Origin of the sequence: Pseudomonas syringae (assembly GCF_001698815.1) — a bacterium.
Lineage (GTDB): Bacteria > Pseudomonadota > Gammaproteobacteria > Pseudomonadales > Pseudomonadaceae > Aquipseudomonas > Aquipseudomonas syringae_A.
In genome coordinates this window covers 113,042-170,712 of record NZ_LGSI01000074.1, presented here as the reverse complement: position 1 = coordinate 170,712, position 57,671 = coordinate 113,042, and the positions used below count along the sequence as shown (strand labels likewise).

The 57,671-nt window shown below is 59.1% G+C and carries 36 protein-coding genes (2 of these 36 running past the window's edge); 18 read left to right on the top strand and 18 right to left on the bottom strand.

Annotated features, from left to right (window positions below; all coding sequences use genetic code 11):
* On the top strand, positions 1-1,308 hold the 3' portion of the coding sequence (locus AFK24_RS28955; RefSeq protein WP_080482363.1) for an ABC-F family ATPase. It extends 282 nt beyond the left edge of the window; 1,308 of the gene's 1,590 nt are visible here — the last part of the coding sequence; the start codon falls outside the window, past its left edge; its stop codon occupies positions 1,306-1,308.
* Between the two features lie 73 nt (positions 1,309-1,381).
* On the opposite strand, the gene AFK24_RS28950 is transcribed toward AFK24_RS28955, so the two are convergent.
* Complete coding sequence (locus AFK24_RS28950) at positions 1,382-2,551, bottom strand: lactonase family protein (protein ID WP_139110593.1); 1,170 nt, start codon at positions 2,549-2,551, stop codon at positions 1,382-1,384.
* A gap of 130 nt (positions 2,552-2,681) precedes the next feature.
* Between AFK24_RS28950 and AFK24_RS28945 the strand changes: the two genes are divergently transcribed.
* The 3 genes from AFK24_RS28945 to AFK24_RS28935 all read left to right on the top strand — a co-directional run bounded on the left by AFK24_RS28945 (position 2,682) and on the right by AFK24_RS28935 (position 7,614).
* Positions 2,682-3,881, top strand: a complete 1,200-nt coding sequence (locus tag AFK24_RS28945; RefSeq protein ID WP_065836512.1) for an MFS transporter — start codon at positions 2,682-2,684, stop codon at positions 3,879-3,881.
* Positions 3,882-3,983: 102 nt separating this feature from the next.
* Positions 3,984-4,763 (top strand): endonuclease/exonuclease/phosphatase family protein, encoded by a 780-nt coding sequence (locus AFK24_RS28940; RefSeq protein WP_065836511.1) that lies wholly within the window; start codon positions 3,984-3,986, stop codon positions 4,761-4,763.
* A 205-nt stretch (positions 4,764-4,968) separates the two neighbouring features.
* Complete coding sequence (locus AFK24_RS28935) at positions 4,969-7,614, top strand: autotransporter outer membrane beta-barrel domain-containing protein (protein ID WP_065836510.1); 2,646 nt, start codon at positions 4,969-4,971, stop codon at positions 7,612-7,614.
* A gap of 51 nt (positions 7,615-7,665) precedes the next feature.
* Here the strand turns inward: AFK24_RS28935 and glgB are convergent, their stop codons facing one another.
* The 3 genes from glgB to AFK24_RS28920 are packed head-to-tail and all read right to left on the bottom strand — an operon-like array spanning position 7,666 to position 15,262.
* The gene (gene glgB / locus AFK24_RS28930) at positions 7,666-9,891 is read right to left on the bottom strand and encodes a 1,4-alpha-glucan branching protein GlgB (protein WP_065836509.1); all 2,226 of its coding nucleotides are present in this window, start codon (positions 9,889-9,891) and stop codon (positions 7,666-7,668) included.
* Complete coding sequence (treS, locus tag AFK24_RS28925) at positions 9,888-13,214, bottom strand: maltose alpha-D-glucosyltransferase (RefSeq protein WP_065836508.1); 3,327 nt, start codon at positions 13,212-13,214, stop codon at positions 9,888-9,890. Before treS ends, glgB begins: the two co-directional genes overlap by 4 nt.
* Before the next feature lie 17 nt (positions 13,215-13,231).
* Complete coding sequence (locus AFK24_RS28920) at positions 13,232-15,262, bottom strand: alpha-1,4-glucan--maltose-1-phosphate maltosyltransferase (RefSeq protein ID WP_065836507.1); 2,031 nt, start codon at positions 15,260-15,262, stop codon at positions 13,232-13,234.
* Positions 15,263-15,607: 345 nt separating this feature from the next.
* Here AFK24_RS28920 and AFK24_RS31300 point away from each other — a divergent pair, with 345 nt between their 5' ends.
* Positions 15,608-15,784: a hypothetical protein gene (locus AFK24_RS31300; RefSeq protein WP_020290030.1), complete on the top strand. Its 177-nt coding sequence runs from the start codon at positions 15,608-15,610 to the stop codon at positions 15,782-15,784.
* A gap of 24 nt (positions 15,785-15,808) precedes the next feature.
* Here the strand turns inward: AFK24_RS31300 and AFK24_RS28915 are convergent, their stop codons facing one another.
* Complete coding sequence (locus AFK24_RS28915; protein WP_065836506.1) at positions 15,809-16,342, bottom strand: MgtC/SapB family protein; 534 nt, start codon at positions 16,340-16,342, stop codon at positions 15,809-15,811.
* A gap of 202 nt (positions 16,343-16,544) precedes the next feature.
* Between AFK24_RS28915 and AFK24_RS28910 the strand changes: the two genes are divergently transcribed.
* The 3 genes from AFK24_RS28910 (at position 16,545) to mapR (ending at position 19,848) form a co-directional block, all read left to right on the top strand.
* Positions 16,545-16,793, top strand: a complete 249-nt coding sequence (locus AFK24_RS28910; protein ID WP_065836505.1) for a DUF3203 family protein — start codon at positions 16,545-16,547, stop codon at positions 16,791-16,793.
* Positions 16,794-16,978: 185 nt separating this feature from the next.
* Positions 16,979-18,385: a cytochrome c oxidase accessory protein CcoG gene (gene ccoG / locus AFK24_RS28905; RefSeq protein ID WP_065836504.1), complete on the top strand. Its 1,407-nt coding sequence runs from the start codon at positions 16,979-16,981 to the stop codon at positions 18,383-18,385.
* 44 nt (positions 18,386-18,429) lie between these two features.
* Positions 18,430-19,848, top strand: a complete 1,419-nt coding sequence (gene mapR / locus AFK24_RS28900; RefSeq protein WP_065836503.1) for a GntR family transcriptional regulator MpaR — start codon at positions 18,430-18,432, stop codon at positions 19,846-19,848.
* Positions 19,849-19,854: 6 nt separating this feature from the next.
* On the opposite strand, the gene AFK24_RS28895 is transcribed toward mapR, so the two are convergent.
* From AFK24_RS28895 to AFK24_RS28860, 8 genes are all read right to left on the bottom strand, one after another.
* Positions 19,855-20,601, bottom strand: a complete 747-nt coding sequence (locus tag AFK24_RS28895) for an SDR family oxidoreductase (RefSeq protein ID WP_065836502.1) — start codon at positions 20,599-20,601, stop codon at positions 19,855-19,857.
* A 125-nt stretch (positions 20,602-20,726) separates the two neighbouring features.
* Complete coding sequence (locus tag AFK24_RS28890; RefSeq protein WP_065836501.1) at positions 20,727-22,826, bottom strand: putative bifunctional diguanylate cyclase/phosphodiesterase; 2,100 nt, start codon at positions 22,824-22,826, stop codon at positions 20,727-20,729.
* A gap of 219 nt (positions 22,827-23,045) precedes the next feature.
* Positions 23,046-24,527: an efflux transporter outer membrane subunit gene (locus AFK24_RS28885; protein WP_065836500.1), complete on the bottom strand. Its 1,482-nt coding sequence runs from the start codon at positions 24,525-24,527 to the stop codon at positions 23,046-23,048.
* A complete protein-coding gene (locus AFK24_RS28880; protein WP_065836499.1) occupies positions 24,524-27,631 on the bottom strand; it encodes an efflux RND transporter permease subunit in 3,108 nt (1,035 codons plus the stop codon). Before AFK24_RS28880 ends, AFK24_RS28885 begins: the two co-directional genes overlap by 4 nt.
* 94 nt (positions 27,632-27,725) lie before the next feature.
* Positions 27,726-30,821: an MdtB/MuxB family multidrug efflux RND transporter permease subunit gene (locus AFK24_RS28875; RefSeq protein WP_065836498.1), complete on the bottom strand. Its 3,096-nt coding sequence runs from the start codon at positions 30,819-30,821 to the stop codon at positions 27,726-27,728.
* Positions 30,818-32,125, bottom strand: a complete 1,308-nt coding sequence (locus AFK24_RS28870; RefSeq protein ID WP_065836497.1) for an MdtA/MuxA family multidrug efflux RND transporter periplasmic adaptor subunit — start codon at positions 32,123-32,125, stop codon at positions 30,818-30,820. Before AFK24_RS28870 ends, AFK24_RS28875 begins: the two co-directional genes overlap by 4 nt.
* 173 nt (positions 32,126-32,298) lie before the next feature.
* On the bottom strand, positions 32,299-32,799 hold the full coding sequence (tpx, locus tag AFK24_RS28865; protein WP_065836496.1) for a thiol peroxidase: 501 nt from the start codon (positions 32,797-32,799) through the stop codon (positions 32,299-32,301).
* Between the two features lie 90 nt (positions 32,800-32,889).
* Positions 32,890-33,807 carry a LysR family transcriptional regulator gene (locus tag AFK24_RS28860; RefSeq protein WP_065836495.1) on the bottom strand — a complete coding sequence of 306 codons (918 nt, stop codon included), beginning with the start codon at positions 33,805-33,807 and terminating at the stop codon, positions 32,890-32,892.
* Between the two features lie 121 nt (positions 33,808-33,928).
* Between AFK24_RS28860 and AFK24_RS28855 the strand changes: the two genes are divergently transcribed.
* Positions 33,929-34,924 carry an aldo/keto reductase gene (locus tag AFK24_RS28855; protein WP_065836494.1) on the top strand — a complete coding sequence of 332 codons (996 nt, stop codon included), beginning with the start codon at positions 33,929-33,931 and terminating at the stop codon, positions 34,922-34,924.
* Positions 34,925-35,029: 105 nt separating this feature from the next.
* On the opposite strand, the gene AFK24_RS28850 is transcribed toward AFK24_RS28855, so the two are convergent.
* The 3 genes from AFK24_RS28850 to AFK24_RS28840 all read right to left on the bottom strand — a co-directional run bounded on the left by AFK24_RS28850 (position 35,030) and on the right by AFK24_RS28840 (position 41,167).
* Positions 35,030-38,710 (bottom strand): translocation/assembly module TamB domain-containing protein, encoded by a 3,681-nt coding sequence (locus tag AFK24_RS28850; protein ID WP_065836627.1) that lies wholly within the window; start codon positions 38,708-38,710, stop codon positions 35,030-35,032.
* Positions 38,711-38,715: 5 nt separating this feature from the next.
* Positions 38,716-40,449 (bottom strand): autotransporter assembly complex protein TamA, encoded by a 1,734-nt coding sequence (locus AFK24_RS28845; RefSeq protein ID WP_065836493.1) that lies wholly within the window; start codon positions 40,447-40,449, stop codon positions 38,716-38,718.
* A 67-nt stretch (positions 40,450-40,516) separates the two neighbouring features.
* On the bottom strand, positions 40,517-41,167 hold the full coding sequence (locus tag AFK24_RS28840) for a GNAT family N-acetyltransferase (RefSeq protein WP_065836492.1): 651 nt from the start codon (positions 41,165-41,167) through the stop codon (positions 40,517-40,519).
* A gap of 230 nt (positions 41,168-41,397) precedes the next feature.
* On the opposite strand from AFK24_RS28840, the gene xthA reads away from it, so the two are divergent.
* Entirely contained in the window at positions 41,398-42,210 is an 813-nt protein-coding gene (gene xthA / locus AFK24_RS28835; RefSeq protein ID WP_065836491.1) for an exodeoxyribonuclease III, read from the top strand.
* Positions 42,211-42,352: 142 nt separating this feature from the next.
* Positions 42,353-43,720: a substrate-binding domain-containing protein gene (locus AFK24_RS28830; RefSeq protein WP_065836490.1), complete on the top strand. Its 1,368-nt coding sequence runs from the start codon at positions 42,353-42,355 to the stop codon at positions 43,718-43,720.
* A gap of 270 nt (positions 43,721-43,990) precedes the next feature.
* On the opposite strand, the gene AFK24_RS28825 is transcribed toward AFK24_RS28830, so the two are convergent.
* Positions 43,991-45,223 (bottom strand): acyl-CoA dehydrogenase, encoded by a 1,233-nt coding sequence (locus AFK24_RS28825; RefSeq protein WP_065836489.1) that lies wholly within the window; start codon positions 45,221-45,223, stop codon positions 43,991-43,993.
* Positions 45,224-45,392: 169 nt separating this feature from the next.
* Between AFK24_RS28825 and AFK24_RS28820 the strand changes: the two genes are divergently transcribed.
* The 7 genes from AFK24_RS28820 to AFK24_RS28790 all read left to right on the top strand — a co-directional run bounded on the left by AFK24_RS28820 (position 45,393) and on the right by AFK24_RS28790 (position 54,152).
* Positions 45,393-46,343, top strand: coding sequence for a LysR family transcriptional regulator (locus AFK24_RS28820; protein WP_065836488.1), 951 nt, complete (start codon positions 45,393-45,395; stop codon positions 46,341-46,343).
* 128 nt (positions 46,344-46,471) lie between these two features.
* Positions 46,472-46,873: a MerR family transcriptional regulator gene (locus AFK24_RS28815; protein ID WP_065836487.1), complete on the top strand. Its 402-nt coding sequence runs from the start codon at positions 46,472-46,474 to the stop codon at positions 46,871-46,873.
* Positions 46,874-46,902: 29 nt separating this feature from the next.
* A complete protein-coding gene (locus AFK24_RS28810) occupies positions 46,903-47,802 on the top strand; it encodes a hydroxymethylglutaryl-CoA lyase (RefSeq protein WP_065836486.1) in 900 nt (299 codons plus the stop codon).
* Positions 47,803-48,506: 704 nt separating this feature from the next.
* On the top strand, positions 48,507-49,670 hold the full coding sequence (locus AFK24_RS28805; protein ID WP_065836485.1) for an isovaleryl-CoA dehydrogenase: 1,164 nt from the start codon (positions 48,507-48,509) through the stop codon (positions 49,668-49,670).
* A 66-nt stretch (positions 49,671-49,736) separates the two neighbouring features.
* On the top strand, positions 49,737-51,344 hold the full coding sequence (locus AFK24_RS28800) for a carboxyl transferase domain-containing protein (RefSeq protein ID WP_065836484.1): 1,608 nt from the start codon (positions 49,737-49,739) through the stop codon (positions 51,342-51,344).
* 19 nt (positions 51,345-51,363) lie between these two features.
* Complete coding sequence (locus AFK24_RS28795) at positions 51,364-52,194, top strand: gamma-carboxygeranoyl-CoA hydratase (protein WP_080482362.1); 831 nt, start codon at positions 51,364-51,366, stop codon at positions 52,192-52,194.
* The gene (locus AFK24_RS28790) at positions 52,191-54,152 is read left to right on the top strand and encodes an acetyl/propionyl/methylcrotonyl-CoA carboxylase subunit alpha (protein WP_065836482.1); all 1,962 of its coding nucleotides are present in this window, start codon (positions 52,191-52,193) and stop codon (positions 54,150-54,152) included. The genes AFK24_RS28795 and AFK24_RS28790 overlap by 4 nt, the downstream gene beginning before the upstream one ends.
* A gap of 252 nt (positions 54,153-54,404) precedes the next feature.
* On the opposite strand, the gene AFK24_RS28785 is transcribed toward AFK24_RS28790, so the two are convergent.
* Positions 54,405-57,671, bottom strand: the 3' portion of a protein-coding gene (locus AFK24_RS28785) for an indolepyruvate ferredoxin oxidoreductase family protein (protein WP_065836481.1). The gene runs 219 nt beyond the window's last position; only the last 3,267 of its 3,486 coding nucleotides appear in the window; its start codon lies off the right edge, out of view — the gene reads right to left on this strand; its stop codon occupies positions 54,405-54,407.

Below are 57,671 nucleotides of genomic sequence, written 5' to 3'. Positions count from 1 at the left end.
GTCAAGGCCGAGCGCGATCGCATCTATTCGTTGCCGGAAATGACCGAAGACGACGGCATGGCCGTTGCCGAACTGGAAACCGAGTTCGCGGAAATGGACGGTTATACCGCCGAATCCCGCGCCGGTGAACTGCTGTTGGGCCTGGGTATTGGCATCGAGCAGCACAGCGGGCCGATGAGCGAAGTGTCGCCGGGCTGGAAACTGCGGGTGTTGCTGGCTCAGGCGCTGTTTTCCGATCCTGAAGTGCTGTTGCTCGACGAACCGACCAACCACTTGGACATCAACACGATTCGCTGGCTGGAAAACATCCTCACTCAGCGCAACAGCCTGATGATCATCATCTCCCACGATAGACACTTCCTGAACAGCGTCTGCACGCACATGGCCGACCTGGATTACGGCGAGCTGCGTCTGTTCCCGGGCAACTACGACGAGTACATGACCGTGGCGACTCAGTCCCGCGAGCAACTGCTGTCGGACAACGCCAAGAAGAAAGCGCAGATCAACGAACTGCAATCGTTCGTCAGCCGCTTCTCGGCCAACGCCTCGAAATCCAAGCAGGCCAGCTCCCGCGCCAAGCAGATCGACAAGATCCACCTGGCCGAGGTCAAACCTTCGAGCCGTGTCAGCCCGTTCATTCGTTTCGAGCAGACCAAAAAGCTGCACCGTCAGGCGGTCATCGTCGAGCGCATGGCTAAAGGCTTTGACGGCAAAGAGCTGTTCAAGGACTTCAGCTTTACCGTTGAAGCCGGCGAGCGCGTTGCGATCATCGGCCCGAACGGTATCGGTAAAACCACCTTGCTGCGCACGCTGGTCAACGAGCTGTCGCCGGATGCCGGTACGGTCAAATGGACGGATGCGGCTGAGCTGGGCTACTACGCTCAGGATCACGCTTCCGACTTCGAAGATGAATCCAACCTGTTCGACTGGATGGGTCGCTGGACTCAAGGCGGCGAGCAAGTCGTTCGCGGTACCTTGGGCCGCATGCTGTTCTCCAACGACGACATCCTGAAATCGGTCAAAGTGATTTCCGGTGGCGAGCAAGGTCGTATGCTGTTCGGCAAGCTGATTCTGCAAAAGCCGAACGTGCTGATCATGGATGAACCGACCAACCACTTGGACATGGAATCCATCGAAGCGCTGAACCTGGCGTTGGAAAACTACCCTGGTACGCTTATTTTCGTCAGCCATGACCGTGAGTTTGTTTCCTCGCTGGCCACCCGCATCATCGAGCTGAGCCCAAGCGGCGTGGTCGACTTCAGCGGCACCTACGACGATTACCTGCGCAGCCAAGGCGTCGTGTTCTGATTTGATTGATCAGAGCGCTGACAAACAAAAGCCCCGTCCTGTGTGACGGGGCTTTTGCGTTCAGGCGCGGAGTTTATTCAGCGGGTTGTTGCAGGACTTCGATCCACAGCGCGCCTTTGCCGGACGGCGCTTCGCTGACCCGCTTCAATGCGCCATCGCTGCCAACGGCGTAGGCACCGACCATGGCGGCTTTTTCGCCCGTCACCAGCAGCCATTTGCCATTTGGCGAGAAGGCTATATTGCGCGGTTGCTTCTCCTCGACCGGATAGTTATCGAGAAAGGTCAGCGCGCCACTGTTGGCATCCACTGCAAATGCCGACACCGAGCTGGTGGTGCGTTCGGTCATCAGCAGCAGCTTGCCATCAGGAGACATGCGCAGGTCCGCTGCCCAGATGCGTGGGGTCGGGTCGTCTTTCAAATCGTTATTGCTGGCGTCGCGCACTTCCCCGTGGACCAGATTCAGGCGCGGCGGAATACCATTGACGGATGAAACCTGAGTCAACGCCCCACTCTGCGCGTCGATGGAAAAGGCCGTCACTGTTCCGCTCATTTCACCGACAAAGTACACAAATTTGCCGTCTGCCGAGAACGCCAGATGCCTTGGGCCGGTCTTGGTCGGAACGCTGACATAGCCGTCACCAATCGGGGTCAGCGTGCCGGCTTTGTCATCAAGGCGAAACTGCAAGACGTGGTCGGAACCCAGGTTGCCCGCGTAGGCAAAGCGGTTGCTCGGGTCGGTACGTACCGAGTGCGCATGGGGGCCTGTCTTGATGGTTTGAATGCTGTCGCTGGGCTGATGATCCTTGTCGATGGCCTGCACGCTGAGCAGATCCCCGCCATAAGAGGCGCCTAACAGGAACTTCCCGGACCGATCCGTCGACAGGTAAGCCAGGCTTTCGGCCAGCGGACCTTTGGAAATCTGGCTCAGATGCCCGGTCTTGGGATCGATACTGAAACCCACGACTTGATACGGTTTGACCCGCAGGGCAGCAAATAGCACTTTGCCATCCGGCGTGAGCGCCATGGGATTGACCTGACTTCCAGCCGGAGTTTGCTCAATCAGGTTGAGCGCACCGGTTTTTTCGTCGAGACCGTATTGGGAAATGAAGCCATCGCCGGGGCTGGAGATGTAGGCGAACGTCGCGCCGTGGGCGTGAAAACTAAGACCGCATGCCACGGCAGCAGCCAGAAGAAGAGGTTTACTCACGAGGGATCCTTTATTTTTATGTTTGTGGTCAGTCATCCTATGACTGCTCGAAGCCAGCGGCAATATTTGTTTACAAATAAATAAACTACATCGTTAGCATGCTTTCTTTTCCCGGAATCTCCAGCCATGATGTGCCACTCCCTAACGCTTGCCAGCGAACGAGTCCATGTCCTCCGCCTTCACGCCACCGCCTCCAGTTGAAGTCAGTTCCATGACGATCACCTTGCAGATCGTCACTATCGTGCTCTACACCTTTATCGCGTTCCTGTGCATCGGTTTGCCGATTGCTGTGATGCCCAGTTACGTGCACGACCAGCTGGGATTCAGCGCAGTCATCGCAGGTCTGACGATTGGTTCACAATATCTGGCCACCCTGCTCAGCCGTCCACTGGCCGGCAGGGTCTGCGACACCATCGGCACCAAACTTGCGATTGTCTACGGCATGTCCGGGATTGCCATCAGCGGCGTGCTGACCTCGGTTGCGACGTTGCTGGAAAGCGCGCCGGTGGTCAGCCTGACGGTCCTGATCATTGCGCGGCTGTTCATCGGCGTCTCCCAAGGCCTGATCGGCGTTGGCAGCATCAGCTGGTGTATCGGCAAGGTCGGGCCGGACCATACCGCCCGGGCGATTTCCTGGAACGGTATCGCGTCCTACGGGGCTATCGCCATCGGCGCGCCGCTGGGTTATGTGATGACGCACGATGTCGGTTTCTTCAGTATCGGCCTTGCCTTGACGGCGATGGCGATAGTGGCCCTGGTGATCATCCGCAAAAAACCTTCGATCCCCGTGATCAAGGGTGAACGCTTGCCGTTCTGGTCGGTATTTGGGCGCATCGCACCTTATGGCGTCAGCCTGACGCTGGCGTCAATCGGCTATGGCACGATGACCACGTTCATCACTCTGTTCTACGTCAGCCGCGGGTGGGAAGGCGCCGCTTATTGCCTGAGCGTCTTCGGAATTTGTTTCATTCTTGCCCGCTTGCTATTCATCGGCGCAATCAACCGTCTTGGCGGCTTCACCTCGGCCATTGTCTGCATGGGCGTGGAAACCCTGGGGCTGGTCCTGCTGTGGATTTCGCCCAATACGGGCTTTGCTCTGGCAGGCGCTGGCTTGACGGGGCTTGGGTTGTCCCTGGTCTATCCGGCGTTGGGCGTCGAAGCAATCAAGCAAGTGCCGATTTCCAGTCGCAGTGCCGGCTTGAGCGCCTACGCGGTGTTCTTCGATCTCGCCCTGGCAATCGCTGGACCGGTGATGGGCGCTATCGCTTTGGGAATGGGTTACGCCTCGATCTTTTTCTTCGCATCGCTGCTGTCGATTGGCGGTTTAATGCTTACTGTGATGCTGTCACGCCGCCCGAGGATTTGAAGAAACGTCGGGGCAAAAAGATGAACTGCCAGCGTACGCATCAGTCCCATTTAGACATTTGCCGTACTTAGGAGCGTTCGCGTGCCCCCCGATCCTGCTGGTATGAATAGTAATGCAGCGGACATGAGCAACAGCCCGGACGTCCACAAGCTGCGTGTCCTGACCGTCAACACCCACAAGGGATTCACCGCGTTCAATCGACGCTTCATTCTCCCGGAACTGCGCGAAGCCGTGCGCAGTACCGGCGCAGATCTGGTGTTCCTGCAAGAAGTGTTGGGTAGCCACGACGGTCACGCGTCACGCCATCATGACTGGCCCGTTACTTCCCACTACGAGTTTCTGGCTGACAGCATGTGGAGCGATTTTGCCTACGGCCGCAACGCGGTTTATCCCGACGGCCATCACGGTAACGCCCTGCTCTCCAAGTACCCGATTCTGAGCCATCGCAATCTCGACATTTCCATCACCGGCCCCGAACGCCGTGGTCTGCTGCACTGCGTATTGCAGGTGCCGGGGCACGATGAGGTGCATGCGATCTGCGTACATTTGAGCCTGCTGGAAAGTCATCGGCAACTGCAGTTGGACCTGCTGTGCAAACTGCTGGATTCCCTGCCCAGCCACGCGCCGGTAATTATCGCCGGGGATTTCAACGACTGGCAGCTGCGCGGCAATGCCACATTGGCGCGTTGTGATTATCTGCATGAAGCCTTCGAGCGCCATCACGGTTTACTGGCCAAGACCTATCCCGCGCGCTTCCCGCTGCTGCGTCTGGATCGCGTCTATCTGCGCAATGCCAGCAGCCACTCACCGAAAATCCTCGGCAACCGGCCCTGGACACATCTGTCGGATCATCTGCCGCTCGCGGTAGAAGTTCACCTCTGAAGCCCTGCAAAATCCGTGGCCCTGCGCCAACCATCCGTCGGTCATTTACTTGACGGGCGGATGGATGACCTCTGTACTGAAGGTGCAACTATCTAATCAATATGGAAAAACGCAATGTCGCTGGTCTGACATGCAGTGCGTTTTAGCGTGGCCCGTAGGCACGACGTGACCGCCTCCCTGACTACGCTACTCAGGGAGAGACATCATGAAGCACCCCCGTGGCAAATCTTGCCCATGGCGTTTGGCCGTCCTGCCCGTCGCAATCTTTGGCATGTGGTGCAATCCGGCGCGTGCGGCCTGTGATCTGAACTCGACGATCGGCAGTGATATTCAAATCTGCGACAGCGGCAGCAGCGGCCCGCTGACCAACCCCGCCGGCAACAACACACTGGTTTTCCCTGCTGGCGGCAGTGGCGCGATCATCGGCAACGTCACCTTCGGTGCAGGTCATGACCGCATTGACATGAATTCCGGCAGCATAGTCGGCGATTTCAATCAGGGCGCAGGGGTCGACGAGTTCAGAATCACTGCCGGCACCATCACTGGGGACGTCAACCAAAGCTTCGATCCGGATGACTTTTTCATGAGCGGCGGCACCATGCGTTCCCTGACCCAAGGCGACGGGCACGATACGTTTCTCATGACCGGCGGCACCATCAGCAATGCATTCGAAGACGGCGACATTGCGCGCATGACAGGCGGCACGATTGGCCGGGTTGACATGAAACTGGACGACAACGTATTCGACATGTCGGGCGGCACTATCATCAATAACCTGGTGAGCGGCTTCGGCAAGGACACGATCATTGTCTCCGGAGGCATCATCGGCGGCGTAGTCAGCGTCAGCGGTGGCGACGACCGCATCACCGTCAGCGGCGGCGAAATACGCGGTGGCATACGTGCCAGCTTCGGCAACGACATTCTCGCCTGGCACGATGGTGGCCTGATCCGCGCGGCCGTGCTGATGGCTGACGGTAACGACAGCGCGACGCTGACCAACCTCGCTGAAGCCTTGCTCGGCCCGAACCCTTTGCTGGACGGCGGCGTCGGTACCGATACGTTGACCTTCGACGCTTCGACAACCGCAGCTCCAGGTCGCTATGCCAACTGGGAAACAGTCAACCTCAATAATGGCTCGCGCATGGACCTGGCCGGAGAAATGGTCCTCGGCGACGCCACCAGCGGCACTGGCGTGTTCAATATCGACGGTACCAGCACCGTCACATCTACAGCCGGCACCTTGCGCCCCTTTACCGCTGGCCAGCTGGCAACGATGAATAACGCTGGAACCCTGGACATGACCACCGGCAGCAGCCAGGCAACCGACACCCTCACCGTGCGCGGCAACTACATCGGCAACAGTGGCAAGTTGTTGCTGCAATCGGTATTGGGCGACGACTCTTCAGCCAGCGACAAGCTGGTCGTGGCTCAGGGCGCGATCAGCGGGACTACGCAGATCAACGTCACCAACCTGGGCGGCCTGGGCGCGGTAACTCAACAAAACGGCATTCAGGTGGTACAGGCCAGCGAGGGAGCAACCAGCGACAACAGTGCGTTTACGCTGAGCAACTCGTTGTCAGTCGGGGCCTATCAATACTATTTATTCAAAGGCGGCGCGACAGCGGGATCGGAAAACAGCTGGTTCCTGCGCTCGACCGTACTCTCGCAACCCCTGGCCCTCGCGGTACCGCCCACCACGCCAGAAACACCTGTTACGCCAACCGAACCCACAACACCCACAACACCAACAACGCCGACGGAACCTACGGTACCGACTACGCCCACAACTCCAACAACCCCAACCACGCCATCCGTGCAGCCAGCGGCGACTGCCCCGGTCGCGGCCATCGGCACCCCTCCGCTGCCGGCGCCAGTCCGGGGCGCGGCACCGATTACGCTGTATCGCATGGAAGTGCCCAACTACGCCGTGGTGCCGCCAGCGGTCGCCATGCTGACCCAGATGTCACTGGGCACCTTTCATGATCGTCAGGGTGAGCAAAGCCTGCTGAGCGAGTCTGGCTTTGTGCCCGCGGGATGGGCGCGAGCGTTCGGCAATGACTTCAAGCGCAGTTGGTCCGGCACTGTCGATCCGAGCCTGGACGCATCGCTCAAGGGCTATCAGGTCGGCCATGACCTGTACGCTTCGGAGACCGCCAGCGGCGGTTCACAGCGCACCGGTTTCTTCGTCGGTCACAGTCGACTGGAAGGCCACGTAGACGGCTTTGCCGGTGGTTTCAAAGACAACCGCACTGGTAAGGTAAAAATCGAGGGCGACAGCGTCGGCGTGTATTGGACACTGGTCGATCCGAAAGGCTGGTACGTCGATGCAGTGGCGATGGGCACGCGCCTGGATGGTTACAGCCGCTCGGACCGAGGCGTACGGATCGACACCGAAGGACGAGCGCTGAGTCTGTCCCTTGAAACCGGGTATCCGATTCCTGTCTCCGCAAACTGGATCGTCGAACCCCAGGCACAAGTGATCAACCAGCACATTGATCTGGACAGCCAGAATGACGGGATTTCCCACGTGTCATTTGATTCCCAGTCCTACACCACTGGCCGTGTCGGTGCGCGTTTGAAAGGTCGGTATAGCGTCAGCGGCATGCCACTGGAACCCTATGTGCGTGGCAATCTGTGGCACACCTTTGGCGGTTCGGACACGGTGACCTTTGATCACGTGGACAGAATCAAGACCAAGCACAAGTCCACCACAGCTGATTTGGGGGTAGGTCTGGTGGCAAAAGTGTCAAAGGAAGTAAGTCTGTATGTCAGCGCCGATTACAGCGGCAACGTGGACGATGACAATCTGGAAGGCTTGATGGGCAATCTGGGGATGAGGATTAGCTGGTAAGGGGTAAAACCACAACGCGGCGCTCATATCGAGCGCCGCGTTGCCTGTGGATTACTCGGCGTACGGCTTGAGAATCAACACTGCCAGCGGAGGCAGGTTCAGCTCCAGCGAAGCCGGCATGCCGTGACTTTTGCTGTCTTGCGTCTGCACCGCGCCGCCATTGCCGAAGTTGGAGCCGGCATAGGTTTCCGCGTCACTGTTGAGCAGCTCGCTCCACTTGCCTGCGAACGGTACGCCGACGCGATAGTTCACGCGCGGCACAGGCGTCAGGTTGGCGACCACCAACAGCGGTTCGCCTTCCTTGCTCCAGCGCAACCAGGCGAAAACACTGTTGGCGGCATCGTCGCCGATCAGCCACTGGAAGCCCATTGGCTCGGTATCGCGTTCGTGCAGGGCTTTCTCTTCGCGATAGATCCGGTTCAGATCGCTGACCAGCGTTTTCACGCCGATGTGCTCTGCGTATTGCAGCAGATACCAGTCCAGCTGTTCGTCGTGGTTCCACTCGCGCCATTGGCCAAATTCGCAGCCCATGAACAGCAGTTTCTTGCCCGGATGAGTCCACATGAACGTCAGATAAGCGCGCAGGTTGGCGAATTTCTGCCAGCGGTCGCCAGGCATCTTGTCGATCAGCGAATGCTTGCCGTGCACCACTTCATCGTGGGAGATCGGCAAGATGAATTTTTCCGACCAGGCATACATCAGCCCGAAGCTCAGCTCGCTATGGTGATGGGCGCGATGAATCGGATCCTGCTGCATGTAATGCAACGTGTCGTGCATCCAGCCCATGTTCCATTTGTAGGCAAAGCCCAAACCACCTTGTTGCGTGGTCTGACTCACGCCGGGCCAGGCCGTGGATTCTTCGGCAATCACCAGCGCGCCGGGCACTTCGAGATTGACCACGTCATTGAGGTGACGCAGAAAATCAATGGCTTCCAGGTTCTCGCGACCACCGAAACGGTTCGGCACCCACTCCCCGGCTTTACGCGAATAGTCGCGATACAGCATCGATGCGACAGCGTCCACGCGCAGCCCATCGACGTGGAAGTGCTTGAGCCAGTGCAGCCCCGAAGCCAGCATGAAACCATGCACTTCAGTACGGCCCAGGTTGTAGATCAGCGTGTCCCAGTCCTGATGAAAGCCTTCCTGAGGGTTGGCGTATTCGTACAGCGCGGTGCCATCGAACTGCGCCAGGCCGTGAGTATCGGTCGGGAAATGCGCCGGTACCCAGTCAAGAATCACGCCGATTTCCGCCTCGTGGCAGGCGTTGACGAACGCTGCGAAATCTTCCGGGGAACCGTAGCGCGCGGTGGGAGCGAATTGCGCCAGCAGCTGATAACCCCACGAGCCGCCGAATGGGTGTTCCATGATCGGCATCAGCTCGATATGGGTGAAACCCAGTTCCTTGACATACGGGATCAGCCGTTCGCCCAGCTCATGCCAGTTGTACTGGCGCCACTCACCTTCCTCGTTCTGTTCCTTCTGCCACGAACCCGCGTGCAGCTCGTAGATCGACAAGGGCGCGTTAGCCGCATGACGATCTGCGCGGGAGGCCAGCCAGGCGTCATCTTTCCAGTCGAACTGCAAAGGCGCGGCGACTTTCGAAGCCGTATCCGGCGGCATGGTGGTCGCCAAAGCCATAGGGTCGGCTTTCAGCGGCAGGATGCCATCGGCGCCCAGAATCTCGTACTTGTAGACTTCGCCCGGCTTGAGGCGCGGCACAAACACTTCCCAGACACCGGTCGGGTGGCGCAAACGCATGGTGTGACGACGACCGTCCCAATTGTTGAAACCACCGACCACCGAGACACGCCGCGCATTGGGCGCCCAGACCGAGAAGCGCACGCCATCAATGCCGTCGACATTCTTGACCTGCGCACCCAGACAGCTGCTCAGGTCGCGATGGTTGCCTTCGGCAAACAGGTAAAGGTCCATTTCGCCCAGCAACGGGCCAAAGCTGTACGGGTCTTCGGTGATCTGCTCACCGCCGGCCCAGTTGATTTTCAGCAAGTACGGCTGTGCTTCGGTGAAATGCCCGACGAAAAACCCCGGCACTTCGCTCATTTGCAGTGGACCCAGCTCACGTTCGCCATCACGGGCCAACACGCTGACGCTCAAGGCATCCGGCAGGTAAGCCCGAATGAACTGGCCGTTGGCGCCATCGCCATGGGGGCCGAGTACAGAGAATGGGTCACGGTGTTCAGCACGGATCAACGCATCCATGTCCGCGGCTGCGGGCATCAACTGCGGAGCCGCGCCGGTTTTATCAGGCGCATTCATTGAGACTCTCCATCAGACAGGTTCAGCAGCCCACGCAGGCCTTGCAACGGCACCGACAACCAGGTCGGGCGGTTTTCAGCTTCGTAGACCACTTCATAAGCAGTTTTTTCAAGGGTGAACAGCTCAAGTGCGGCACTTTCACCCTTGGCATCTTTCCAGGCATGCGCCAGTTTTGTGGTCGTCGAGCGATACCCTTCGATGAAAGCTTCACGGGCCTGGCTCAAATACGTCTCGGCGACACGACGGCGTGCGGCGCCAGCCTCCGGTGAAGTGTCGACACTCTGCGCACTGCGCACGGCCATGGCCGCAGCGTAATCAAAGGAACGCAGCACGCCGCTCACGTCTTTGTACGGGCTGTGCTTGGCGCGTCGTTCGTGCATCGGACGAGCAGGCTCGCCTTCGAAATCGATCAGATAGGCATCGCCCTTGACCACCAGGATCTGCCCAAGGTGCAAGTCGCCATGCACCCGGATACGCAAGCCGCCCACCGAACGCTTGGCCAGGGCCTGCACGTGGTTGAGGATTTGCTTGCGCTTGCCCAGCAGGTCGGTCACCAGCTTCTGGTCAACCGCCTCAAGGTGGGATTTCTGTTGCTCCAGGTACTGCAAGGCGCGCTCGATCTGTGCAGCGACGCTTTTACCTGAAGCCTGGCTTTCCTTGACCGTGGTCACTTCGGCAGTAAAGTCGGCATTGTCGGTTTTGGCCGCCAGCACCTGATGCATTTCACCGAGGCGTTGCCCAAGGTTGCGGGAAAAATCAGCCAGCTCCAGCAAGGCGTTGTAATGCTGTTCCTGTCCGGAAACACCGTGCGCCATTTCATCGCGCACCGCACGCTCCAGGTTGTTCTGCGTCCATTCCCACGCGTCGCCCTGATTGCTCAGATAACCCTGCGCAATCATCAGCAGGTTAGGTTCGCCATCATTGCCAACCCGCACCACCGAACCCAGCAACGGCGAAATGTGTTTGTAGCCCGCATTGGTCAGGTAAGCACCCATTTCCAGTTCCGGATGAACCCCTGCCGTGACCTTACGGATCATTTTCAGCACCAGACCGCCGCCCACGACTACCGAACTGTTGGACTGCTCGGCAGACAGGTAACGCACTTCCGATTCGCTGTTCAGCCCAAGCGGTTCGAGCAACGCGGTGCGCTCGAAGCGCAACTCACCTTCGCTGCTGTGCAGCACGGTTTCAGCCTGCATGCCTTGAATGACCGCACGAATGAAGGTTTCCAGGGTGAAGGCATCGGTGATCAAGCCAACCTGACGTCCGCGACGAACACGGGCCAGCGCCAGTTGCTGAGGCAATGCGCTGCTGATGTCATCTTCAGCCAACAGACCGAATGGCAACTGATAGCAGCCTTGATGATCGCCTGCGGTGACTTCGATTTCGCTGAGCAGAACCGGATGCGATGCATCGCCAAAGCGTACCGCGTAAGCGATGTGCACCTTGTCGATCGCCTTGTCCTTGGCCGCAAACCAGCGGCGTTTAGGCAAGTAGACGGCCAGCGAGTTGTTTTCCATCGTGCTGCGCAACGGTTCGTCGAGCAGCTCTTCGAGTCGTTTTTTCAGAACCATGGTCGGAAAGTCCGGGATGCTCTGCGCGGGCTCTACGTGCCAGCTTGGCATCTGGTTCTCCGATGCCAACAAAAACCAGTAAAAACCATAGGGCGGCAAAGTCAGTAGATAGTTGAGCTGGCCAATAGGCGGAAACGCACTGCCACCCAACATCTCGACCGGCACCGTGCCTGCATAATTGGACAACTCCAATTCCGCGGCTTGCGACGCACTGGAAACGTTAGCCACGCACAGGATGATTTCGTTTTTGCCATCCGGTCCGGTGTATTCGCGAATGTAAGCGAGAATCCGTCGATTGCTCGGCGAGAGCATTTTCAGCGTTCCGCGACCAAAGGCCTTTTGCTGCTTGCGCACAGCGAGCATGCGCCGATTCCAGTTCAAAAGGGAATGCTTGTCATTGTTCTGGGTTTCAACATTGACCGACAGGTAACCGTACAGCGGGTCCATGATCGGCGGCAGCACCAGGCTTGCCGGATCGGCGCGGGAGAAGCCGCCGTTGCGGTCGATGGACCACTGCATCGGCGTTCGTACACCGTCCCGGTCGCCGAGATAGATGTTGTCACCCATGCCGATTTCATCGCCGTAATACAACGTCGGCGTGCCAGGCATCGACAACAGCATGCTGTTGAGCAACTCGACGCGGCGACGGTCGCGCTCCACCAGCGGCGCCAGACGCCGACGAATACCCAGGTTGATCCGTGCGCGGCGGTCGGCGGCGTAGTAATTCCACAGGTAGTCGCGCTCACGATCAGTGACCATTTCCAGGGTCAGTTCATCGTGGTTGCGCAGGAAGATCGCCCACTGACAGTTGGCCGGGATTTCCGGGGTCTGACGCAGGATGTCGGTGATCGGAAAGCGGTCTTCCTGAGCCAGCGCCATGTACATGCGCGGCATCAATGGGAAGTGAAAGGCCATATGGCATTCATCGCCGTCCTTGCCTTTGGTATCACCAAAGTACAGCTGAGTGTCTTCGGGCCATTGATTGGCCTCGGCCAGCAACATCCGGTCCGGATAATTGGCGTCGATTTCGGCGCGAATTTTTTTGAGGACGGTGTGCGTTTCAGGCAGGTTTTCATTATTGGTGCCGTCACGTTCGATCAGGTACGGGATCGCATCCAGACGCAGGCCGTCAATGCCCATGTCCAGCCAATAACGCATCACCTCCAGCACCGCTTCCATGACCGCCGGATTGTCGAAGTTCAGGTCTGGCTGGTGGGAATAGAAACGGTGCCAGAAATACTGCCCCGCCACCGGATCCCAGGTCCAGTTGGACTTCTCGGTATCGAGAAAGATGATACGCGTGCCGTCGTACTTCTGGTCGCTGTCGGACCACACGTAAAAGTCCCGAGCCTTGGAACCTGGCTTGGCTGCGCGAGCTTTCTGAAACCATGGATGCTGGTCGGAGGTGTGGTTGATGACCAGCTCGGTGATCACCCGCAACCCGCGTTTGTGGGCCTCGGCGATAAATTTCTTGGCGTCCGCCATGGTGCCGTAATCGCTGTGCACACCGCGATAATCGGCAATGTCGTAACCATCGTCGCGGCGCGGCGACGGATAGAACGGCAACAGCCAGATGGTGTTGACCCCAAGCTCGGCAATGTAATCAAGCTTGGCGATCAGGCCGGGAAAGTCACCAATCCCGTCATCGTTCGAATCGAAAAAAGACTTCACGTGAACCTGGTAGATCACTGCGTCCTTGTACCAGAGCGGGTCATTGATGAACGCCGCGCTCTTGGGTTTCTTCGCCATGGATGTGTCCCTGCTGCTTAATTCGTGGACTGGATACGCCAGATGCCGAAAGGCTGGTAAGCCGGGTCAAGACGTGTGAACTGGGTTTTCCCGTACCAGGTCCAGCGATGTCCGGTCATCAGATCTTCGCCGGAGGTCGCGGCATCGTCGGGCAGCCCCATTTCCCACAGCGGCAGTTCAAATTGCCCTTCTTGAACATTGAACGGATCAAGGTTGATAGCAACCAGAATGAAGTTGCTGCCATCTGCGCTGCGCTTGCCGAAGTACAGGATATTGTCGTTCCAGGCGTTATAAATCTTCAGGCCCAAATGGGTCTGCAACGCCGGATTCTGGCGCCGGATGCGATTGAGCTGGGCAATCTCGGGGATGATATTGCCCGGCGCAGTGAAGTCCCGTGGCCGCAGCTGATACTTCTCCGAGTCCAGATATTCTTCCTTGCCGGGTACCGGCGCGGCTTCGCACAGCTCGAAACCGGAATACATGCCCCACAAACCGGAACCCATGGTCGCCAGCGCCGCGCGGATCAAGAAGCCAGCACGCCCGGACTGCTGCAGGAATGGCGGGTTGATGTCCGGCGTATTGACGAAGAAGTTCGGACGGTAGCATTCACGCCACGGCGACTCGTTGAGCTCGGTCAGGTACTCGGTCAATTCGGCCTTGGTGTTGCGCCAGGTGAAATAGGTATAGCTCTGGGAGTAACCGACCTTGCCCAGGCGCGCCATCATGCCCGGCTTGGTGAACGCCTCAGCCAGGAACATGACTTCCGGATGCTGACTGCGAATATCGGCAATCATCCATTGCCAGAAAGGCAGCGGCTTGGTGTGCGGATTATCAACGCGGAAGATTTTGACCCCTTCCTTGACCCAACCCAACACCACGTCGCGCAGCTCCAGCCATAGGCTGGGAATCGCGTCGGGCGCATAGAAATCGACGTTGACGATGTCCTGATATTTTTTCGGCGGGTTTTCCGCATAACGGATCGTGCCGTCCGGGCGCCAGGTGAACCAGCCCGGATGCTCCTTGAGCCACGGGTGATCCTGGGAACACTGGATAGCGAAGTCCAGCGCGATCTCCAGGCCATGTTCGGCAGCAGCGGCAACCAGGTTGCGGAAGTCTTCACGGGTACCCAATTGCGGGTGGATGGCATCGTGACCACCCTCCTCGCTGCCGATGGCATACGGGCTGCCCGGATCGTCGGGGCCGGCAGTCAACGAGTTGTTCGGGCCCTTGCGATGCGCGCGGCCAATCGGATGGATCGGCGGGAAATACAATACGTCGAAGCCCATATCGCGGATCGTCGGCAATCGCGAGTGAACATCATTGAACGTGCCGTGACGCTCGGGACTGTCGGTGATCGAGCGCGGGAACAGTTCGTACCAACTGGCAAACTGTGCCAGCTCACGCTCCACATCCAGCGGGAACTCGACGCTGCGACTCAGGAATGTCTGGTTATCCGCCTGGTTCATCAGCGCTGCGGTTTCACTGTGCAGCAGCAACGCGACCTTTTCCTCGGCCTCGGCCTTTTCCAGCTCGCCCAGCGCGGCGTGAAGCTGCTGTTGCAGCTCGCCCTTGGTGCGTTCGGCCGCGTGCTCCAGATGAATCCTGCCTTCAATCAACTCCAGCTCGATGGAAACGCCTGCGCTGAATTTCTTCTCGAGCTCATAGCGGTAGCTGGCGAACTGGTCGATCCAGGCTTCCAGGCGAAACACGTAGCGGTTGACGGAGGTCGGGGTGAACTCACCGACCCAGTTGTCATTGACCAGCTCGCGCATCGGCGCGGTGTGCCAATGCTCTTCGTCGGCGGCGCGCCAACGAATCTTGACCGCCAGCTTATCGTGCCCGTCAGCGAATACCTTACTGGTGACGGGTACTGGCTGGCCAACGATTGCCTTGGCGGCAAACAGCCCATCGTCGATTACCGGCGTCGTGTTTTCGATCACGATGCGCGGCAATTGCAAGGCTTGAGTCAGCGTTATAGGTCGAGCCGGGTGTTGGGTATCGGTGGCCAGGGAATCCGGGCCAAATGGCTGATCGGCAGTCACATTCATCGAGCATCACTCCTCACGCCCCAGGGACGCTCCTGTGCAAATCCATGCAATAAAGGTTGCGGACAGCCCGAAACAGGCAGCTGGACAAAAATTTGGCAACCGGAGCAATTCATACTGACTCGTGTGATCCGGTCGCCTAGTTTCCGAGCGGTGTGGCAGGTTAAAAGTTCAAAGAGCTTTCAAGCGGACCGAGCACTGGCGCTTGTCAGCGTAGACACAACTGGAGACGAACGCGGAGTCATCGGCAACAGCACGTTGTCCAAACCTTCGAGCCTGACAAGACCCCCTGCTGGGCCGGTCTTGTACGCCATACTCCACAGCGCATTCCACAGGAAGGTGAAGCCAATGAGCATTCCGATCCCGCCAGAAACGCCCGATCCGATGATTGATGATCCTGCATTGCCGGTACCCAAGCCTGATGAAGATCCGCCGCCCACCATGCCGCCAGTGATCCCGACGCCCGTGGGCGATCCGCCAGCAGAAGAGCCGCCAGCGATTCTGGGCGAAGATTTCCCCGAATAAGCTGCAGGATGTTCAAAGCGGCAGTCAGGGTTTTTCCGAACCATCGTCCTTGTCGCGATTTTTCTCGGGCGGGTCCAGCCTGGCGACAATCCTTGGCATCAGGCTGAGGATGCCTAGGGCCAACAAAGTACTCAGCACCGCAGTCGCCTCACGCCCCATCCCCGCCGCGATGCCAATCGCGGCGGTCATCCACAGTCCAGCGGCGGTCGTCAGGCCTTTGACCTGACCGGTGCTCTGCTCCCGTCCCTTGAGGATTGTCCCCGCGCCAAGAAATCCGATACCGGCGACGATGCCTTGAATCACTCGGCTCAACGCGGCATCGTCAGCGCCCGCCAGTCGCGGCGCCAGGACAAACAACGCCGCCCCCATCGCCACCAGCATATGGGTACGAACCCCGGCCGCTTTGCCCTTCTGCTCACGTTCAAAACCGAGAATCCCGCCCAGCAACGCTGCAACCAACAACCTGACCGTGACACGGGTCAGCTGTGACGCATCGGTGATATCAGAGAATTCCTGTTGCAACGTGACGCCGACTTCGTGCCACCACGGGTGATCCATTGGAGCTCCTGCATTTAGTAGTGAACATGACACCGCAGCCCTGTAGGAGCGGCGCGGTGTCAGAGAAACGGCCGCGAGCTCAATATTCGAATCGCATGCCAATAGACACCGACCTGAGCCCGGAGTGCTGGCACAACGCTCAGAACGTTGCCCTCGGCAAGTGGTCGTAAATCTAGTAGGCCTCATTTCAAAGGAGTTCACCATGCCACTGGAATTCGATAGCACTAACGAACACTGTTCCGCAGAAATCGACGGCGTTCGGCGCAGCAGCCGGGTGGTCGACATTGCGATCACCACCAATGACGCGACACATATGTCCGAAGCCGAGATCGATGGGATTAAAGTGCCGATTACCGAGGCGGAAGCTGACGCTTTGACCATCTACAAGGCCAAGGACCTGCGCCACCACACGGTGGATCGCGACACTGAAAGTCCAACGACAGTCATTTGATCCAGCACAGCTTGGCAGTCGGCGATTTGACTCAGATCACGCTGACTGTCGCTTTACTTCCAATACCGCAAACATTGCTCAAAAACCCATCTGATACGGTTTTTTATCGTCAGGCTGAATCTGTTTTGGTTACAGACCGGCGCGCATAGTCTCGTCACCTGATTAGCGGTAGATGAGCACTAGCCATGAGCGAGAGAATCCCCGTACAGAGCATTGAGCCTGGCCAACCGATTCGTTCCAGATCCCGGCCATCCAGCAGCCTGATCCACACCCGCAGCTTTACCGGCCTGTTCCGCTCCCTGCGCTTGACTGGCACGGGCCTGCTTTTCCTGCTGTTCTTCGGCACGGCCTGGCTGCAATGGGGCAATCGCCAGGCGGTATTGTGGGATCTGGCCGAGAGCAAGTTTCATATCTTCGGCGCCACCTTCTGGCCGCAGGATTTCATCCTGCTGTCGGCGCTGCTGATCATCTGTGCATTCGGCCTGTTTGCTATCACCGTGTTTGCAGGACGGGTCTGGTGTGGTTACACCTGTCCGCAGAGTTCCTGGACGTGGATCTTCATGTGGTGCGAAAAGCTGACCGAAGGCGAACGTCACCAGCGGATCAAGCTTGAGGCCGCGCCCTGGAGCGTCGACAAGCTGCTGCGCCGCTCGGCCAAACACACGTTATGGCTGGTGATCAGCGTGCTGACCGGGCTGACCTTCGTTGGCTACTTCACGCCCATCCGCCCGCTGGCCGAAGAGTTGCTGACCCTGGAAATGGGCGGCGTCAGCCTGTTCTGGGTGGTGTTCTTTACGGCGGCCACCTATATCAATGCCGGCTGGCTGCGTGAAGCGGTTTGTCTGCATATGTGCCCGTATGCGCGCTTCCAGAGCGTGATGTTTGACCAGGACACGTTGACCGTTGCCTATGATGCGGCGCGCGGCGAGCACCGTGGACCGCGCAAGCGCGAAGCCGATCCGGCGGCATTAGGTCTGGGCGACTGCATCGACTGCCAGGTCTGCGTTCAAGTCTGCCCTACTGGCATCGACATCCGCGACGGCCTGCAAATGGAGTGCATCGGCTGCGCAGCGTGTATCGACGCCTGCGATTCGATCATGGACAAAATGGGCTACGAACGCGGCCTGGTGCGTTACGCCTCCGAACGGGTGCTGCAAGGTGGCACCACTCAGCTGTTGCGCCCGCGTCTGCTGGGTTATTGCGCGGTCTTGCTGCTGATGATCGGCGCCCTGGCCATGGCGCTCATTGAACGGCCCATGGTGTCCCTGGACGTCAGCAAGGATCGCGGCCTGTTTCGGGAAAACAGCCAGGGCCAGATCGAGAATATCTACAGCCTGAAAATCATCAACAAGACCCAGCAAACACAGCATTACCGACTGGCCCTCGCTGACAGCCCGGGCTTCGAATTGCATGGCAAGACCGACCTGCGCCTGGCCGCCGGGGAAATCATCGACTTGCCGGTGTCTGTAGCCATGCTGGCTGAACGACCCAGCAGCAGTTCCCAGACCATTGCCTTCGAGGTGGTCGATCAGGATCAGCCTGAAATCCGCGGCCTGGCGGCCAGTCGCTTTGTTGCACCTCTGAACCGTTGATCGAGTAGCGTATGCTTTGCACGCCATCCAGCCCGCGAGACACCATGAAGCGCTACGAGAAGTACGCCGACGATATTGCCGAGTTGATTCGCAGCGGCGTCCTCGCGCCCGGTGAACGGGTGCCATCGGTACGTTATGCCAGCCAGGCCCATGGCATCAGCCCCTCGACGGTGTTCCAGGCCTATTACCTGCTGGAGCGCCGTGGCCTGATTCGCGCCCGGCCGCGCTCGGGTTATTTCGTCAACCCCAGCGTTCTTGTGCAGCCGGCGCAGACGCCCAGGGAGCCGCAGGTCAGCGAGTCCACTGAGGTGGACGTCAGCGAACTGGTGTTCTCGGTACTGGACTCCATCAAGGATCCGAACACCGTGCCGTTCGGCTCGGCTTTCCCCAGCCCGCTGCTGTTTCCGTTGCAACGCCTGTCCCGCTCCCTAGCCAGTGCCAGCCGGGATATGGACCCACGTATGGTCGTCACCGACATGTCGCCGGGCCATCCGCAATTGCGTCGGCAAATAGCCCTTCGTTACATGATTAGCGGCCTGATGCTGCCCATGGAAGAGCTGCTGATCACCAACGGCGCGCTGGAAGCGCTGAATCTGTGCCTGCAAGCCGTCACCGAGCCGGGCGATCTGGTGGCAATCGAAGCGCCAGCGTTCTACGCCTGCCTGCAAGTGCTGGAACGCTTGAAGCTCAAGGCTGTGGAGATTCCGGTGCACCCCCATGACGGCATCGACCTGGGCATTCTGGCGCAAACCCTGGAACGCTATCCGGTCAAGGCCGTCTGGTGCATGACCAGTTTCCAGAATCCCAGCGGCGCCTTGATGCCAGAAGCGCGTAAACGCGAATTGGTCGAACTGCTGCGCGAGCATCAGGTGCCGTTGATTGAAGACGACGTGTACGCCGAGCTTTATTACGGGCCGCATGCGCCGAAACCGGCCAAGGCCTTCGATACCGACGGGTTGGTGATGCATTGCGGATCGTTCGCCAAGAGCCTCGCCCCCGGCTACAGAATCGGCTGGGTGGCGGCGGGACGGTATGCGCAAAAAATCGAAAGGCTCAAATTGATGACATCGCTGTGCGCTTCGATGCCAGCGCAGGCGGCCATTGCCGATTATCTCGAACACGGCGGCTACGACCGTCACCTGCGCAAGCTGCGTTACGCCCTGGAAGATCAGCAACGCGCCATGCTCGCGGCCATCGGCCGCTATTTCCCGGCGCAAACCCGGGTCAGCCAACCGGTTGGCGGTTATTTCCTCTGGCTGGAGCTGCCCGATTCAGTAGATTCGCTGCAGGTCTTCAAGGTGGCGCTGGCTCAAGGCATCAGCATCGCACCCGGACCGATATTTTCGCCGACCCAACGCTTTGCTCATTGCATCCGCCTGAACTACGGCAGCCCCTGGAACGATGCAGCGGAAAAAGCCATGGAAACTCTGGGCCGGATCATCCGTTCGATGCTCGGCAACTGATTCCGCCTAGCGTCCACCCGCCAGATCAATGAAGGTTCCAGTGGCATAGGATGCTTTTTCCGACAGCAGCCAGACAATCGCCTCGGCGACCTCTTCAGCGGCACCACCACGGCCCATGGGGATACCCGGCTCCAGCTTGCTGACCCGAAACGGATCGCCGCTCAGGGCGTGAAAATCGGTGAAGATATAACCCGGCCGAACGGCATTGACCCGAATCCCCTCGCCCGCCACTTCCTTGGACAAACCGATGGTGAAGGTGTCCAGTGCGCCCTTGGACGCGGCGTAATCAACGTATTCACCTGCTGATCCCAGACGAGACGCCGCCGATGAAACATTGACGATGCTGCCGCCTTTGCCGCCATGGCGCGGCGACATGCGCAGCAAGGCATGTTTGCTGCACAGCATTGGCCCGACCACGTTACTCATCATCATTTTCAGCAAGCGAAACTCGGACATCTCTTCGACGCGGGACGCATGGGCGACGGTTGCGGCATTGTTGACCAGATGCGTGACGCGCCCCAGATCAGCATCGATACGACCGAACAGGCGGATGATTTCGTCTTCGTTGCTGACATCTGCCTGAACCGTGATTGCCTGCGCGCCCAATTCCCGAACCTGCCCGCAGACCCGTTCGGCAGCCGTGTGATCGGACAGATAGTTGATGCAGATTCGGTAACCCTGAGCGGCGGCAAGCAAAGCCGTGGCGGCACCGATACCTCGTGAACCTCCAGTGATGAGCAGAATTTTGTCCATTATCTTCTCGTGACGTGTTCCAGGAACCGATTGTTAGTGCCTGCTACCCCGACGAACCCGGCAGGGACGCGGCAAACCATGATCCTGCCAGCGATCAACGATAAACGCCACCACCAGCAACGCACTTACTTCTCAGTCTGGACCGTCTGAAACTTGCGCGCCTCGGCGGCGTGGATATCAGCGATGAACTGCGCAGCGGGCAGCGGATGTCCCAGCAAAAATCCTTGCAAGGAATCACAGCCCAGTCGGGTCAGGAAGTTCTGCTGCCGATCGGTCTCGACACCTTCCGCCACGATACGCAGATTCAGCGCCTGGCCAAGGGCAACAATGGCCGAGACGATGGCCGCGTCATCGCTGTCATGCTCCAGATCCCGGACGAAACCCCGGTCGATTTTAAGCTCGTTGGCAGGCAGCCGCTTGAGGTACATCAGGCTTGAGTAGCCCGTGCCGAAATCGTCGATGGACAAGTCGACGCCCATGTCCGAAAGCTGCTGCAACACCGTCATGCTGGCGTCGGCGTCATTCATGGCGGTGGTTTCAGTGATTTCCAGGGTCAGGCTGTTAGGGGGCAATTGATGACGGTGCAAGGCCTGAGCAACGATATCCACCAGATTGGCATGGCAGAACTGCAGCGCGGACAGGTTTACCGCCACGCGCCAATGGCTGTAGCCCATCTCAAACCACACGCGCATCTGCCGACAGGCTTCGTTCAGCACCCATTCGCCAATGGGAATGATCAGGCCGGTCTTTTCCGCGAGACCGATGAATTTGTCCGGCAACAGAATGCCTTTTTGCGGATGCGCCCAGCGCAACAAGGCTTCGGCACCAATCGGCAGGCCACTGATGGCGTCGAATTTTGGCTGGTAATACAGGCAAAAATCATTCTGTTTGAGGCCTGTGCGCAGATCCTGGAGCAGCTCAAGCTGATTGCGCGCATTGGTATTCATGGTGCCGTCGAAAAACGAATAGCCATTTTTACCCGTTGCCTTGGCGTGATACATGGCGGCATCGGCGTTCATCAGCAATTCCTGCTGCGTATTGCCACTTCCCGGATAAAGGCCGATGCCGATGCTTACCGAGATCTGCAAGGCCTGCTCCGCGACCCGGAACGGCTGAGCGATGACATTGACCTGACGCGCCGCGATCCTCGGCGCGTCTTCAACGTCATTCAGTTCGACCAGCAGCACAAACTCATCGCCACCAATGCGCGCCAGCGTGTCGTGGCGATGGAGATTGGACCGCAGACGCAAGCCCACTTCGCGCAATAACTGGTCGCCCACATGATGGCCGAATGCATCGTTGACCGGTTTGAAGCCGTCGAGATCCATGAACATCAGCGCAAAGTGCCCACCGTTGGCGTCTACTTTGCGCATCGCCAACTCGATCCTGTCGGCCAACAACACGCGATTGGGCAATCCTGTCAGGGTGTCGTGCAGCGCCAGGTGCGTCAGTTCGCGATTGGCTTCGGTCAGCGACTGCGACAGCGTCGCCGTGCGCGCTTCCAGATGCGCATCCAGAACCAGCACCACCAGCGTGATGGTGAGCACCGCCAGGACTGTGACCAGCACCAACGAGTCCAGGCCATCCGCGCGGATTCCCCTGGCCAGTGCGCCGCAGACACTGCCGTCGGCAAAACCTGCCGCCGCCATGGCGATGTAATGCATGCCGACAATGGCCCCGCCCATCACCACTGCCGCGCCGAAGCGCACGCAGCGCACATAAGTCACCTGTTGACGCAAACGCAATGCCATCCAGAGCGCCACGGCGGATGCCGCAACGGCGACCAGCAGCGACATCAGCACCGTTTCCACGTCATAACTGATACCCGGTTGCATGCGCAGCGCCGCCATGCCGGTGTAGTGCATTGCGCTGATTCCGGCGCCCATGAACAACGCCCCGAGCCCCAACAACAGCCGAGGCAAAGCAGGCTGACTCACCAGCCAGAGGGCGAAACCGGAAGAGACAATCGCGATTAGCAGCGACAGCAGGGTAATCGGCAAATCGAACGCCAGATCAATGGGCAGATCGAAGGCCAGCATGCCGATGAAGTGCATGGCCCAGATGCCGATACCCATGGAAAACGCGCCACCACCGATCCACGCCAGCAACGCACGACCTTGGGACGTCGCGATGCGCCCGGCAAGATCCAGCGCCGTGTAGGACGCCAGGATGGCGACGAAGATGGAAACCAGGACTAGCGAAGGGGTGTATTGACCAATCAACATGAGCGGCTCGCGGCGTAGAACAACGAGCTAATCCATGCCCAGTCAGAGCCGCGGGATTCTACGCATTTTCCGCCAAATGTCGCGGTCCGTCGTCGCAAATATGGCGTATAGCCACTAATTATTTCGCATGCACCTGACTTTGGCCGAAAAACCCGCAAAGCCCCGGAATACAAGGCCTAAAGCACCAGCATCCGCAGCAATTTTGACGCCAGTGACCCGTCAGTCTTGCAGTTTCAGACCGCCTTCAGACTCCCAGCCGCCACCCAGTGCCGCGATCAACTGCACGCTGGCAATCAGGCGACTTTGCAGCAAGGTCAGCACGCTGCGTTCGTTGCTCAACGCAGTGGTCTGGACATTGACCACATCCAGATAACCGATCAGACCGGCCTTGTACTGATTGCTGGTCAGGCGCAACGAATCACGGGCCGCGGCCAACGCTTCGGCGCGCACACCCGCCTCTTCCTCGTAGACCTTAAGCTGCACCAGGTAGTTTTCCACTTCCTGGAACCCGTTCAGTACCGTTTGCCGATACTGCGCGACGGTCTGATCGTAAACCGCTTCGGTACGATCGACTTCCGCCGAGCGTTGCCCGCCGTCGAACAGCGTCATGGCCAACTGCGGACCAACTGACCAGAAGCGATTCGGCAGACTGATCCAGTTGGCGAAGGTGCTGCTGCTGTAGCCGCCGCTCAGGCTCAGGGTCAGGTCTGGATAATAAGCCGCCTTGGCAATGCCGATGTTGGCGTTCGCGGCCATGACCGAACGCTCGGCAGCGGCGATGTCCGGTCGCCGCTCAAGCAACTGTGAAGGCAAGCCGACAGGAATCGCTGGCAGCGCCGGAATCGACGTGCTGGCCGCCAGATTGAAGTCCGCTGGCGCCTGGCCCATCAGCACGGCGATGGCGTTTTCGAACTGGGCGCGCTGCCACATCAGATCGATCAAATCGGCTTGTGTGCTTTTAAGCTGGGTTTGCGCCTGCGCCACCGCATCGCGTCCGGAAATGCCGGCGCGGTATTGGTTCTGGGTCAAGGTCAGAGAACGCTGATAAGCGTCGACCGTGGCCTCAAGCAAACGCTTTTGCTCGTCGATGACGCGCAATTGCAGGTAGTTCTGCACCAGTTCCGATTGCAGGCTCAGCTGCATGGCCGCCAGATCGCCAAGGCTCGCCTGGGCGCTGGCCGTGTCGGCTTCCAGCCCGCGACGCAGCTTGCCCCAGATGTCGGCTTCCCAACTGACGCCCAGCTGCGCATTGTAGGTATCGCGAATGCCGCTGCTGGAACTGCTCAGGCTCGAGCTGCTGCTGCCGGTGCCCTGGCTGGAGCGGTTTTTGCTGGTGGTGAGGTCGAGGGTCGGAAAGAACGCGCCTCGGGAGCTGCGGACCAACGCCTTGGCCTGACGGTATTGCGCTTCGTACTGGGCGACGGTCTGGTTGGAACTGTTGAGTTTTTCCACCAGCCCGTTGAGCTGCGCGTCCCCATACAACTCCCACCAGGCGCCACGGGCCAGCGAGTCACTCGGCGTTGCCTGGCGCCAGCCCTGTGCCGCCTTGAACTGTGCCGGAGCCGCCATTTCGGGCTTGTGATAATCCGGGCCGACCGCGCAGGCACTCAAGAGCACAACACATAGCCCCACGCCCAAACCACGCGCGGCACTGAGCGCGGGCCATTGTTTGACGGCTTTGATTTTCTGGCGTTCGGTCATAGCGGAGTTTCCAGAGCAGCATCGGTACGCACGCCGCGCCACTTGTTGAAGCGGTGGCGCAGACGGTCGAGATAAAGGTAAACCACCGGGGTGGTGTAAAGGGTCAGGATCTGGCTCACGACCAGCCCGCCAATAATCGTCAAGCCCAGCGGCCGACGCATTTCCGCACCTTCAGCACTGCTCAGCAATAGCGGCAGCGCGCCGAGAATGGCCGCCAGCGTCGTCATCAGGATCGGGCGCAGACGTTGCAGGCACGCACTGCGGATCGACTCCAGCGGTGTCATCCCGCCGTGACGTTCCAGTTGCAGCGCCAGGTCGATCATCAGAATCGCGTTCTTCTTCACCACGCCGATCAGCAAAAACAACCCAAGCAGGGAAATCAGACTGAACTGCCCGCCCAGCACATAAATACTGAGCAACGCGCCGACACCTGCCGACGGCAGCGTGGAAAGAATCGTCAATGGGTGGATGTAGCTTTCATAGAGAATACCCAGCACCAGATAAACCGCGAGCAACGCGCCGAGAATCATCCACGGCTGGCTCTTCTGGGTCGCGGCGAATGCATCGGCGGTGCCGGCCATTTTCGCGATCACATCAGACGGCAACCCAACTGCGGCCACCGCGCGTTCGATCGCCACGGTGGCCTTATCGAGACTGACACCTTCAGCGAGGTCGAACGACACACTGTCCGAAGCGAACTGCCCTTCATGGGACACCCGGTCGCTTTCGAGGCTGCGCTCATAGTGGGCGATGCTCGATAAAGGCACTCGCTGGCCATCGGCGGTAATCACCTGGACCTGCTCCAGGGTGACCGGGTCCTGCGCGTATTTCGGATTGACCTCCATCACCACCTGATACTGGTTCAGGCTGTCGTAGATCGTGGACACCTGGCGCTGGCTGTAAGCGTTATTGAGCACCGCAGTGACCATGTTCATGTCGATGCCCAGCCGCTTGGCGGTGTCTCGGTCGACCTGCAACGTGACCTGTTGCGCGCCACGCCCTTCACGGGCGTCGATGGCCGTCAGTTCCGGCAAGGATTTGAGCGCGGCGACGACTTTCGGATACCACAGGCGCAGGCTGCCGAGATCGCCGCTTTGCAGGATGTATTGATATTGCGATGTGGTTTGCTCGCGGCCGCCACCCAGCTGTAAATCCTGGTCAGGCATCAGGAACACCCTGCCGCCCGGCACCTTGGGCATTTCCTTGCGCAGGCGCTCGACCACCTGTTCTGCCGATATCTTGCGTTCCTTGATGTTCTTCAGGCGCACGATCATGAAGGCGTTGTTGGTGCCGTTGTTGCCGCCGATGAAGCCGGCGACGGTATCCACTGCCGGGTCGGCCATCACCGCGCGACGGAATATTTCCATCTTGGGCTGCATGACCGAGAACGACAGACCATCGTCACCCCGCACAAAACCGATCAGCTGCCCGGTATCCTGAGTCGGCAGGAAGGTCTTGGGCACCACTACATACAGCGCGATGTTCACTCCGATGGTGACCAGCAGGCTGAGCAGCGTCAGCCGACGATGGCGCAACACCCAGCCCAGGCTTCGGTCATAGCCGTCGACCATCCGGTCGTTGACGCGCTGGCTCCAGCGCTGCAAGGCGTTTTCTTCACCTGGTACATGCGGCTTGAGCCAGCGCGCGCAAAGCATCGGCGTCAGCGTCAGGGAAACCACCAGCGAAACGATGATCGACACCGACAGCGTGATGGAGAACTCGCGGAACAGGCTTTCCACCAGCCCGCCCATGAACAGGATCGAGATGAATACCGCGACCAGCGACACGTTCATCGACAGCAAGGTGAAGCCCACTTCCTTGGCGCCCAGATAAGCCGCCTGCATCGGCGCAACACCTTTGTCGATGTGCCGGGAAATGTTCTCCAGCACGACGATGGCGTCGTCCACCACCAGACCGGTGGCGAGAATCAGCGCCATCAGCGACAGGTTATTCAGGGAAAAGCCGCACAGGTACATGATCGCGAAGGTGCCGACCAATGAAACCGGAACCGCCAGTGTCGGAATCAGCGATGCGCGGAAATTGCCGAGGAACAGAAAGACCACCAGGATCACCAGCACCACGGCAATCAACAGGGTCATTTCTGCTTCATGCAGCGTGGCCTTGATCACGGGCGAACGGTCCAGGGCCACTTCGAGTTTGACGCTGGCTGGCATTACCGCTTCCAGCGCCGGCAGTTGCTCGCGAATCTGCGCCACCGTTTCGATGATATTCGCCCCGGCCTGGCGGTTGATCACCAGCAGCACGGCGGCTTTGTCATTGAAATAGCCGGCGTTGTAGCGGTCTTCCACGGCGTCGCTGACCTTGGCCACGTCCTTGAGGCGCAGCGCCGCGCCATCCTGATAGCGAATGATCAGCGGTTCGTAATCCTTGGCCTTTTCCAGCTGGTCATTGGCCTGGACTTGCCAGTTGCTCTCGGCGGTTTCCACCGAACCTTTGGGCCGCCGCACGTTGGCGCCGGTAATCGTGGTGCGCACTTCGTCGAGGGACACGCCGTACTGGTTGAGCAATTGCGGTTCAAGCTCGACACGCACGGCGGGCAGCGAACTGCCGCCAATCTGCACTTCGCCAACGCCGGTGACCTGAGACAGGCTTTGCGAGAGGATGGTCGACGCCAGATCGTATAGCTGGCCTTTTTCCAGGACATCGGAGGTCAGCGCCAGCACCATGATCGGCGCCTGGGACGGGTTGACCTTCTTGTAGGTCGGCATGCTGCGCATACCGCTGGGCAGCAGATTGCGCGACGCATTGATTGCCGCCTGCACCTCGCGCGCCGCGCCGTTGATGTCGCGATCCAGATCGAATTGCAGGATCACCCGTGTCGAGCCCTGGCTCGAACGGCTGCTCATGGTATTGACCCCGGCGATGGTGCCCAGCGACCGTTCCAGTGGCGTGGCCACGCTGGACGCCATGATCTCCGGGCTGGCACCCGGCAAGCTGGCAGACACCACGATCACCGGAAAGTCCATGTTCGGCAGCGGCGCTACCGGCAGCAGGCCGAAGCTGACGCCGCCCAGCAACATGATCGCCAGGCTCAGCAGCATGGTCGCCACCGGCCGGCGGATGAACGGGCCGGAAAGGTTCATGGGCGTAAGCTCCGAGCGGCAAGCCACACGCTACAAGAGTATGAGTCTTGTGCTTTACGCTTGAAGCTAAAGGCTTGCAGCTTGAGACTGAGCATCACCCCGCCACCTCAGCCTTCTCCGAACGACCGAAACGACGGCCCAATCGATCGAAGTACAGGTAGATCACCGGCGTGGTGAACAGCGTCAGCACCTGGCTGAGCATCAAGCCGCCAACCATCACCAGACCCAGCGGCTGACGCAGTTCGGCGCCGCTACCCGTCGCCAGCATCAGCGGCACGGCGCCGAACAGGGCCGCCATGGTGGTCATCAGGATCGGCCGGAAGCGCAACAGCGCCGCTTCATAGATCGCCGTTTCCGGATCCACGCCTCGGTTACGCTCGGCGTCGAGGGCGAAGTCGATCATCATGATCGCGTTTTTCTTGACGATCCCGATCAACAGAATGATGCCGATGATGGCGATCATGCCCAGATCATTACCACTGATCAGCAACGCCAGCAGCGCGCCCACCGCTGCCGAGGGCAACGTGGAAAGAATGGTGATCGGATGGATGTAACTCTCGTAGAGCACGCCAAGGACGATATACATCGTGACCACGGCGGCGAGGATCAACAGCAGCGTACTGGACAACGAAGCCTGGAACGCCTGGGCGGCGCCCTGGAATTCGGTCTGCACGCCGGTCGGCATGCCGATGTCCTGCTGGGTTTGCTCGATGATTTCCACCGCAGCCCCCAATGCCACACCGGGCGCCAGGTTGAACGACATCATCACCGCCGGGAATTGCCCCAGATGGGTAATCGCCAGTTGCGCCTGACGCTGCTCGATGCGCGCCAGACTCGACAGCTTGACCTGCACACCATCGGTGGTCTTGACATGAATCTGTTCCAGCGCCTTCGGCCCCAGCTCGCCCACCGATTCGGCCTGCAGCACCACTCGGTACTGGCTGGCCTGGGTATAAATCGTCGAGATCTGCCGCTGGCCGAACGCGTCATACAGCGCATCGGTAATGTTGGCCACCGTCACCCCGACACGGCTGGCCGCATCGCGGTCTATCAGCAGGTAAACCTGCAACCCCTTGTCCTGCAAGTCGCTGGCGACATCCGTCAGTTCGGTGCGCTTGCTCAGCGCGTCGACCAGCTTGCCGCTCCACAGCGCAAGCATGTCAGCGTCCGGCGACGACATGCTGAACTGATACTGCGTCCGGCTGACGCGATCTTCGATGGTCAAGTCCTGGACCGGCTGCATGAACAGGCGAATCCCGGACAGCTTGTCCAGTTGCGGCTGCAAGCGCTGGATGATCTGCGTCGCGTCCAGATCACGCTGGTTATGCGGCTTGAGGTTGATCAGGAAGCGCCCGCTGTTGAGCGTGGTGTTGTCGCCATCGACGCCGATATACGACGACAGGCTGACCACGGCCGGGTCCTGCAGAATGATTTTTGCCAGAGACTGCTGGCGCTCGCTCATGGCGGCGAACGAGATCGATTGCGGTGCTTCAGAAATACCCTGGATCACTCCAGTGTCCTGCACCGGGAAAAACCCTTTGGGCACGATCATGTACAGGAACACGGTCAACGCCAGCGTCCCGACGGCGACCAGCAACGTCAGCGGCTGGTGCTTGAGGACCCAGCGCAGTTTGCGTCCGTAGGCCTCGATCAACCAGTCCAGCCAGGCACCGCTGGCGCGGTAGAAACGGCTTTGCTCTTCAGGTTTGGGTTCGCGCTTGAGCAGGCGGGCGCACATCATCGGCGTCAGGGTCAGGGACACCACTAGAGAAATCAGGATCGCCACCGCCAGGGTGATGGCGAACTCACGGAACAGCCGTCCTACCACGTCCGCCATGAACAGCAACGGAATCAGCACCGCAATCAACGAAATGGTCAGGGACACCAGGGTGAAGCCAATCTGTTTCGCGCCCTTGAGCGCCGCCTGCATGGGCGACTCGCCCTCTTCGATGTGCCGGGAAATGTTCTCCAGCATGACAATCGCATCGTCGACCACAAAGCCGGTGGCGATGGTCATGGCCATCAACGTCAGGTTGTTGACCGAGAAACCGGCCAGGTACATCACGCCAAACGTGCCCACCAGTGACAGCGGTACGGCAATCGACGGAATGATTGTCGCGCTGAAACGGCGCAGGAACAGGAACGTCACCAACACGACCAGCACAATGGCGATCAACAGCTCGTGCTGCACGTCGGTCACCGAGGCGCGAATGGTTTGCGTGCGGTCGGTCAACACCACGACATCCAGACCGGCCGGCAGGTTATCGGTAATGCTTGGCAACAAGGCCTTGATGCGATCCACGACCTCGATCACGTTGGCGCCCGGCTGGCGCTGGATATTGAGCAGCACCGCCTGATTTTCATTGGCCCAGGCCGCGAGACGCTCGTTTTCCGCGCCGTCGACAATCTGCGCCACATCCTTCAGGCGCAACGGACCGCCGTCCTTATAAGCGAGGATCAGGTTGGCGTATTCCTCGGGCGACTTGAGCTGGTCGTTGGCATCGAGCATCGACACCCGGGTCGGGCCATCAAAGTTACCCTTGGGCTGGTTGACGTTGGACGCGCCCACCAGCGTGCGCACGTCAGCCAGATTCAAGCCGGCTGCCGCCAGGGCATCCGGATTGACCTTGATGCGCACTGCCTGACGCTGACCGCCCGCAATGCTGACCATGCCAACGCCGCTGATCTGCGCGATTTTCTGCGCCATGCGCGTATCGACCAGATCGTTGAGCTTGGGCAACAGCATGGTTTTGGAAGTGATCGCCAACGTCAGCACCGGGGTATCGGCCGGGTTGACCTTGTTGTACACCGGCGGCGCGGGCAGATCGGTCGGCAGCAGATTAGTCGCGCCGTTGATCGCCGCCTGCACTTCCTGCTCGGCGACGTCCATGTTGATTTCAAGGCTGAAACGCAGGGTGATGACCGACGCGCCGCCAGAGCTGGTTGACGCCATTTGGGTCAGGCCCGGCATTTGCCCGAACTGACGTTCAAGCGGCGCAGTGACCGCGCTGGTCATCACTTGCGGACTAGCGCCCGGATACAGCGTCATGACGCGGATGGTCGGATAGTCCACCTGCGGCAAGGCTGAAACCGGTAGCAACTTGTAGGCAATCAAGCCGGCCAGCACCAAAGCCAGCATGCTGAGCGTGGTGGCTACCGGACGCAGGATGAACAGCCGTGAAATGTTCATGCGTGACCTTTTTCCGCCTTGTCGGCTGTAGCCGATTCACCGGATTCCTTCGACGGCTTGCCCTGCAACTGCTGGCCTGGAGTGCTTGGCACATCCTTGCTGTCATTGACGATTTCGACGTCGCTGCCGTCGCGCAGACGGTCAGTGCCTTCGAGCACCACCCGATCACCGGCGGCCAGACCTTCACTGACCACGGTTGACTGCTCGTCGCTCGGGCCGGTCTTGAGACCGCGCACCTTGACCTTCTTGTCGCCGTCCATGACATAGACAAAGGTGCCATTGGTTCCGAACTGCACCGCGGCGGTCGGCACCAGCACTGCTTGCTTCAGGGTGTCGGCGCGCAGGCGCACATTGACGAACTGATTGGGAAACAGCACTTCGTCCTGGTTCTCGAAACGCGCCTTGAATTTCAGGGTGCCGGTGGCGACATCGATCTGGTTGTCGAGACTGGCAAGCACGCCATTGGCCTGCAGTTTTAGGTCACCTCGGTCCCAGGCTTCGACGGGCAGCTTGTCGCCGCTGCGATAGCGCGTGATGACCGCCGACAGGTCTTTCTCCGGCAGGGTGAAGTTGACCGTGATCGGCTTGGTCTGGGTAATGATCACCAACGCGGTGGTGTCATTGGCGGCCACGAGGTTGCCGACGTCCAGTTGCTTGAGGCCAGTGCGGCCGGCAATTGGTGCACGAATTCTGGTGAAGTCCAGATTGAGCTTGGCGTCGCCCACCGCTGCCTGATTGGTCTTGATCGTGCCCTGATACTGGTTCACCAGCGACTCGGCGGTATCCAGAGTCTGCTTGGCGATACTGTCTTCGGCGTACAGCCCGCGATAGCGTTGCACATCAAGCTGGGCGTTTTTCAACAACGCCTGGTTAGTGGCCAGCGTACCTTCGGCCTGCTGCAAAGCGATCTGATAGCTGCGCGGATCAATCTCGGCCAGCAAATCGCCAACCTTGACCATCTGGCCTTCCTGGAAGTTGAGCTTGACCAATTCCCCCGCGACCCGGCTGCGCACATTGATGGTGTTCATCGCCGTCACGGTACCCAACGCTTTGTAGTAGATCGGGAAGTCCCCGAGTACCGCAGGCGCCACACGCACGGGGACCGGCCCGGTCGCGCCGCCAAAGCCAGGTCGAGCCGGGCCAGCCTTGGCCGCACTGGCTGACCTGCTGGCGCCAGAACCTTTGCCGGCATCCTTATGGGCGGCAGAGGACGGCCAGAACCACCAGCACAGGCCGATGATAACCAACAGGACAAGCAGACTGATCAGCCAGCGGCGGGAACTACGGGAACCAGACAATTGCATGAATAATCAACCAATGCGGATGGGGCTTCTTCAGGAGTTGAACAATAAGCACAGACGGACGGTAAGCAAAGCGCCTTTACCGGCAATTTACGTTGGCGTTACTTCTGTTAAACACCTGAAGCATAAATAAAAACGGCCTGAGCAGGTTCAGGCCGTCGAAGTGTTGCCGGTTATTACTTCAATACGGAGAGCGCAGCGTCATAGTCAGGTTCCTGACCGATTTCCGGAACCAGTTCGCTGTGCAGCACTTTGTCGTTTTCATCAAGAACCACAACGGCGCGAGTGGTCAGGCCCTGCATCGGGCCATCGGCGATCTCGACACCGTAGTTCTTCATGAATTCAGCACCACGCATGGTGGACAGATTCTTGACGTTTTCCAGGCCTTCGGCGCCGCAGAACCGCGCCTGCGCGAACGGCAGATCAGCGGAGATGCACAACACCACGGCGTTGGTCAGGTCGTTGGCCTGGGCGTTGAATTTGCGCACGGACGTCGCGCAGGTCGGGGTATCGACACTTGGGAAGATGTTCAGCACTTTGCGCTTGCCGGCAAAGTCAGCCAGGGTCACATCGGCCAGGTCACCACCGACCAACGTGAATGCCGGAGCAGCGCTGCCAACTGCTGGCAGGTCACCATTGATTTGGACAGGGTTGCCTCTACGAGTCACTTGAGCCATGAACTGAGTCCTTTTTCCAGGGTTTGGGAAGAGCCGGAAGTTAACCACGAAAGCGCCCGGCGACCTAGATCGGATGCGGCTGAATTTGCTTCAACCATTGAGTTTCTCGAGCAGCTCCTTGCGCGCACACAACTCCACCAGCCAATCGACAAACACCCTCACCCGTCGTGACATCTGCCGATGCGGCGGGTAAAGCGCGAGCAGTGCCATCGCCGGCGGCCGATAGCTCTTGAGAACCTCCAGCAAGGTCCCTCGACGTAGCTGCTCGGCGATATGGTAATACGGCGTCTGCACCAGACCGTAGCCCGCTTCGCACGCAGCCAGGTAACCGTCGGCGCTGTTGATCGACATCGCCTTGGGCAGACTGAAATCCTTCACCTGGCCATCGATCATGAACTCCAGGCCGTAACGCTTATTGGAGCTGGCAGAGAAGTATTCGATAACCTTGTGACGCGGCAAATCCGCCAGGGTGTGCGGCGTGCCGTATTGATCAAGATAGCGGCGGCTGGCGCATGTCACCTGAACCATTTTGGTCAACGGCCGCGCCACCAGTGAATCATCCTGTGGCGGCCCGGCACGCAGCACGCAATCGACGCCTTCACGAATCAGATCCACCGGGCGGTCACTCATCCCGATCTCCAACTCGATCAGCGGATATCGCGCAGTGAACTCCGGCAACGCGGGGATCAAAATCATCCGCCCGAACCCCACCGGAATATCGATGCGCAATACACCTTTGGGGGCGATGTTCGCTGAAGAAAATTCGGCTTCAACCTCATCCAGATCAGCCAGCAGACTGACACAGCGCTGATAGTAAGCCTGACCGTCCAGCGTCGGGCTGACTTGTCGGGTCGTACGCTGTAACAGCTGCACGCCCAGATGCGCTTCCAGCTGTTTGATCAGGATGGTCACCGAGGCTCTTGGCATGTGCAGGCTGTCGGCGGCCTTGGCAAAGCCGCCAAGCTCGACAATGCGGGTAAACACGCGCATGGCGTTGAATCGATCCATTGCAGAACCCTTGGCGCTGAATTATTTAGATTTTCTAAACAGTGAAAGCACTTTTAGCGGGTTTATCCGGATTTTGTCGAGGAGTAAAACTGTCGCCACTTTCAATGACAGGAGTTCATCAATGCAAACCCGTCAATTGGGCCGCAATGGTCCGCACGTTTCCGCTATCGGTCTGGGCTGCATGGGCATGACCGACTTCTACACCACTGGCAGCGACCGCAAGGAATCGATTGCAACGCTGCATCGTGCCTTGGAGCTAGGCGTCACCTTGCTCGATACCGCCGACATGTACGGTCCGCACACCAATGAAGAACTGCTCGGTGAAGCCTTGCAAGGCAAGCGCGACCAAGTGTTCCTGGCCAGCAAGTTCGGTTTCGTCCGCGACGCCAATAACCCTGCTGCGCGCGGGCTGAATGGCAGCCCTGAATACATTCGTAGCGCCATCGACGGCACCCTGAAACGGCTCAACATCGAAACCCTCGACCTCTACTATCAGCACCGGATCGACCCGCAGGTCCCGGTTGAAGAATCAGTGGGTGCCATGGCCGAACTGGTCAAGGCCGGCAAAGTCCGCTATCTGGGCTTGAGCGAGGCCTCCGCAGAAACGCTGGAACGCGCGCACCAGGTCCACCCGATAACCGCGCTGCAAACCGAATATTCGTTGTGGAGCCGCGATCCGGAGGAAAACGGCACCCTCGCCGCCTGCCGCCGTCTGGGCATTGCCTTTGTGCCTTACAGCCCGTTGGGTCGAGGCTTCCTGACCGGCACTTTGAAAAGCCCGGACGACTTTGCAGCGGATGATTATCGCCGCAGCGCCCCGCGCTTTCAGGGTGAGAACTTCGCCAGGAATCTGCTACTGGTTGAAAAAGTACAGAACCTCGCCGCTGACAAGGGCGTGACTGCCGGGCAACTGGCGTTGGCCTGGGTATTGGCGCAAGGCGACGACATCGTGCCGATTCCAGGAACCAAGCAGCGCAAATACCTGGAAGAGAACGTCGCGGCACTGGATATCAAGCTCAGCGCCGGGGAATTGAAAGCGTTAAGGGATTTGTTTCCGGTTGAAGCGATTGCCGGCCAGCGTTATGGCGAAGCGTCATTGAAGCTAGTGAATGGATGATTGCGATTATGTAGGAGCCAACTTGTTGGCGAGGCTTTGGTCCTGCGAAAACAGAAACATCGCCTCGCGAATAAATTCGCTCCTACGCAATGGCCTGTGCTTTCCTCAAAAATCCCGCTTATAAAAGATATCCAGTGAACTGGCGATGCCGCCAGCGGCTTCCAGATACACCTTCTTGCTGAGCATGTAGCGCAACGCGATGGTATTGGCCGGCTCAAACACGCCAACACCGTAGCGCAGACTCAGTTTTTCGGTGATCTTGCCGCTGGCGACGACGTTGGTCTTGTCGCCGCTGCCTTGAGTGTCCAGTTCGAAATCCTTGATCCCCAGATTGTTCGCCAGCTTGCCGGTTGTGGATTCGCTGCCGGCCAGCCCAAGGGCCAACGCGGCCTGGGCCATCATGTTGCTGTCTTCGCCGGTATTATTCAGTGGCCTGCCCAACACCAGATAAGACAACGCCTGCTCCTGACTCATGGCCGGTTCGGAAAACACCGTGGTGGTGGGTTGCTCAGCACTTCCTGACAAACGAATACCGGCAATCACGTCATCGGTCTGGCGAATCGCCTCGACATCCAGATAAGGCTGGTCGGCAGGCCCGGCAAACAGCAGCCGCGCCTTGCGGATCGTCAATCGTTGACCATAGGCTCGATAGCGACCGTTTTTCAGGTTTAGTTCGCCGCGCGTATCGAGGTTGTCGCCGATGTGTACCTGACCGACCAGATCGGCGGTGAGGCCGAAACCGGTGAAGCTCAGTTTTTCCCGTCCTACCTGGACATCGACATCCATGGCAATCGCCATGGGTGGTGCGCCTTGTTCGGTCTGATGTCCCACAATCACTGTATCGCCGGACAACTTCACGGTAGAAGGCGGCAGCTCACGCACAGTTATCACGCCTTTGGGGATCAGGACTTTGCCGGATACCCCCAGACGGTCGCCATGCATGGATATCTTCAGATCAGGCGCAGCCTCCAGCGTCGCATAAGGTTCAACAGTAATGGGCAGGCGCGAGCCCTTCAGGTTCAAGTCCAGCAGCAGCGTATCCCCCCAGCTGACCTGACCGTCCAGACTGCCTTGACCTGCTTCACCGCTTTTCCAACCGCCGTGAAGTTGAACGCTTTCCCCGGCAATCAGCGCCTTGATCTGCAAGTCCTGCAAACTGATGGGCAACTCCGGCCCGGAAATCTCGCCCCCGCTCAACATCACATTGCCATTGACCTGAGGCGCCAGCAGCCCGCCAGACAGTCGGCCGTTGCCGTTAAGCCGTCCAGTGAGCTTTTGCACCATGGGCAGGAAAGGTCGGGCAATCGAAATATCCAGGCCGCTGAGGTTGAAATCACCACTGAGTGTCTTGTTCTGGGCCAGCGGATCAATTTTGGCGTTGAGCAGCAGCGTGCCGAGCTTCCCACCGCGAAAAGCCAGGCGACTGTCGATGAGTTTGGGCGTCAGCGTGCTGTTCAGCACCAGACTTTCGTAAGGGAAATCCAGCCACTGCTTTTTATCCCGCACCCGCAACGTACCGCCGTTGGCGTTGATGGCGATCTGGCCATTGGGCCCCGCCGCTGGCACGTCGAGCTGAACATCGGCGTTGAGCGAACCTTTCCAGGCGAAATCCTTGGGCAGCCATTGCGCCAGACTGTCCAGCGGGAAGTTCTTGAGGTGGTAACGCAGGCGCGGTTCCGGCATCAGCCGTTGGTCTTCACCGCACAGACTGGCAGGCCCGGAAAGCCAGCAGTGCGCGCCGAAATTGATTTTGCCATCCGCCAGTCGTTCGAGCTTGGCGAGTTGTTGCAGACGCCAGTTCTGGCCGCCGCTTTGCACCGTGCCGCTGGCCAGTCGACCACGCCAGTTACCCTTATCCAGATTGCCATCCAGCGCCAAGGCAAGTTTGAGCAATGGCCCCTGCAAATCGATTTTCAACTGCTGACGCTTGATATCGCCCTGGGCACCCAGAACCAGTGTTCCCAATTGAGTGTCGCCCGCCTGAATGCCGCTGCCTTTTAGGTCAATAACCGCACGCTGGGCGTTGTCGAGTTTGCCGTTCAGGGTCAGGCTTTGCAGGCGATTATCCTGAAACGCCAGTTGCGCGCCTTGCAGCGCCAGTACTCCTTGGGGCGCTTGCACTGTACCCGCCAGATCCAGACGACCCTTGACCTGCCCTTGCAGGCCCGGCCAAAGCTGACCAAGACGTGGCAGGTTCAGGTCCAGCTGACCGAGCAGACGCTGCTGCAAACTGCCGCTGCCCTGAATGCGGTTGTCCCCAAGGCGGATATCTAAAGTGCTGACATTCCATTTGTCGCCGCTGCCGTCCGCCTTGGCTTGCAACACGGCCGGTTGACCACGCAAGCGGCCCTTGAGATCAAGATCAGCATTCAGACTCAACTGTTCGTTCTTGAACTGGCCCTTGCTGCGCAGCGGACCCGCCAGAGTTCCGGGCATCTGCGCCAGCCAGTAGGAAGGGTCAAGTGCACTCAGGTCCAGCGCTGTATCCCAACCAATGCCGTCGGCAAACTGCAGATTCAAATGACCGCTGGCCTTGCCCTGCCCCGCAACCATTTCCAGCTGCGGCAGAAACACCTGGGTAAGGTCGCCGCTGAACGGGCTGCTCAAGCTGAACGCGCCGGCAGGGCCGTCCAGATCGGAGCTGAAATTGCCCAGATATTTGCCGTCGGTGTAGGACACTTCGCCATTGAACTTGCGCAGTGCCACCTGCGGCTCAGCCACTTCGGGATACAGGCGATGCCAGGGGAAATCCAGCCAGGCGATCTTTGCGTCGGCGCGCAAGCCTTGTTCCCAGTTCAGCCTGCCGGTCAGGTTGAGGCGCTGTTGCGGGTTGGCGCTCAGGTCCAGCGCATCGATATCGGCGCCTTTTGCATCGACTCTGCCTTTGATCGCAAGCGCGACGGGGCCTTGTTCAGCCGGTAGATTGCCAGTGCCGGTCAGCTGATAACCGGCCTTGAGATCACCTTGGGCATCCAGCACCAGCTGATTGAGCTGCAAGGTGTCCGGCAGCGCCGCACTGGCCTTGAACGCATCCGACGTGATCTTGAGTTGCGCTGGCAAATTTTCCAGAAGTGGCTGCAGCTCGCCCGTCAGCTGGGCTTGCAGATAACCACTGCTGATCGCATTAAGTTTCAGGGTCTTGAGCAGGTCGCCCTGGATATCCAGATTGACCACCCAGGCCTTGTCATCCTGAGCAGGCAGTTTCAGCAGGCCGCTGGCCGTCAACGGCCAATCGCCGTCTGGCTTGAGCAAACCAGCCAGATCCAGCACCAGATCGTCGCGTTGCAGATGCACGCTATCAATGCGCAGACCTTCCTGGGTCCAGTGCGCGGCCAACTGCAGGTCACGTAGCTGCTCGGTGCCATCCAGTTGCAGGCTGCTAATCCGCACGTTACCCAAACGAATGGCCAGCGGGAGCTTGAGATCCGGCAAAGTAATCGGCCCGCCACTGCTTTCGTCGCTGCCGGGGGCCAGTTGCAGACGGACTTGATCGGCCTGTAACTCGTCGATGCACAGCGTGAGTTTCAGCAGGCAGCCCGGCGACCACGCCAATACTGGCGCATCCAGTTCAACTCGGGTTCCGGTTTGCTGCCAAAGCAGATGATCAGCACTCCACCGCCCGCCCAACGTGCCGTTGAAGTTGTCGACTTGCAGGCCCGGTACCTGCTGCAAGGTCCAGCGGCTGCCGGCCTGGGTTCCAAGCAATACCCCGAGCCCGGCAGCGACCAACAGTAAAAGGGTGACCACGCTCAGGCCAATAATCTTCAGCGAGCGCTGCCAGTTCAGACTCTTCACAGTTCCGGCCCCATGGAGAAATGCAGGCGGATGCCGCCGTCGTCGTCCAGCGCGTGAGCCAGATCCAGACGCAGCGGACCGACAGGCGACACCCAGCGCACGCCGATACCCACGCCGGTCTTGAGGCTGGGCAGATTCAAGGTATTGAACGAATTGCCCTGATCGACAAAGGTCGCCACACGCCACTTCTCCGCAATCGAATATTGATACTCCACGCTCCCGGCCACCATGTAGCGTCCGCCGATGCGATCACCGTCGGAGTTTTCCGGGGACAAGGTTTGATAATCGTAGCCGCGCACGCTTTGGTCGCCACCGGCGAAGAAGCGCAGCGACGGCGGGATCGACTTGTACCCGTTGGTGGCATTGCCGCCAAACTGCACACGACCCAACAAGCGATGATTCTGCCCCAAAGTCGTCAAGCCTTTGAGCAGTACGTCGCCATGCAGCAGGTTTGAATCGGACATCAGCCCTTCCTTGGCGACCTGTGCATCAAACTGCAAGCGATAGCCATTGTGCGGGTCGATCCGGTTATCGCTGCGCAGGAAGGAATAGCTGATACCCGGCATCAGCAAGGTGCTGAGCCCGGAGTCGTCGCCAAGACGGTATTCCTCGCGCTGCCATTTCAACGAAATCACGCGCTCCCAGCCGCTGGGCAACCTGCTGTGCCATTCCGGGCCGACAGTCAGCAGTTTGCTCACCGAGTCAGTGCCGGCGATCTCTTCGTATTGATAGCCGCCGGCATAACGCAGCTTGTCGGTCAGCGGCGGATCAAGGGGAATGTCATACCAGAGGCCGACGTTCTGGCGCGGCGCCGACAGCTCGGATTCGATGCCATAGCTGTGCCCTTGCGGGTTGACCCAATGGCGCGTCCAGTTAGCCTTGCCACGCGGTCCGACGTCCGTGGAATAACCGAGGCCTAGCCCCATGGTGCGAGGTTTGCGGGTGTCCAGCGCGACAGTCACCGGGATGCTCTGCCCGACGGCCGCGGTGGGGGCCGCGTCCACCCGGACACCTTCAAAATAGCCACTGGCTTGCATGGCCTGATTCAGCTCGGCGATCAGTTCCGAATCGTAGGGCGTGCCTTCCTTGAACGGCACCATACGCCGGAGCAGATCATCGTCGAAGGGCGCATCGCCACTGAAACTGACCTTGCCAAGGGAGTAGCGCGGGCCGCTGTCATAGACCAGATCGATGTCCGCCACACCCGCCGCCGGGTCGACCGACAGGCGCTGCTGCGTAAAGCGACCGGAGAAAAAACCGTAACGCGAGGCCTGATTCAGGATCAGCCGCTTGGCATCTTCATAATGACCATGATTGAGAACGGCACCGCTTTTCAGGGCGGCGCTTTTCGGAACTCGGAATTCCTTGAGGGCGGCAGCCGGGCCATCGACCCGCACCGTTACATTGCGCAGGTGGATCGGCTCGCCGGCTTGCACATTGATCACCAGCTGCAATGCGCCGTTCCTGCCTTGGACCACTTCGCTGTCAATGCGCGCCTGATAATAGCCCAGCGCTTGCGAGGCTCGCTGCGCCTGCTCCTGGGCACCGATGCTGAAATGCTCAAGGCTCTCTTGATCGCGCTCACCCGGACTGCCCACGTAGCCTTCGATATTGGCTTTGAGCTCAGAGTTGGCCGGTGTGATTCTCACATCGAGTTGCGCAGCGGCCAGGGCCACGGTGCTTGAGAAAACGAGAAATAAACCGCTGAATAATTTTACAAAAGGCTTCATAGGCGCGAATGCTAACACGTGCGACAGGCGCCACTAAAACCCACCGAAAGGTATAAATTTCATACCCTTACGCCATGGCTTTGAGTGAAACCTGCGGATTTGGATGGAAAAACACGTGCTCCCGGATCGGTCCTACAGCCACTTCGCCGATTTCCTCGTAGCCCTGTCGCTTATAGAACTCAAGGTAACGAGGATTCCCAGTATCAACGACGATTCCTTGCGAGTTTTCGTCCATCGCGCACCAATCGTGCAGCGCCTGCAACAACTGCTCGCCCAAGTGTTTGCCCTGGAATTCAGGATGGATGCCCAGCAACGGTAAGACGTGCACCGACTCGGAAGGCAGGCAAGCCAGCACCGCGTTGTAATACTCCAGATACCGTTTGGTGCAGTTGAAACCGGTGCTCAAGACCATGCGCAAACGCCAGGCCCAGCTTTCGGTAATGCCCAATCGACGTTGCGGCGGCGCAATCAGTGCGGCGCCTACCAGCCGGTCTTCGACAAACAGCCCCAGCGCGGGCAGATCCTGCAGAAAGTGCTGCTTGACCAGTTCGCGAACCGTCGCCCTCACCCGCTGATCAAACCCGGCCCGCTGTGAGTTGAACAGGTAGGCAAAACTCGGCTCGTGGCGGTACGCGTGATACAGCAGCGAGCGCGTTTCCCGCGAGTAACCGCTGTCGAGCTGGCGGACTTCGGCCACGATGGCAGACGATTCAGGCATGAAAATTAACCTCATATTGACGCAGCTGCTCGAACGGCAGCGTTCTGGTACTACAAAGGCTTCGAGTCCTGGCCGGTGCCGAAAGTTGCGATAAACCTTTGCATGCGGCCTAGAGCGTAGCAGGCAGCTTATTATTGAGGCTGCTGTTGAGGTTGTGGCGGACAGCACACTGGCCGAGAACCTGCAGGTGGGCTAGCATCGCTTTTTGTTTTTGTCAGGACTGCCGTCACATGAAAATCGTCTCGTTCAATATCAACGGTCTGCGCGCCCGACCTCATCAGCTGGCGGCGCTGATTGAAAAGCATCAGCCGGACGTTATCGGCCTGCAGGAAACCAAAGTCTCGGACGAACAATTCCCTCAAGCCGACATTGAGGCGCTGGGTTATCACGTGCATTTTCACGGGCAAAAAGGCCATTACGGCGTCGCCCTGCTGTCGCGCAAGATGCCGCTGGCGCTGCACAAGGGCTTCGACACCGATGATGAAGAATCGCAAAAGCGCTTCATCTGGGGCACTTTCGCCGACAATAACGGCCAGCCAGTGACCATCATGAACGGCTATTTCCCACAAGGTGAAAGCCGCGATCACCCCACCAAGTTCCCCGCAAAGCAGCGTTTCTACAATGATCTGCAAGCATTGCTGGAAACCCGCTTCAGCAACGACCAGCCACTGGTGGTGATGGGCGACGTGAATATCTCGCCGCAGGATAGCGACATCGGCATCGGCCCGGACAATGCCAAGCGCTGGCTGAAGACCGGCAAATGCAGCTTCCTCCCGGAAGAACGCGAGTGGATGGAACGCCTGAAAGCCTGGGGACTTGTTGACAGCTTCCGCCACTTATATCCAGAAGTGATCGATCAGTTCAGCTGGTTCGATTACCGCAGCCGTGGTTTCGAGGATGAGCCCAAGCGCGGCCTGCGCATCGACCTGATCATGGCGTCCCATGGCCTGCAACCCAGAATCAAGGCCGCAGGTGTGGATTATGATTTGCGCGGGATGGAAAAACCGTCCGATCATGCACCGATCTGGCTCGAACTGGTTTGATCTGATGGCATAAACCCTGGCCAGCTACGATCGCTGGCCAGGTCACCGCGCAACAAAACGGCGATGTTACTGCTCCGTCACATTCCAGTAACTTATCTGACTTATTCTCCCGGCACTTTCCTCCTTCCATAAGGTGCCGCAGATGCTGCGCGCTGTGTTTTCTCTTCGAGTCAGCCACCTTGCGCCAGTCTTGCTGGCGGGTATTTTTCTGGCGCCCCTGAGCGTATCGGCGGCGCTGCCGATTTCTGCTGATAACACCCCGGTCCTGCGTATCCAGGGTTCCAACACCATTGGCGCGCAACTGGGTCCGGCGCTTGTGGAAGGATTGCTGCGCAAGCAAGGCCTGCAATCAGTGCATACCGAACCTGCGGCGACGCCCAACGAAGTGCGGATATCTGCCACCACTGCTGAAGGCAAACCGGTGTTCATCGAAGTAGCCGCGCACGGCTCGGGTACGGGCTTCGCCGCGCTGAAAGCCAATCTGGCCGATATCGCTGCCTCTTCGCGGCCCATCAAGAACCAGGAAGCACTCGACCTGGCAGGTTCTGGTGACCTGCGTAGTCACAAGGCAGAACAAGTCATCGCGATTGATGGCGTCGCGGTGATTCTGCATCCCGGCAATCCCTTGCGAGAATTGACCACCGAGCAGCTGGCGAAGGTGTTTGCCGGGCAAATCAGCAATTGGGAGGAGCTGGGCGGCAGCAGCGCCCCCATCCACTTGTACGCACGGGACGAGCAATCCGGGACCTACGAGACCTTTAAGGAATTGGTGCTGCTCAAATATGGCAAAACCCTGTCACGCAGCGCAAAACGCTTCGAGTCCAGCGAACAGTTGTCGGACCTGGTGAGTCAGGATCGTTTCGGTATCGGGTTTATCGGCCTGCCCTATGTTCGTCATGCCAAAGCCGTGGCCGTTGCCGACGGCGAGGCCAAACCGATGTTGCCGACGGTGAGTCTGATCGCCACCGAAGACTATCCCCTCTCGCGACGCCTGTATTTATACCTGCCACCTGAACTGCATCAACGCTGGGCCAACGCCTTGGTGCAGTTCGCGCAGAGCCCGGACGGACAGGCCATCGTCGCGCAAAACGGTTTCGTGGCGCAGACAGTGCTGGCAATCAAGGTACAGGCCACGCCGGAAATGCCGCGCGACTATCAGGCATTGACCCGCGAAGCACAGCGGCTTTCGGTGAACTTTCGCTTCGCCCAAGGCAGCGCAAAACTCGACAACAAAGCGCAGCTGGACCTGAAACGCGTCGTCGACTACCTCAAGCGCAACGACAAGTTGAACCAGAGCGTCACGCTGGTGGGCTTTGGCGATGCCAAGACCGATCCTGAACGCGCGACGCTGCTGTCAAAGCTGCGCGCCATGGCCGTGCGGCGGGAGTTACTGAAAAACGATGTGATCCTTCGCGAAGTTCGCGGCTTCGGCGACGAAATGCCCGTGGCGGGCAATGATGTGGACGAAGGCCGGATCAAGAATCGTCGAGTTGAGGTTTGGGTTAATTGACGCAGGTGCTGCGCCCAACCGTAGGACCGGATTTATCCAAATTCTGTTGGAGCGAGGCTTGCCCGCGAATGGGTCTGTCGGCCGACATTTTCGCTGGCTGAATTGACGCCTTCGCGGGCAAGCCTCGCTCCAACAAAGATCACTCCGGTTTTTTGATTTTCACTTTGCCGTGCAGGTATCTGGCAGACACCGCCAAACGAGACGTTTGGGGATTGCCCCCCAAAACATAGAATCTCCCACAATGATCAGTGTCAATCCTGCGCGTTCACTTCAACGCCCTTCACTTCTGAGCATTTCCTTAGGCACATACTTGCCGATTTCAAACTTGCCGATGGCCGCGCGATGGACTTCGTCCGGGCCGTCTGCCAGGCGCAGGGTACGCTGCATGGCGTACATATAGGCCAGAGGGAAATCATTGGAAACCCCGGCACCGCCGTGAATCTGAATAGCCCGATCAATCACCTTCAAGGCAACGTTGGGCGCCACAACCTTGATTTGCGCAATCTCGCTCTTTGCGACTTTGTTGCCCACGGTATCCATCATGTACGCGGCCTTGAGCGTCAGCAGCCGCGCCATGTCGATTTCCATCCGAGAATCGGCGATCTTGTCGACATTTCCGCCCAAACGCGCCAACGGACGCCCGAAAGCTACGCGGCTGACCGCACGTTTGCACATCAATTCCAGAGCGCGCTCGGCCATGCCGATCGAACGCATGCAGTGGTGAATGCGCCCCGGCCCAAGTCGACCCTGGGCGATTTCAAAACCCCGCCCATCGCCAAGCAGCACGTTCTCATAAGGGACTCGCACGTTTTCAAACAGTACTTCGGCATGGCCATGGGGCGCGTCGTCGTAGCCGAAAACCGGAACCGGTCGCACGATTTTCACGCCAGGTGTATCCGTTGGCACCAGGATCATCGAATGCTGCTGATGACGTGGGCCATCAGGATCGCTCAGGCCCATGAAAATCAGGATCTTGCAGCGCGGATCGCAGGCGCCGGAGGTCCACCATTTGCGGCCATTGATCACCCATTCATCGCCCTGCCGCTCAGCGCGGGCCGCCATATTGGTGGCATCCGAAGACGCGACATCGGGTTCGGTCATGGCAAATGCCGAACGAATCTCGCCACGCAACAACGGTTCAAGCCACTGGACTTTCTGCGCTTCGCTGGCATATCGCACCAGCACTTCCATATTGCCGGTGTCCGGCGCGGAGCAGTTGAAGGGTTCCGGGCCTAACAGGGAACGGCCCATGATTTCCGCCAGCGGCGCGTATTCCAGGTTGGTCAGCCCGGCACCCAATTCTGATTCAGGCAAAAACAGGTTCCACAAACCTTCAGCCTTGGCCTTGGCCTTGAGCTCTTCCATGATCGCAGTGGGCTGCCAGCGGTCGCCTTCGGCAACTTGACGCTCGAACACCGGTTCAGCGGGATAGACAAAGGCATCCATGAACGCCGTGACGCGTTCGCGCAATTCCTGAACCTTCGATGAGTACGCAAAATCCATGGGTCGCTACCTTCTGATGAGGTTATCTGGTCATGAATCCGATGCTAGGCCAGCGACCAACATTTATCTAACCTATTTTCAGCGTGTATAAACATTCATAACCGATATATAGTCGAGCCACGCAGCCAGCGAGCCGCGACACAACAAAAACAGTAACGAGGCGCATCGAATGAACCTGAGCAAGGTCGATCTCAATCTATTCATCGTGTTTGACGCGATCTATACCGAAGCCAATCTGACTCGCGCCGGGCAGATCGTCGGCATTACCCAACCAGCGGTTTCCAACGCCCTGGCCCGTCTTCGGGAAACCTTCAACGACCCGCTGTTCGTGCGCACCGCTCAGGGCATGGTGCCCACGCCCATGGCCCAGAACATTATCGGCCCGGTGCGCAACGCGCTGTCGCTGCTCAGGGTTTCGGTGCAGGAAAGTCGCATTTTCAACCCGTTGCAGGCCAACAAGAACTATCGGATCAGCATGACCGACCTGACGGAAGCGGTAACGCTGCCGGCCTTGTTCCAGCGGCTGCGACGCCTGGCGCCCAATGTCACCATCGAAAGTTTCCTGTCCAAACGCCGGGAAACCACCAAGGAGCTGGCGGCCGGACGTCTTGATTTTGCGGTTGACGCACCCTTGAACACCGATCCACAAGTGCGGCACGTCAAACTCATGGAAGATAAATATGTCTGCGCCATGCGCCGTGGCCATCCGCTGGCGGGCAAGGAACTGTTCAAGCTCGAAGACTATTTATCGCTGACGCATATCCATATTTCAAGCCGCCGCAGCGGCCTTGGTTATGTCGATCTGGCGCTTGGGAAGATGGGCATTCAGCGCAAGGTTGCCCTGCGCTCCCAGCATTACCTGATGGCGTCGCAAGTGCTGCAACAAACCGACATGGTGATGACGGTGCCCGAGCGCTTTGCCCGGCGTCACGACCTGCATTACGTGGCATTGCCGGTCAACGACGTGCCTTCAGTAGAAACTCATCTCTATTGGCACGAAAGCACCGATCAGGACCCGGCCAATCGCTGGATGCGTGAACAGATCATCGAACTGTGTCAGACCATCACGGCGAAGGAAAACACCTCGAAAGAAATTCATATTGATCATTCAACTGTTTGATTTATTTAAGATAAGCCTCACAACTTAATACTATTTAGAGACTGGTCGGATGCACTGGCCGGCTTGATAGCTTGACGTTAACGTCAACTGCGCCGTAGGTTAGCCCTACGTTTCCGTCGAGCGTTCTCATGAGTAACCAGACCTATAGCATTTCCGATCTCGCCCGCGAGCTGGACATCACCACCCGGGCGATCCGCTTTTATGAAGAGCAAGGCATGCTGGCCCCAGAGCGTCGGGGGCTGGAGCGCATCTATTCCGCCCGTGACAAGGTCACCCTGAAACTGATCCTGCGCGGTAAACGCATCGGCTTTTCCCTGGCTGAGTGCCGGGACCTCATCGGGCTCTACGATCCGAGTGGCGGCAACCGCAAGCAATTGCACACCATGCTTGAGAAGATCATCGAGCGTCGCAATCAGCTTGAACAGCAGTTGCTGGACATCCAGCAAATGCAGCTGGAGCTGGATACCGCTGAGGAACGTTGCAAGCTTGCCTTGAGTAAAATTGATGAAAATCAGTTTATTACCAAATAAACCTCGAACAGATCTAGCTGGAGACCGGTATGTCGCAGCCCAAAAAAGTACGCCTGGTAGAAGTCGGCCCACGCGACGGCCTGCAGAATGAAGCGCAGCCCATCAGCGTTGCGGACAAGGTTCGTCTCGTGGACGATCTGTCCGCGACAGGCCTGAGCTACATCGAGGTCGGCGCTTTTGTCTCGGCCAAATGGGCGCCGCAAATGGCCGGTTCCGCCGAGGTGTTTGCGCAAATCCAGCGTAACGATGACATCACTTACGCAGCACTGGCGCCCAACTGGCGAGGCTTCGAAGATGCGCTGGCCGCTGGCGTGAAGGAAGTCGCGGTGTTCGCCGCAGCTTCAGAAGCGTTTTCCCAGCGCAACATCAACTGCTCCATCAGCGAGAGCCTGGAACGTTTCGCGCCGATCATGGAGGCCGCGCGTCTGCATGGCATCAAGGTGCGCGGTTATGTGTCCTGCGTCCTCGGCTGCCCTTATGAAGGAAAGGTGGCACCGCAACAAGTCGCTGCGGTCGCTAACGAGCTGCTCGCCATGGGTTGCTACGAGATCTCCCTGGGCGACACCATTGGCACCGGCACGCCCGGAGCTACGCGTGACTTGATCGATGTGGTCGCAGGGCAAATCCCCCGAGGCAAACTGGCCGGGCATTTTCACGATACTTACGGGCAAGCGCTGGCCAATGTCTACGCGAGCCTGCTGGAAGGCATCGAGGTGTTCGACAGTTCAATTGCCGGGCTGGGCGGTTGCCCTTACGCCAAAGGCGCCAGCGGTAATGTCGCAACCGAGGATGTGTTGTACATGCTCAACGGCCTCGGCATCGACACCGGGGTCGACCTGGATAAACTGATCAGCGCCGGTCAACGCATCTGTCAGGTGCTCGGACGGGACACAGGCTCGCGCGTAGCGAAGGCACGTCTGTCGGACTAGCATGCGACAACTTGTCACAGAGTGTTACCCTGCGCACCGCAACATACGCGGGGAAACGACGCAAACGGGTAACACGGAAACATATTTCGATGAGTCCTCCAGCTTCAAATGCCATCGAATTCCGCGCAGCCCCCGATTTTAAAGGACTTGGCAAAACTGGCACGGGTCCTGCTATATCTCACGTACAACAAGAATAAAATGTGCAGTAACCCAATAAAAACAATACGTAACGGCTCTGACATAACAAGAACAATACGGACAGAGACGCAGCTAACAGATTTTTTTGGAGTGGATTCGCTTTTCGAAGCTTCTGGATATCAGAACCTTCACAACCGGACAGAGAACAACAAAACTACCTTCAGGTAGCTCCAGAACTGGTTGAATCGATTGATAAAAGCAGCATCAGCGCTCAAAAAAATACGTTTGCTCTTGATCCCGAATGGGGATCGCTCAAAAAAAGCAGTCAAGGCCAGGTCGCCAAAAACAACAACAGGCCAGCCGATAATAAAAAATGAGCATGCAAAAATACCTTGGAGGGGAGCTTAGGCTCCCCTTCGTGCTTTCTGGCTTTTAATCGTTCATCCCCTTCCCGCCTCGCCCTCTATCCGATGCAGTCATTCCGCGTTTGACACCCTTCAGTTGCAGGTTTACGTTAACGTAAAGGTCATAGCGACCCATCCAACAACAACAAAGGAACGCTACCCATGAGTTACCCAAGCCTGAATTTCGCCCTGGGCGAAACCATCGACATGCTGCGCGATCAGGTCCAGTCCTTCGTCGCAGCCGAAATCGCACCTCGCGCGGCGCAAATCGATAAAGACAACCTGTTCCCGGCTGACCTGTGGCGCAAGTTTGGCGAAATGGGCCTGCTGGGCGTTACCGTCGACGAAGAGTATGGCGGCGCGGGCTTGGGTTATCTGGCCCATGTGGTGGCGATGGAAGAAATCAGCCGCGGCTCGGCATCGGTAGCCTTGTCCTACGGCGCGCACTCCAACCTGTGCGTGAACCAGATCAACCGCAACGGCAACCCGGCGCAGAAGGCCAAATACCTACCCCGACTCATCAGCGGCGAGCACGTTGGCGCCTTGGCGATGAGCGAGCCAAACGCCGGTTCTGACGTGGTGTCCATGCGCCTGCGTGCCGACAAGCGCGGTGACCGATTCGTACTCAATGGCAGCAAAACCTGGATCACCAACGGCCCGGATGCCAACACCTATGTGATCTACGCCAAGACCAGCCCGGAAAAAGCTGCGCACGGCATCAGCGCATTTATTGTCGAGCGCGACTGGAAGGGATTTTCCCGCAGCAACAAGTTCGACAAGCTGGGCATGCGCGGCTCGAACACCTGTGAGCTGTTTTTCGACGACGTCGAGGTGCCGGAAGAAAACCTGCTCGGCGCGCTGGACGGCGGTGTGAAAGTGCTGATGAGTGGCCTGGATTACGAGCGCGTGGTGCTCTCGGGCGGCCCGACCGGAATCATGCAGGCTTGCATGGATGTCGTGGTCCCGTACATCCATGACCGCAAGCAATTCGGCCAGAGCATCGGCGAATTCCAGCTGATTCAGGGCAAGGTGGCAGATATGTATACGCAACTGAACGCCAGCCGCGCTTATCTTTATGCCGTGGCGCAGGCCTGCGAACGCGGCGAAACCACCCGCAAGGATGCCGCCGGAGTGATTCTGTACAGCGCCGAACGGGCGACGCAAATGGCCCTGGACACCATCCAGATTCTGGGCGGCAACGGCTACATCAATGAATTCCCGGCTGGGCGGCTGTTACGCGATGCCAAGCTGTATGAGATCGGCGCGGGCACCAGTGAAATTCGCCGGATGCTGATTGGGCGCGAACTGTTCAATGAGACGAAATAAGAGCAGTTGCAAGCGGCAAGACAAGATCCTGCCGCTCTGCGGACCACAGCATTCAGGGAGTAACTGATGGCCATTTTGCATAGCCAGATCAACACCCGCTCGCCGGTTTTTTCAGTTAATAGCGTCGCAATGCTGGAGCACGTCAGCGGCTTGCGCCAGTTGCTGGAGAAAATCCAGCAAGGCGGCGGCGCCAAAGCCCAGGAACGCCACGCCTCGCGGGGCAAGCTGCTGCCTCGGGAGCGTATCAATCGCCTGCTCGACAGCGGATCGCCATTTCTTGAAATCGGCCAGCTCGCCGCCTTCGAGGTTTATGACGAAGATGTCCCGGCAGCCGGGGTGATTGCAGGTATCGGCCGGGTCGAAGGCGTCGAATGCATGATCATCGCCAACGATGCCACGGTAAAAGGTGGTTCGTATTACCCGCTCACGGTGAAGAAACACCTGCGCGCGCAGACCATCGCCCAGCAGAATCGCCTGCCGTGCATCTATCTGGTGGATTCGGGCGGCGCCAACCTGCCAAGGCAGGATGAAGTGTTCCCGGACCGCGAGCACTTCGGCCGGATATTTTTCAACCAGGCCAACATGAGTGCTCAGGGCATCCCGCAGATCGCCGTGGTCATGGGCTCCTGCACGGCGGGCGGCGCCTACGTGCCGGCCATGGCCGACGAAGCCATCATGGTTCGCCAGCAAGCGACGATCTTCCTTGCCGGTCCGCCGCTGGTCAAAGCTGCTACGGGTGAAGTGGTCAGCGCTGAAGACCTCGGCGGTGCGGACGTGCATTGCCGCACGTCCGGGGTTGCCGACCACTATGCCGAGAGCGACGAGCATGCACTGGAACTGGCCCGTCGCTGCATCGCCAACCTCAATTGGCGCAAACAAGGGCAACTTGAAGCAATCGCCCCCATCGCCCCGCTGTACGCCAGCGAAGAGCTGTACGGGGTGATTCCTGCCGACGCCAAACAGCCTTTCGATGTGCGGGAAGTCATTGCCCGGTTGGTGGATGGTTCGCAGTTCGATGAGTTCAAGGCCCTGTTCGGCACGACGCTGGTGTGTGGTTTCGCTCGCCTGCATGGCTACCCCATCGCGATTCTTGCCAACAACGGCATTTTGTTCGCCGAATCAGCACAAAAAGGCGCGCACTTCATTGAGCTGGCCTGTCAGCGCGGCATCCCCTTGCTGTTTCTGCAAAACATCACCGGATTCATGGTCGGCCAGAAATACGAAGCCGGCGGCATTGCCAAGCACGGCGCCAAACTGGTGACCGCTGTGGCCTGCGCCAAAGTGCCAAAGTTCACGGTGATCATCGGCGGCAGCTTCGGCGCCGGGAATTACGGCATGTGCGGTCGCGCTTACGACCCGCGCTTTCTGTGGATGTGGCCCAACGCGCGAATCGGCGTCATGGGTGGCGAGCAAGCCGCTGGCGTGTTGGTGCAGGTCAAGCGCGAACAGGCGGAACGTAGCGGCCAGCCTTTCAGCGCCGCTCAGGAAGCAGAGATCAAGCAGCCGATTCTCGATCAGTACGAGCATCAAGGGCATCCGTACTACTCAAGCGCTCGCTTGTGGGACGACGGCGTCATCGACCCGGCCCAGACCCGGGATGTGCTCGCCCTGGCGCTGTCCGCCGCGCTGAACGCCCCCATCGAGCCCACCACATTCGGCCTGTTCCGCATGTAAGCCGGTGCGCGCCCAAGGAATGACCATGACCGATTTTCATACTGTAGAAGTCCACCGTGACCCGCGCGGCTTCGCCACTTTGTGGCTGAACCGCCCGGAGAAAAACAACGCCTTCAATGCCCAGATGATTCGTGAGCTGATTCTCGCGCTGGATCAGGTGCAAGCCGACGCCAGCCTGCGTTTCCTGCTGATTCGCGGGCGTGGCAAGCATTTCAGCGCCGGTGCCGATCTGGCCTGGATGCAGCAATCGGCGAATCTGGATTACAACACCAATCTGGATGACGCTCGGGAACTCGCCGAACTGATGTACAACCTGGCGAAGCTGAAGATTCCCGCCCTGGCAGTGGTGCAAGGCGCGGCATTCGGCGGCGCTTTGGGCTTGATCAGCTGCTGCGACATGGCCATTGGTGCCGAGGATGCGCAGTTCTGCCTGTCGGAAGTACGCATCGGCCTCGCTCCGGCAGTCATCAGCCCGTTCGTGGTGCAGGCCATCGGCGAACGCGCAACCCGGCGCTATGCCCTGACCGCTGAACGTTTCAGCGGCGCAAGAGCGCAGCAGATCGGCCTGCTTGCCGAGTGCTATCCCGCCAGCGAGCTGGAACATTACGTCGAACAATGGATCGACAATCTGCTGCTCAATAGCCCGCTGGCCATGCGCGCCAGCAAGGACTTGCTACGGGAAGTCGGAAACGGCGAGCTGAGCCCCGGGCTGCGTCGCTATTGCGAGAACGCCATCGCCCGAATCCGCATCAGCGCGGAAGGCCAGGAAGGTCTGCGCGCGTTTCTGGAAAAGCGTACGCCCGGCTGGCAGACCGCCGTGGCCGATAACCACAAGGAGCCACGTTCATGAGCGTCCCGAAACTGACCACGCTGCTCGTTGCCAATCGGGGCGAAATCGCCTGCAGGATCATGCGCACGGCGAAAAAAATGGGCTTGACCACGGTCGCCGTCCACAGTGCAGCGGATCGCAATGCACGGCACAGTCGCGAAGCCGATATCTGTGTCGATCTGGGCGGCAGCAAAGCCACCGACAGTTACCTGCTGATCGACAAGCTGATAGATGCGGCCAAATCCAGTGGCGCCCAGGCCATTCATCCGGGCTACGGCTTTTTATCCGAAAACGCCGAGTTCGCGCGAGCCATCGAAGCCGCAGGACTGATCTTTCTCGGCCCACCCGCCTCGGCTATCGACGCCATGGGCAGCAAGGCTGCGGCCAAGGCCCTGATGGAAGACGCAGGCGTGCCGCTGGTGCCGGGTTATCACGGCCAGGCGCAGGATGTTGAAACCTTTCTCGGCGCGGCCCAGCGTATCGGTTATCCGGTCTTGCTCAAGGCGACAGCGGGCGGCGGCGGCAAAGGCATGAAGGTCGTCGAACGGCCCGAGGAAATGGCTGAAGCCCTGGCCTCCGGGCAACGCGAAGCCCAGGCGTCCTTCGGCGACTCACGTATGCTGGTGGAGAAATACCTGCTCCAGCCGCGTCATGTAGAAATCCAGATATTCGCCGACCAGCAGGGTCACTGCATTTATCTGCATGATCGCGACTGCTCGATTCAACGCCGTCACCAGAAGGTCGTCGAGGAAGCCCCCGCACCGGGGCTCAGCGCGCAATTGCGCCAGACCATGGGCGAAGCGGCTGTACGGGCTGCGCAAACCATTGGTTATGTTGGCGCGGGGACGGTGGAGTTCCTGCTCGATTCGCGGGGCGAATTCTTCTTCATGGAGATGAACACGCGCCTGCAAGTCGAACATCCGGTCACCGAGCTGATTACCGGCGTGGATCTGGTCGAATGGCAGATTCGAATTGCCCAAGGTGAAGCCCTGCCCGTTTCCCAGGAACAAGTGCTGCGTAACGGCCATGCGATTGAGGTTCGCCTCTACGCTGAAGACCCCGATCACGACTTCCTGCCCTCGACCGGGACTCTGGCGTTGTATCGGGAGTGTTCACTAGGCCATGGCAAACGGGTAGACAGCGGCGTCAACGAAGGCGACAGCGTTTCGCCATTCTACGATCCGATGCTCGCCAAGCTGATCGCCTGGGGGGAAACCCGCGAAGAGGCACGCCTGCGGCTGCTGTCCATGCTTGATGAGTTCGTGGTTGGCGGGGTCAAGACCAATCTCCCATTCCTGAGGCGCATCGTTGGCCATCCGGCCTTCGCCACAACGGAGCTGGATACCGATTTCATCCCGCGCTATCAGGCGCAGCTGTTGCCCGCTCCTGCCGAATTGTCCGCCGAGTTCTGGCAGGCCGCTGCCGAGGCGTTCAGCCAGAGCGCGACGGCTCGCGTTAATCGGGACGACGCTTATTCTCCCTGGGCCGCCAACAACGGGCTGCGCCTGGGGCTACCCAGTGAAGTTGACTTGCACCTTAGCTGCAATAGCCAGCATCAAGTCATCAGGCTGCGTGACGACAGCACACCGTCCGCGCAACTGAACGGCGAGCATTTGCAGATCCACAAGGATGGCGTGAGCCGCAAGCATCTGGCTTTACGACGCAGCGACACGTTGTATCTGCAATGGCAGGGCGAAGTGCATGCCATCAAGCGCCTGGACCCGATTGCCGAGGCCGAATCCAGCCATGGCCCGCAAGGTGGCCTGACCGCGCCCATGAACGGCAGCATCGTTCGGGTGCTGGTAGAAGTGGGTGAGCGAGTTGAAGCCGGCACTCAATTGGTGGTGCTGGAGGCCATGAAAATGGAACACAGCATCCGCGCCGCCCATGCTGGCGTGGTTACGGCGCTGTACTGCAATGAAGGCGAGATGGTCAGCGAGGGGACGGTGCTGGTGGAGTTGGGAGACGGTAGCGTTTGAATATTCACCGGAGACTGTGACCCGTAGGACCGGCTTCAGCCGGGAGAGCGCTCTCCCGGCTGAAGCCGGTCCACGGGGTGACCGTATTCCGCTCGTGGGAGCGAATTCATTCGCGAAGATCTGCCAGACCCCGCAGATGTGTTTTCTGCACCGACCCCTTCCCGGCTGAAGCCGGTCCCACGGGCGTTCTGTCAACGCAATCGGTTTTGAGGGGCGCAATCGCCCCTCCCCCCAGAAAAAAGCAGTCCTCAATCAAGCAGCCACTTCATACAACTTCGGCAACTCCACTTCCCCGCTGATCAAGCTCTGGCGCATGCGCGCGGTTTGCAGGGCTGCGGCTTTCATGGCGCTTTCCTTGATGTGACCGTAACCACGGATTTTCTCCGGCAGTCGCGCCAGGCTCAATGCGGTGTGGCGATTGGACGCCGACAGGTGCTGGAGGATCAGCTCGATGTCACTGACGTAGGACTCGATCAGCTCCCGTTCCTGGCGGCGTTCCAGGCTGCGACCGAATGGATCGATGGCCGTGCCACGCAGGAATTTGAACTTCGCCAGTACATCGAAGGCCTTGAGCATCCACGGCCCGAAACTGCGTTTACGCGGTTGCCCGGTCAGCTTGTCACGCTTGGCCAGCCATGACGGCGCAAGGTGGAATTCCAGGCGATAGTCACCTTCAAACTGGGCCTGCAACTGGCGAGTGAAATCGCCGTTGCTGTACAGCCGCGCCACTTCATATTCGTCCTTGTAGGCCAACAGCTTGAAGTAGTTGAACGCCACCGCTTCGGTCAACGCCAGTTGCTGTCCAGGGAATAGCCGCGCCTCGGTTTCCTGAACTTTGCTCACCAGCCGCATGTAGCGCTTGGCGTAGGCGTCGTTCTGGTAGGCCGTCAGAGTTGCGACATTGGCCTGCACCCGTTGATCAAGGCTCAGCAATTGCGGTTCCTCCGGAATCTGACCGGTTGGGTTGGCCGCAGCCTGTACGGCAGGCAGATCATGAGCCGCGCGACGGCCCCAGAGAAATGCCTGCTGATTGAGTTTGACCGACACGCCGTTGAGTTCGATGGCTTTCTCGATAGCGGCCGAACTCAGCGGGATCAAACCTAACTGGAAGGCATACCCGAGCATGAACAGGTTACTGGCAATGGTGTCGCCAAGGAGTTTGGTCGCCAGATCCGTCGCTTCAACAAAATGGGTATGTTGCACGCCCACTGCGTCGCGAATGGTCTGTTTCATCGCTTCGGCCGGAAATTCGGCGTCCGGATTGCGGGTGAACTCGGCAGTCGGGGTTTGCTGGCTGTTGATCACGGCATGGGAAAAGGTCGAGTTAAGCTTGGCAATCGCGTCCGGACCGGACGCCACCAACAAATCACAGCCCAGCAACAGATGCGCCTCGCCTGCGGCAATACGCACCGCAAACAGATCTTCCTGACGCGCCGCGATGCGGATATGGCTGACCACCGGACCGAACTTCTGCGCCAGACCGGCCTGGTCAAGCACGCTGCAGCCCTTGCCTTCCAGGTTGGCGGCGAAGCCCAGCATGGCGCCAACCGTGGTCACGCCAGTGCCGCCGACACCCGACAACAGAATGTTGTGCGGCTTGGCCAGGCTTGGCAGTTGCGGGTCCGGCAGTTGGGCGAAGGCTTGCACCTGAGTCGGCAGGCTCGGCTTGCGCAATGCGCCACCATGGACGGTGACAAAGCTGGGGCAAAAACCTTCGACGCAGCTGAAATCCTTGTTACAGGCGTTCTGATCGATTTCCCGCTTGCGGCCCTGCGCAGTTTCCTTGGGCAGCACGGACAAACAACCGGATTTGACCCCGCAATCGCCGCAGCCTTCGCACACGGCTGGATTGATCAACGCACGTTTTTCCAGATCCTTCATGGTGCCGCGTTTGCGCCGACGACGCTTCTCGGTGGCACAGGTCTGGTCATAGATGATCACCGAAACGCCTTTGAACTCACGCAGCTCGCGCTGCACGCTGTCCAGATCGCGTCGGTGATGAAAGGTGGTGATCGGCGCGAAACCGGCGCGGCTCGGGTATTTGTCCGGCTCATCGGAAACCAGCGCGATGCGCAGCACGCCTTCGTTGAAGACCTGACGGCTGAGCTGATCGACGCGCAAAATGCCATCGATGGGCTGCCCGCCAGTCATTGCCACGGCGTCGTTGTAGAGAATTTTGTAAGTGATGTTGACTCCGGCCGCGACCGCCGCACGCACGGCCAGATGCCCGGAGTGAAAGTAAGTACCGTCGCCCAGGTTCTGGAACACGTGCGGTGTTTCAGTGAACGGCGCCTGGCCGATCCAGGTCACGCCCTCGCCGCCCATCTGGGTGAAGGTTTCGGTGGCCCGATCCATCCAGATGGTCATGTAATGGCAACCAATGCCCGCCAGGGCGCGGCTGCCTTCAGGCACGCGAGTTGACGTGTTGTGCGGGCAGCCGGAGCAGAAATGGGGGGTGCGCTGAGTATTGAACAGCGGCGCTTGCAGCGCTTGTTCCTTCTCCGCGAGAAATTGCAGGCGCGCCTCGATTTGCGGGCTGCTGTAGAAAGGCGCCAGACGTTTGGCAATGACCCGGGCGATCATCGCCGGAGTCAGCTCACTGAGGTTCGGCAGCAGCGAACGCCCTTGTTCGTCGAACTCGCCAACCACCACCGGACGGCGGTCCACTGGCCAGTTATAGAGCTGGCCGGTGAGTTGATCCTCGATAACGCTGCGTTTTTCTTCAACGACGAGAATTTCTTCCAGTCCTTCCGCGAAATCATGCACCGACACCGGTTCCAGCGGCCAGCTCATGCCGACCTTGAGCACCCGAATGCCGACTTGCGCGCACAAATCCTGATCAATGCCCAGTTCTTCCAGCGCTTGCCGCACATCCAGATAAGACTTGCCGGTAGTGACGATGCCTAGCCGAGGCTGAGGCGAATCGATAACCACTTGATTGAGCTTGTTGGCGCGAGCAAAGGCCCGGGCGGCGTAGATTTTGTAGGTATTGAGGCGTGCTTCCTGAGCCAGCGGCGGATCAGGCCAGCGAATGTGCAAGCCGCCTTCGGGAATGTCGAAGTCTTCGGGAATTTGCGTGACGATGCGCAGCGGATCGACTTCGACGACGGCCGAAGAGTCGACGTTTTCGGCGATGGTTTTCATCGCCACCCAGCATCCGCTGTAGCGCGACAGCTCCCAGCCGATGATGCCGTAGTCGAGAATTTCCTGAACATTGCTCGGATTGAGCACCGGAATCATCGCGGCGATGAACGCATGTTCGCTCTGGTGGGCGATGGTCGACGATTTGCAGCCATGGTCGTCACCCGCCAGCACCAATACACCACCGTTATTGGCGACGCCTGCGGAGTTGGCGTGCTTGAACACGTCGCCGCAGCGATCAACGCCTGGACCTTTACCGTACCAGAGGGCGAACACACCATCGTATTTGCCTTCGGGGAACAGATTGACCTGCTGACTGCCCCAAACGGCCGTCGCCGCCAACTCTTCGTTGACGCCGGGCTGGAAATGGATGGCGTT

Excerpts from the sequence above, each read along its gene's own strand:
- AFK24_RS28950 (WP_139110593.1), bottom strand. The coding sequence starts at position 2,551 with ATGACTGACCACAAACATAAAAATAAAGGATCCCTCGTGAGTAAACCT.
- AFK24_RS28945 (WP_065836512.1), top strand. The coding sequence starts at position 2,682 with ATGTCCTCCGCCTTCACGCCACCGCCTCCAGTTGAAGTCAGTTCCATG.
- AFK24_RS28940 (WP_065836511.1), top strand. The coding sequence starts at position 3,984 with ATGAATAGTAATGCAGCGGACATGAGCAACAGCCCGGACGTCCACAAG.
- AFK24_RS28935 (WP_065836510.1), top strand. The coding sequence starts at position 4,969 with ATGAAGCACCCCCGTGGCAAATCTTGCCCATGGCGTTTGGCCGTCCTG.
- glgB (WP_065836509.1), bottom strand. The coding sequence starts at position 9,891 with ATGAATGCGCCTGATAAAACCGGCGCGGCTCCGCAGTTGATGCCCGCA.
- treS (WP_065836508.1), bottom strand. The coding sequence starts at position 13,214 with ATGGCGAAGAAACCCAAGAGCGCGGCGTTCATCAATGACCCGCTCTGG.
- AFK24_RS28920 (WP_065836507.1), bottom strand. The coding sequence starts at position 15,262 with ATGAATGTGACTGCCGATCAGCCATTTGGCCCGGATTCCCTGGCCACC.
- AFK24_RS31300 (WP_020290030.1), top strand. The coding sequence starts at position 15,608 with ATGAGCATTCCGATCCCGCCAGAAACGCCCGATCCGATGATTGATGAT.
- AFK24_RS28915 (WP_065836506.1), bottom strand. The coding sequence starts at position 16,342 with ATGGATCACCCGTGGTGGCACGAAGTCGGCGTCACGTTGCAACAGGAA.
- AFK24_RS28910 (WP_065836505.1), top strand. The coding sequence starts at position 16,545 with ATGCCACTGGAATTCGATAGCACTAACGAACACTGTTCCGCAGAAATC.
- ccoG (WP_065836504.1), top strand. The coding sequence starts at position 16,979 with ATGAGCGAGAGAATCCCCGTACAGAGCATTGAGCCTGGCCAACCGATT.
- mapR (WP_065836503.1), top strand. The coding sequence starts at position 18,430 with ATGAAGCGCTACGAGAAGTACGCCGACGATATTGCCGAGTTGATTCGC.
- AFK24_RS28895 (WP_065836502.1), bottom strand. The coding sequence starts at position 20,601 with ATGGACAAAATTCTGCTCATCACTGGAGGTTCACGAGGTATCGGTGCC.
- AFK24_RS28890 (WP_065836501.1), bottom strand. The coding sequence starts at position 22,826 with ATGTTGATTGGTCAATACACCCCTTCGCTAGTCCTGGTTTCCATCTTC.
- AFK24_RS28885 (WP_065836500.1), bottom strand. The coding sequence starts at position 24,527 with ATGACCGAACGCCAGAAAATCAAAGCCGTCAAACAATGGCCCGCGCTC.
- AFK24_RS28880 (WP_065836499.1), bottom strand. The coding sequence starts at position 27,631 with ATGAACCTTTCCGGCCCGTTCATCCGCCGGCCGGTGGCGACCATGCTG.
- AFK24_RS28875 (WP_065836498.1), bottom strand. The coding sequence starts at position 30,821 with ATGAACATTTCACGGCTGTTCATCCTGCGTCCGGTAGCCACCACGCTC.
- AFK24_RS28870 (WP_065836497.1), bottom strand. The coding sequence starts at position 32,125 with ATGCAATTGTCTGGTTCCCGTAGTTCCCGCCGCTGGCTGATCAGTCTG.
- tpx (WP_065836496.1), bottom strand. The coding sequence starts at position 32,799 with ATGGCTCAAGTGACTCGTAGAGGCAACCCTGTCCAAATCAATGGTGAC.
- AFK24_RS28860 (WP_065836495.1), bottom strand. The coding sequence starts at position 33,807 with ATGGATCGATTCAACGCCATGCGCGTGTTTACCCGCATTGTCGAGCTT.
- AFK24_RS28855 (WP_065836494.1), top strand. The coding sequence starts at position 33,929 with ATGCAAACCCGTCAATTGGGCCGCAATGGTCCGCACGTTTCCGCTATC.
- AFK24_RS28845 (WP_065836493.1), bottom strand. The coding sequence starts at position 40,449 with ATGAAGCCTTTTGTAAAATTATTCAGCGGTTTATTTCTCGTTTTCTCA.
- AFK24_RS28840 (WP_065836492.1), bottom strand. The coding sequence starts at position 41,167 with ATGCCTGAATCGTCTGCCATCGTGGCCGAAGTCCGCCAGCTCGACAGC.
- xthA (WP_065836491.1), top strand. The coding sequence starts at position 41,398 with ATGAAAATCGTCTCGTTCAATATCAACGGTCTGCGCGCCCGACCTCAT.
- AFK24_RS28830 (WP_065836490.1), top strand. The coding sequence starts at position 42,353 with ATGCTGCGCGCTGTGTTTTCTCTTCGAGTCAGCCACCTTGCGCCAGTC.
- AFK24_RS28825 (WP_065836489.1), bottom strand. The coding sequence starts at position 45,223 with ATGGATTTTGCGTACTCATCGAAGGTTCAGGAATTGCGCGAACGCGTC.
- AFK24_RS28820 (WP_065836488.1), top strand. The coding sequence starts at position 45,393 with ATGAACCTGAGCAAGGTCGATCTCAATCTATTCATCGTGTTTGACGCG.
- AFK24_RS28815 (WP_065836487.1), top strand. The coding sequence starts at position 46,472 with ATGAGTAACCAGACCTATAGCATTTCCGATCTCGCCCGCGAGCTGGAC.
- AFK24_RS28810 (WP_065836486.1), top strand. The coding sequence starts at position 46,903 with ATGTCGCAGCCCAAAAAAGTACGCCTGGTAGAAGTCGGCCCACGCGAC.
- AFK24_RS28805 (WP_065836485.1), top strand. The coding sequence starts at position 48,507 with ATGAGTTACCCAAGCCTGAATTTCGCCCTGGGCGAAACCATCGACATG.
- AFK24_RS28800 (WP_065836484.1), top strand. The coding sequence starts at position 49,737 with ATGGCCATTTTGCATAGCCAGATCAACACCCGCTCGCCGGTTTTTTCA.
- AFK24_RS28795 (WP_080482362.1), top strand. The coding sequence starts at position 51,364 with ATGACCATGACCGATTTTCATACTGTAGAAGTCCACCGTGACCCGCGC.
- AFK24_RS28790 (WP_065836482.1), top strand. The coding sequence starts at position 52,191 with ATGAGCGTCCCGAAACTGACCACGCTGCTCGTTGCCAATCGGGGCGAA.